Source organism: Gilliamella sp. B3367, assembly GCF_026536825.1.
Taxonomy (GTDB): Bacteria; Pseudomonadota; Gammaproteobacteria; order Enterobacterales; family Orbaceae; genus Gilliamella; species Gilliamella apicola_E.
On sequence record NZ_JAFNNJ010000003.1, the window covers coordinates 173,014 to 230,684 of the forward strand.

Here is a 57,671-nt window from a genome sequence, read left to right on the forward strand (position 1 = left end):
TTGGATCAATTCCTGACTCAGGTCTTGCCGCATGGGCTCCAACCCCTTTTATTGTGATTTCAATTCGGTCAACGTTTGCTGAAAAGGGGCCTGCTCGAGAAGCCATTTGGTTAATGGTTAAATTAGGATTATTGTGCATTCCTAAAATAACATCAACGCCATTAAGTGCACCAATTTCTATAAAATGTAATGCTCCACTAAAATTTTCTTCAGCGGGTTGAAAAAGTAATCGAACCGTTCCTTTTAAATGTCGTTCATTGGCTTTCAATAAGTAAGCTGCTCCCATTAAAACAGAAGTATGCAGATCATGACCGCAAGCATGCATTACTCCTTTTTGGATTGAACGGTATTGGCAATCTGATTGTTCAAAAATGGGTAGGGCGTCAATATCGGCTCTTAAGGCTAAGACTGGTGAGCCTGAACCAATTTCAGCAATAACACCAGTTTTTGCGCCTAGCTCTAATATGCGAATATTCGCTTTTTCTAAGTAATACCTTAATTTTTTGGTTGTTTCAAACTCCTGATTTGAAAGCTCTGGATTTTGATGTAAGTCGAGAAAAAGCTGCTCGATAATGGGTGCAATAGCTTTTGTCATGGTAAGTCCAATTGATAAAAATATTGATATTTTTACAGTAGCACAGCTGATATTTTGGCTCTAATAATCGTTTTTTATAACTTATTCCAAAAAGTTATAAGATAGAATTACATGGAATAAATGAATTATTTTTTATGTGTTAGAGTAGTTTTAAAATTTACATTTCACTGAGGATAGTTCAAATGAAAATGAGGTTCATCAAGCAAAAATTAGTTAATAATGTTGTGGTGTTAGCTTTATTTAGTTCTCTTTTTTTAATTACAGCATGTGATAACTCATCATCGAAAACCGATAATCAAACAAAAAAAGAGATCAGTATGGGCGTTTCACCAGGACCGTACAATGATCTGTTTAATGATGCGGTTAAACCAATACTTGAATCAGAAGGCTATAAAGTTAAGTTAGTTAATTTTCCACATTTATTAGAATCAGATGTGGCATTAAGTGAAGGCAGTATTGATTTAACGGTAGCTCAACATACTGCATATATGGATGTGTTTAATAGTCAACGCAAAGCTCATTTAAAACCAGTGGTGCATGTACCTTCGGTTCCAGCTGCAATATTTTCGAATAAGTATACGTCGATAAAAAATGTTTTTCCGGGTGCTAAAATTGGAATTCCTCAAGATGCATCAAATGCAGCACGTTCTTACAACTTGTTGGAAAAAGCTGGTTGGATTAAGTTAAAACCAAATAGTAATCCAATTATTGTCGGCAAAAATGATATTGCCGAAAATATTGCGGGTGTTGATATTGTTGAAATGGATTCAGCCAATATTCCAAGAGTTTTAAATGAGTTAGATTTCGCCGTCATTCCAGGCAGTATCGTTTATTCCGCTAATATTGACTCGAAAAAAGCACTTTTGTCTGAAACAATTATTCCTGATTTAGAAATTATGGTTGTAGTTAATGAAGGTAATGAAAATAGTCAATGGGCAAAAGATATAAAGCGTATTTATCAATCACAGCAATTTAAAGATTACATGCAAACACATAATCAAAATGGTTATTGGGTCATGCCTCAAGAATAGTGATCATTTAGCCCGTTTAAATACGGGCTTTTTAATATTTAGGCATACTGGTATCAACAGTTCGAGCCCAAGCGTCAATGCCACCAGTTAAATTGTAGAGAAAATCACAATCAAATCCATTTTCAACCAAATAATTTGCAACGTTAAGACTCCTTACACCATGATGGCAATAAATAATAATATCAATTTCATCTGGGATTTTATCTAAATAAAGTGGTATGAGATTCATAGGAATATGTATTGCTCCCGCTATTGCACAAATTTCTACTTCATTAGGTTCGCGTACATCAAGTAGAAATAGTTTGTCATGCTGTTTTATTCTTTGAGCGAGATCTATTGGTGTTATTTCTTTTATTGTCATTATATTCAAAGCTTAGTTAGGTTATTAACAATACATTATAGAGACACACAAGTGTTTCATCATTAAAATTTTACAATATTACTTTATTCAGTAAGGTTTTATTGGTTGTAACTGCCGTGCATATTTATTTTTTAATTTAGTTTATTGCAGATATTACCCTTTTTTAGGCGCATTAAAATAATCAATAATATATTCAAAAACAAAAAGTTGAAGCTTTGTATAACGTTCTTTTTTTCTACGGCAGAGTAGAACATTCCAAGATATGGGATCTTTAAACGGTTTTTGAATGATATTTTTATCAAAATAGATATTAGATACAGGTGAAGGTAGAACGGTAATAAATTCCGAGTTTTTAATAATTAACATCAAAAAATCCCACGACGAAGACATTGTGGTTTTTTTAGGGGTAATACCATACTTATCAAATTTTTTTTGTAACTGATGCTGAATAATAAAAGAGGGATCTAATGTGGCTAATAATTTATTGTTAAGATCGCCCCAATCAATTTTTTCCTTAACCGATAGTGAATGATTAACATTCATAAAAGCACTTAGCTCATCTTTTTGTAACAAGTGCTCATCTATAATATTGGGATCTATGTTTGTTGGTTGAAGTAATATCGCAAAGTCCAGCTCATCTACTAAAAACATTTTACTGAGTTCATAAGCGCCTTTTTCTATTATTTCAAATTTGACGCTCGGATTATTAATGATCAACTGAGCAATTAAATCTGCAAAAACTACACCTAAAATTAAGGGGGGAATTCCAATCTTTATCGTCCCTTTAAGTTGTGTTGATCCTTCTCGAATTTCACTTAGCATACCATTGTATTGATTTAGAATTTTATTTGCATTGTCGTAAAATATTTCGCCTGCAGGGGTAAGTTTTTGTAATCGCCCTTTGTAACGTTCAAAAAGTTCAACATTTTCAGCATCCTCAAATGATTTAATAAATTGACTTAATGCTGATTGTGAAATATAGAGTCGTTGAGATGCTAAAGAGAGATTAAAATTAGATTTAACGACTTCAATAAAATATTTCAATTGTCGAATATCCATAAGCTGAATCGAACCATTTTTTTTTTTTAATAAAATATCTATAAGTTTAACTTATAGATATTATTAAAAACAAGACTTAGACTTCAAAAAAAAGATGCTCTAACCTTTCATTCATATTTTAAAAATGGAGGTATGCAGAATGAAGGAAGTCGTTATTGTCTCGGCCGTTAGAACACCTATTGGTGCTTTAGGTGGCGTGTTTAAAAATGTCTCTGCAGTTGAACTAGGCGCAAGGGCAGTGACAGGAGCACTTAAAAAGATAAATTTGGATCCATGTAATGTCGATGAAGTTATTTTGGGTAATGTGTTATGCGCTGGCTTAGGTCAAAATGTTGCGCGGCAAGTAGCAATAGCAGCAAATATTCCCAATGAAGTCCCTTCTTTTAATGTAAGTAAAGTATGTGGCTCGGGTCTTAAATCTATCATTTTAGCAAGTCAAGCCATTATGTGTGGAGATGCTGAAATCGTCATTGCAGGCGGTACGGAAAGTATGAGTAATGCTGGTTATGTCTCTTTTGGTATGCGATTTGGCATGAGAATGGGAGATTCAAAATTGATTGACTCACTTGTTTACGATGGTTTAACCGATGCTTTTTCTCATGTTCATATGGGAATTACCGCAGAAAATCTAGCTGAAAAATACCAATTAACTAGAAATGAGCTGGATGAATTTGCATTACAAAGCCAATTAAAAGCGGAACAGGCTCAAAAATCAGGTAAATTTGATGAAGAGATCATTCCTGTAGAGATAAAGAATAAAAAGGGAATTGAGGTTGTTAATCAAGATGAGTATCCAAGACATGGTTCAACATTTGAGTCTTTAAATAAATTGCGACCAGCATTTAAAAAAGATGGAGTTGTAACGGCGGGTAATGCATCAGGAATTAATGACGGGGCAGCAGCTTTAGTTTTAATGAGTAAAGAAAAGGCAGTTGAGTTGGGATTAAAACCCTTGGTTACCATTCGATCTTGGGCCAGCGCTGGTGTTGACCCACAATTAATGGGATATGGGCCGGTACCTGCGACACAAAAAGCGTTAAATAAAATTGGCTTATCTGTAGAAGATATTGATCTTATTGAAGCAAATGAAGCTTTTGCAGCTCAAGCAATTAGTGTAATTAAAGGATTAGATCTTGATACCAGTAAAATCAATGTTAATGGGGGTGCGATTGCACTAGGTCATCCAATCGGGGCTTCAGGAGCGAGAATTTTAGTTTCACTTATTCATGAAATGCAGCGACGAGATGCAAAAAATGGATTGGCAACGCTTTGTGTGGGTGGTGGTCAAGGTTTAGCAATGGTTGTCGGTAAATCCTAGGGTATTAATATGAACAAAGTAATGAATAGTATTGAAGATGCATTAAAAGATATTCAAGATGGTTCCGTTATCATGGTTGGTGGATTTATGGCTAATGGCACACCAGAAAAACTTGTTGATTATTTATGTGCTAAAGATGTTAGAAATTTAACACTAATTTGTAATGATACTGGGTTACCAACAAAAGGTGTTGGAAAAATGGTCATGAAGAAACAATTTAAGAAAATCATCGCTTCTCATGTTGGTTTAAACAAAGAAACAGGACGTCAAATGAGTGCCGGTGAGACAATTGTTGAACTTGTTCCGCAAGGTACCTTGGTTGAGCGGATTCGCTGTGCTGGTTATGGCTTAGGTGGTTTTTTGACACCGACTGGGCTTGGCACGTTGGTAGAAGAAGGAAAAACAAAAATTAAAGTTGATAACAAAGATTATTTACTTGAGTTACCATTGAAAGCAGATGTTGCATTACTTTTTGCATCAAAAGCAGATAAATCAGGTAACTTAATTTATAAAGGTTCAATGAATAATTTTAATAATATTATGGCATCTGCCGCGGATATTACTGTAGTTGAAGTTGAAGAGCTAGTCGAAGTTGGTGAATTAGATCCGCATCATATTATGACACCAAGTGTGTTTGTTGATTATATTATTGATGGGAGAAATTGCTAATGATGGATAAAGAGCAAATCCAGAACTATATCGCTAAGAGAGTTGCACTTGAGTTTAAAGATGGCAATGTAGTAAATTTAGGTATTGGATTACCAACTAGAGTTGCCAATTTTTTACCAGATAATGTACATATTATTTTGCAATCAGAAAATGGTTTTATTGGGCTTGGCCCAACGCCTGATGAAAATCAAATTGATGACTCGATAGTCAATGCAGGCGGACAACCTGTCACTATTTTACCTGGAGGGTGTTTTTTTGATAGTGCTACCTCGTTTGGTATTATACGTGGTGGTCATGTTGATGTATCTGTTCTTGGGGCATTACAAGTTGATCAGAAAGGCAATATAGCTAACTATATGATCCCAGGTAAAATGGTGCCTGGTATGGGCGGAGCAATGGATCTTGTTACTGGTGCTAAAAAAGTTATTGTCGCGATGGAACATACCTCGAAAGGTGCGGTTAAAATCCTAAGAGAGTGTTCTCTACCATTAACTGCTGTTAATGCTGTTGATATGATCATTACTGAGATGGGCGTTATAGAAGTGACCGAGCAAGGACTTGTTTTAACTGAAATAAATCCTATATACTCTTTAGATGAGATTTTGGCTTCTACAGAAGCGGATTTAACAGTAAACATTTAGTATCATTTCTATATTTATAGCGAGAATGTCATCATTTGCCATGACATTTTCGTTATGTCTAATGCCATCTTAAAAATGGCACCTACTGACACACCTATATATTTTAGATAAATTTTAGTAGAATGAAAAAATAATATCTAAATAAGAGTTAGTCATGAAAAATCAATCAGAAATAACCACAGCTGATAAGCTATTAAATGCTGCAGAGCAGTTGTTTGCGGAATATAGCTACAATGAGGTTTCGATTAGAGATATCACCTCGTTAGCAGGTGTAAAATTGGCGCTTGTTCATTATCATTTTGGCTCAAAAGAAGAGCTATATCGTGCAATTATACGTCGGAGAATTGGTAAATTAAGTCAAGATCGCCTTTTCTTATTAAACCACTTCCATAAAAAAAATGCAGGTAAACCCATTAACTTAGAATCAATAGTTGAAGCTTTTTTGGCGCCTTATCTTTTTAATACTTTGTATGGTGGGGCTGGTTGGCGTGAATATGCCATTATCGTTGCAAGGTTACTCTCTTCTGGTTCAGAACTTTCTTTATCTATACTGCAACAGGAATTTGATCCTAGTGCTAATTATTTTTTAGATGCTATGCGTAGTAACAGTCCTAATGCAAGTGAAAAGCAAATTCAATGGGGATTTGATTTTTTAGTCGGTTCTATGTGTAATATTTTTGCCGAAGTAGATAGAATTAATTTTTTATCAGGTGGAATGTGCTCTATTAACAAACCTGATGAAAGTTGTCAGTACCTATTTAATTATATTTCCATTGGATTAAAAGGTGTACTATCAACTGAACCTCACAGCTTTTCTCCATCCTTTAACCTCTTAAAAAATCGGAAATAACTCAAATTATTCAGACAAACAATTTATTGAACGTTCGTTCAATAAATTGTGATTAAGATCTCATATTTATAAGTTGATAATTGATTGATCGTTCAATTAATAATATTGTCAGATTGATGAAATTCAACTAATAAAAGGAGAAATGAATGAAAATAGTTGATTTGAGTGTTTGTGTTGAACACAACACGCCATGCGATCCACCATCAATGCCAACAGAAATTGATTATTGGGATCACACAAAAGGATCTGAACATATTAAAACTTTCTTTCCTGAAGCGACTAATGATGACTTACCAAATGGTCTAGGATGGTCAATTGAGTATGTCAAATTAACAACACATAGTGGCACTCATCTTGATGCACCTTGGCATTACCATCCAACAATGAATAATGGGGAAGTCGCCACAACAATTGACAATATGCCACTGGAATGGTGTTTTTCTGATGGTGTGGTACTCGATTTTTCAAATAAACCTGATGGATATCTAGTCACCGCAGACGATATTAAGGATGAATTAAATCGCATTAATTATCAATTAAAGCCGTTAGATATAGTCTTAGTTTGTTCTGGTGCCCAAAAATATTGGGGAAGTAAAGAGTATTTAATTAAAGGTTGTGGAATGGGTAAAGAGGCAACTCTGTACCTTTTAAATCAAGGTATCAAAGTTGTTGGAACTGACGCATGGAGTTGGGATAGACCACTTTCTTTAGTTGCAAAGGAGTTTAAAGAAACCAGAGACTCATCAATTATTTGGGAAGGACATTTTGCTGGGATTGAGAAAGAGTATTATCACCTGGAAAAACTGACTAACTTGGATAAGTTACCGCCCACGGGTTTTAAAGTTGCCTGTTTTCCGATCAAAGTTCATAAAGCGAGCGCAGGTTGGACTCGTACAGTTGCAATTTTTCCTTAATTAGCAGGTGATAAAATGAAAAATCAAATTATTAATAAATGGCATGTGCTCACGGGCGGTTTTTTTAGCTACATGTTTGATGCGATGGATATTACTTTATTAGCTGTTTCTCTTCCGTTCATCATGAAAGATCTTGATATGAGTATGGCGCAAGGAGGTTTATTAGGTACAGCAACACTTGTCGGGGTTGGGATTAGTAGCGTTGTAGTTGGTTGGTATTCTGATAACTATGGCCGACGCAAGGCTTTGTTATGGAGCTTGGTACTGTTTGGTATTTTGACTGCAGCTATTTCACTGAGTCCTAATTGGTATGTAGTGCTAATCTTACGTTTTCTTGCTGGCCTAGGATTAGGTGGAGTATGGGGTATTATTGCTGCTTATATCGCTGAAACCTGGCCCGTTAGACAAAGAGGGCGGGCAGCCGCTTTTGTACTGAGTTCATTCCCAGCTGGAGCTGGTATATCTGCCTTTTTAGCCACTATAGTAATTCCTGTTTATGGTTGGAGAGGACTATTTATTGCTGGAGCTGGTTCAATTCTCGCAGCCTTATACATCTATTTTTTTGTTCCTGAATCTGAAACATGGAAACAACAGAAAGTTGCACGTCAACAACAAGGTGAGCCTGTTAATGTTTCTGTAAAAGAAATATTTTCACCAGAACTGGTTAAAATCACTTTTTTTGCAACTTTATCAGCAACTTTTGCACTTGTTGCTTATTGGGGATCGACAACTTGGATTCCAACATTTTTAATGAAAGAAAGGGGATTAGATATGGAAACCATGTCATTATTTTTCCTCATTTTAAATATCGGTATGTTTGTTGGTTATAATTTATTTGGGTATTTAGCCGATATGATCGGTCGCAAAAATGCCATTATATTATCCTTTTTAGGAACAACGATTACATTACCCATCTATGTCATGACAGAAAATACTTCTGCCCTATTATGGCTTGGTCCTGTATACGCATTTTTTATCTCATTTGCTGGTTTATTTGGCTCATATTTTGGCGAGCTATATCCAACAAGAGTTAGAACGCTAGGTGCTGGATTTTGTTTTAATGTTGGTCGAGGATTATCTGCTTTTTCTCCTGTAGTTTTGGGTATGGTGTCAGCAAAATTTGGTTTAGCTATTGGCATTGGTATTTGCTCAATATTCTTTTTTCTTGCTGCAGTCATGATGTTATTTTTACCAAGTACACATAATAAAGATAAAGGATAAAAAGGAGTTTATCATGAAAAATAAAACGATTATTACTGTTGCAACTACGGGTGCATTCCCGACTAAAAAGCATAATCCTGCGATACCTATGACACCAGAGGAGATCGCTAATGATGTCTATGATTGTTGGCTGGCGGGTGCGTCAATTGCTCATTTGCATATGCGTGATGGCAACGAACAAGGTACTATGGATAAAGCCCGGTTCAAAAAAACTGTAGAATTGATTCGTGCAAAATGCGATATTGTATTAAATCTGACTACTTCTGGCGATCTCAACGCTACCGATGAAACTCGAATGGCACATCTTATTGAGTTGAAACCAGAAATGGCTTCATATGACTGTGGAACAATGAATTGGGGACACTCAACATTATTTGTTAACCATCCCCAATTTCTTGAAAAACTTGGTAAAGTGATGTTAGAAAATCATGTCAAACCAGAGATAGAAATTTTTGATGCAGGCATGATTTATAATTCAGAGTACTATCTAAAGAAAGGTGTATTGCAAGCACCAACTCATTACCAATTTGTTCTTGGGGCACCGGGAGGATCGACAGCAACTGTTGAAAATTTAGTGTATTTAAAGAGTCAATTGCCTGTAGGTTCAACTTGGTCTGCATTAGGGATAGGACAAGGTCACATACCAATTATGCTTACGGCTATTGCTATGGGTGGGCATATTCGGGTTGGGTTAGAGGATAATATCTACTATGCAAAAGATAGATTAGCTAAATCTAATAGAGAATTGGTGGAAAGGGCAGTTCGTCTTGTAAAAGAGGCTAATAAAGAAGTAGCAACGCCCGATGATGCACGCAAAATTTTAGGTCTTATTTAATTTGCCTTGAAAGATATAATACCCTATCACCAGATTTAGTGATGGGGTATTAATACTCATCTATGCTGAAAGAGCCTTGCTAATTTTTTCGTAAAGATCTTTAGATAAATTATTCAACTTCAATAAACTTTCTAAAGCGGCTGTCATTTTTTTCTGACGGTCTTTATTATAATGTTTTAGACGGATAAGTGGATCAATGAGTCGTGATGCTACTTGTGGATTTTTTTGGTTTAACTCTGTTAATATTTCTACTAAGAAATGATAACCACTACCGTCTTCTGCATGGAAAGCGACAGGATTATTATTTACAAAAGCACCAATTAGGCTTCTTATTCTATTTGGATTATTTAGTGAAAAAGATCGATGATTGAGCAGTTTTTTTACTGTTGATAATACATTTTGCTCAGGGCTTGTTGCATTCAAGGCTAACCATTTATCCATAACTAAACCATCTTGATGCCATTTGTTATCAAAATCGACAAGTAAAGTATGACGGCAATCAAGCTGTGCTTTTACCGCTGCGGTAAGTGCAGCTAATGAATCTGTCATATTATTCGCTTGTTCATATTGTTTTTTGACTAAGGCATCTACTTGTGGTTTATCATTAGCATATGCCAATAATGACAAACAGCAGTTTTTCAGCATACGTTTGCCGATATCTGAATGTTCAATATGATATTGAGCTGTTTGATTATGATGATAGACCGCTGTTAACTCATCATAAAGTTCATTAGCAAACACACCTAATAAGAATTGGCGTGCTTGATAAATCGCAATCGGATCAATAATATCAAACAGATTTGCTAATTCATTCTCTGAAGGTAATGTTAATATTTGTGCAATAAGTGCAGGCTCAACAGAGTCTGATAATAGTATTCCTCTAAAAGCATCCAAAACAAGTTCAGAGAAAGTCATAGGTAGATTATGTTGATAATTACTGACATTTAAACGCACATATTTTGCTAATAGCATTTGCGCAGCATCGTAACGACTAAAAGCATTACTAGCATGTTGCATTAAGAATATAAGATCACCATCTTGGTAATCGTAATTGAGTTTTACCGGTGCTGAGAAATCACGCAATAAAGATATGATTGGTTTTTCACTAATATTATCAAATACAAATTGTTGTTTTGCTTGTGTTACATTTAATACATGATGTATAGATTTGTTTTGATATTGCAATCTAATCACTTCGCCATCATGTTGATAAAGTTCAATATCTAATGGAATATGTAATGCTTGTTTTTGGCTTTGATCTTGCGTTGCTGGCGTATGTTGCTCAACAGTTAGGGTATATTGATGATTTTGAGGATCGTAACTGTCAGTTACTGTTAAAATTGGGGTGCCCGATTGGCTGTACCATAATTTGAATTGTGTTAAGTCAATGCCTGATGCATCTTGCATAGCAGCAACAAAATCATCACAGGTTGCAGCACTTCCATCATGTCGTTTGAAATAGAGTTTCATCCCTGCTTGAAAGTTTTTTTCACCTAATAATGTATGCATCATACGTATAACTTCTGCACCTTTTTCATATACGGTAACAGTATAGAAATTATTCATTTCAATTACTTGTTCAGGGCGAATAGGATGAGACATAGGACTGGCATCTTCAGCAAATTGTACGGTTCGTAGTAGTTTGACATCACTGATACGTTTTACCGATCTAAGTCCTTGGTCAGAAGTAAATTCTTGATCTCTAAATACAGTTAATCCTTCTTTTAAACTAAGTTGGAACCAGTCTCGACAAGTAACGCGATTACCAGTCCAGTTATGAAAATATTCGTGACCAATTACGGATTCAATTCCAATGTAATCGTCATCTGTCGCGGTTTCAGGTTTAGCTAAGACATATTTAGAATTGAAAATATTTAGTCCTTTATTTTCCATTGCGCCCATATTGAAGAAATCAACAGCCACAATCATGAAAATATCTAAGTCATATTCTAAATCGAAACGATTTTCATCCCAGCGCATGGCATTTTTTAAACTAGTCATAGCCCATTGAGAACGCTCTAAATTCCCTTTATCTACATAAATTTCTAGATCAATTTTTCGATTAGAACGGGTTATAAAGTGATCTTTTAATATATCAAAATCACCAGCTACTAATGCGAATAAATAGGCTGGTTTAGGAAATGGATCTTGCCATTGAACCCAATGTCTACCGTCGGCTAGTCCGCCTTGTGAAATGCGGTTTCCATTAGATAATAGAAATGGATATTGTTTTTTATTGGCAGTAATTCGAGTTGAAAAACGAGCTAATACATCTGGTCTATCAAGGTAGTAAGTGATATGGCGGAAACCTTCCGCTTCACATTGTGTACAAAGTGCATCACCTGAAACATATAGTCCTTCAAGTGCGGTATTATCAATTGGTTTGATTTCGTTGACAATGGTTAAAGTAAATTCAGATGGAACATTTTTAATGATTAATCCGGTTTTTGTGATTTGATAATCACTCCAAGGCTGCTCATCAATATTTATTGAAACTAATTTAAGTTCTTCACCGTCTAAAATTAAATCGTTAGCTTGAGGATTTTTATTAATAACATGACTATGAGCGATAACTGTAGTTGTTTCTGCAGCTAAATCAAAATCGAGGTCAATATCAGTAATCGTGAAGTCGGGTGTTTTATAGTCATGACGAAATTTAGCAATTGGTTGGATATCAGTTGTACTCATTTTTCTTTGCCTTCTAAAGTGATGCGCTGATCATGTATTTGAATTCATCAAAATAGGTCTTAATTACTTTCACTTTCATTTATTAATCAGATAAAAGTAAGTGAATTATCAATATTAATCATTTTGGAATAGATATGGATTAATTTATCAAAATATCTTTATTGGCTATTATAGCGTATTAAAAATAATCTTATTAGATAATTAATCTATATCTTAATTATTATTCTGCTATAATCTCCAGAATTTTCTTGAAAGAACTGATAATAGATAGACATGTTACCCGCAATAATTACATCAATATTAGATACTGATGCTTATAAATTGCATATGCAGCAAGCTGTTTTTCATCATTATCCTGATGTGACTGTGAATGCACAGTTCCGGTGTCGTAGTGATGATTTACTTGGTCAGTATGCTGATCAAATTGCTCATCAAGTTAAATTAATGGAGTCTCTAGCTCTTACTGAAGATGAGTTCGCTTATTTGTCGCATATTTCTTTTTTTAAACCAGATTATTTAAATTGGCTAAAAAATTGGCATTTTAATAGTCAATTGTTAACGATTATAAATGAAGATGGTCAGCTAGTTATTCAAATTGAAGGTAAATGGGTTGATGTGATTTTGTGGGAAGTACCATTGCTTGCAGTAATTAGTGAGATTGTTCATAAAGATCGTTCTCCTAATATTGGTGTTGATCAAGCACTGGTAAGACTTAAAGATAAATTAGCAATATTTGATACTAATGATATCGATATATCTGGTTTTAATTTGATGGATTTTGGCACACGAAGACGTTACTCTTTTGCAGTACAAGAAGCCGTTGTTAGTTATTTGCAAAACCATTTTACCAATTTTAATAGTACTAGTAATTATTTATTGGCATATCGTTTAGGATTGACACCGGTTGGTACTCAAGCACATGAATGGTTTCAAGCTCATCAGCGTTTAAGTACCAATTTACAAGACTGCCAGAAAACGGCACTACAAGTTTGGTTAGATGAGTATCCACATGATTTGGGTGTTGCATTAACTGATTGTATTACGATGGATGCATTTTTACGGGATTTTGATTATTATTTAGCCTCTCATTATCAAGGATTACGCCATGATTCAGGCGATCCGATAGAGTGGGGCGAAAAAGCGATTCGTCATTATCAGCAATTAGGAATTGATCCTAAAACAAAATTACTGGTTTTTTCTGATAGCCTAAACTTTGATAAAGCGCTTAAAATCTATCAATACTTCAATAACAGAGTAAAATTATCTTTTGGTATAGGCGGTTTTTTAGCTTGTGACATTCCGTCTACAGAGTTTAATACCAAATCCTTGAATATTGTGTTAAAACTCACTGAATGTAATAATCAACCTGTAGCTAAATTATCAGATAGTCCTGGTAAAACGATTTCGAAAGATTTGGCCTTTATTGACGAATTGAAAAGAACGTTCAAAGTCAATCATTAATAATAAAAGTAGATTATTAATGCTAAAAATTAAATAAGTAATATATCATTAACCGGTATTATTAATCATAAAGAAAATTTTTTATGGTTAGTCATTTTAAATTTATATTGCTTTTAATAATATTAACTATATAGATAATAAAATAGAGATGGATAATTAAAATGAATTCAGTTGCTCCTATTGTTGACGTGTTACAAGGCAAAATTGCTGTTGGTAGCACTATTTCTGTTCAAGGCTGGGTACGAACGCGCCGTGATTCGAAAGCCGGTATTTCATTTCTGGCTGTTTATGATGGCTCATGCTTTGATCCTATTCAAGCTGTTATAGAAAAAGAACTACCAAATTATGAACAGGATATTTTACGTTTAACTGCTGGCTGTTCAGTAAAAGTAACAGGAAAAGTAGTTGAATCTCCTGGTCAAGGTCAAAAATATGAGTTGCAAGCAACGAATGTTGAAGTTTATGGTTTTGTTGATGATCCTGAAACTTATCCTATGGCCGCTAAACGTCACTCAATTGAATATCTTCGTGAGGTTGCCCATTTACGAGCTAGAACCAATATTGTTGGAGCAATCACTCGTGTACGACATACATTAGCCCAAGCTATTCACCAATTTTTTGATGAACGTGGATTCTTCTGGTTATCAACACCAATTATTACCGCATCAGATACAGAAGGTGCGGGAGAAATGTTTCGAGTTTCAACTCTTGATATGTTAAATCTACCTAAAACAGATAATGGTAAAATTGACTTTGATAAAGATTTTTTTGGTAAAGAAGCCTTTTTGACTGTTTCGGGTCAACTCAATGCAGAAACTTATGCTTGTGCACTTTCTAAAGTTTATACTTTTGGTCCAACATTTAGGGCTGAAAATTCAAATACTACTCGCCATTTAGCCGAATTTTGGATGATGGAGCCGGAAGTTGCTTTTGCCGATCTTAACGATAATGCAAAACTCGCCGAAGATATGTTGAAATATGTTTTCAAGACGGTACTAGAGAAACGCGCTGATGATATGCAGTTTTTTGCTCAGCATATTGATAAAGAAGCAATCAATCGTTTAGAAAACTTTATTAATGCTGATTTTGCTCAAGTTGATTACACCGATGCCATTTCTATTTTACAAAACTGTGATGCAAAATTTGAAAATCCTGTCAGTTGGGGAATTGATTTAGCCTCAGAACATGAACGGTATTTGGCTGAACAACATTTCAAAGCGCCTGTTGTTGTTAAAAATTATCCTAAGGATATCAAAGCATTCTATATGCGTATGAATGATGATGGTAAAACTGTTGCAGCAATGGATGTATTAGCGCCAGGAATCGGCGAGATCATTGGTGGTTCGCAACGTGAAGAACGCTTAGATATGTTAGATAAACGTATGGATGAGTTAGGTCTTAAAAAAGAAGACTACTGGTGGTATCGTGATTTGCGTCGTTATGGAACTGTACCACATTCAGGTTTTGGACTTGGTTTTGAACGATTGATTGTGTATGTCACTGGTGTACAAAATGTTCGTGATGTGATCCCATTCCCAAGAACACCGCGTAATGCAAATTTCTAAAATTTGCTCAAATTTTCAACTGACTTTTTGTCAGTTGATATAAAAATTAATATAAATAAAATACAAAAATCGTATAAAAATTAATCAAACGGATGCAATTTTAAGCTTAGACACGAAGTTTTAGGAAAAGTTCACTTGATTTTAATAAATTTTTATACATAATTTACAGTACTGTGAAAATTGAGATAAAAATAATAGTTATAAACATTAGTTAAAAACATTATTTTTGGATGAATAATCATTGTAACAAAATTGACACAACCCAAAAGACGTGTCTTTTAAGAAAAATAACCATGAGGGTAAGAAATGAAACGTAATCTATTAGCAATCGCTATCCCTGCTCTTTTAGTAGCAGCAGGTGCAAATGCTTCTATCGAAGTATGGAATAAAGATGGTAACAAAGTAGACTTTTACGGACGAGTAAAAGCTGCTAACAACATCACTGACCGTGGACAAGCAGGTGAAGGTGATGATACTTCAGCTCGTTTAGGTATGTCTGGTCAAACACAAATCACTGACGGCATCACTGGTTACGGTCGTTGGGAATATGAAGCTAAAGCAGGTAAAGATTCTCATAACGAAGTTCGTTATGCATTCGCTGGTTTAAACTTTGGTGATTTTGGTTCATTCGATTATGGTCGTAATGACGGTGTGTTAAAAGCAATCACTGCATATACTGACGTATTACCACAATTTGGTGGTGACGCAGCAAACAACGAATGGAACGTGCTATCAGCTCGTACTAAAGCTGTTGCAACTTACCGTAACAACAATTTATTCGGTTTAACTGACGATATCAGCTTTGCATTACAATATGCAGATAATGGTGATAATTCATTAACCTATGATGGTAAAAAGTCTAATGTAGTACTTGATGGAGGTGATTTCGACGGATTTAAAGGTGATAGCCGTGAAGCATATGGTGCTAATGTTCAATGGCGTATCTTTGACACAGGTTTAACTGTTGGTGCTGGTTATGCACAAACTGCAGGTAAATCTAAATATTATGAAGGCGGTGAGGTTAAAAGAGCTAGAACTTGGAGCACAGGTATCAAATATGATAACTATAACCTATATTTAGCAGCAAACTATTTCCAAACTAAATTCAATACTTGGAATGAGAGAGTTGCTGGCGGTGATCGTTATGATGATCCTAAAATCAAAGGTGTTGAGTTAGTTGCTCAATATGGTATTGATTTAGAAGTAGGTCGTTTAACTCCATCTTTAGCTTATGTTCAACATAAACTTAGCAATATTGAAGATGCGTATTATGATGATAACCATAAAGAAGGTCGTAATTTAGCTAAATATGTTTCAGTTGGTATGACATATGACCTTAATAAGAACTTCAGTGCTATCGTTGAATATAAATTCAATCTTCTTAAAAAATACGATCAAGGAGCTGAAGATAATACAGTTCGTGAAAGCAATGGTCGTCATAAATACAAACCAGGTACTAAAGACGTGTTAGGTGTTGGTTTAATTTACCAATTCTAATCTCTTAATATCCTTAAATATCTCAAAAAGGCACTTAGGTGCCTTTTTTTTCGTCTATTAAATATCAAACCATACAAAAAAACATTTTATGCTTAAAAAAAATTAATTTTAAGTCATAAAATAGTCCTAATTCGCAGAATTACATGTGATAAACATTGTTAATCTACAGTGTTTCAATAAAAATCTAGTATTCAATAGTAGATATCCCAGTAATAATTTAGTTGCTATTTGAAAGCAACTATTTATTAAACCAAGAACAAATATTTTTGTATCTTTTTTAAATAATAAAATACCTAAGAGGGTAATTAAATGAAACGTAATCTATTAGCAATTGCTATTCCTGCACTATTAATTGCCGGAACAGCTAGCGCTTCTATTGAAGTGTGGAACAAAGATGGCAATAAAGTTGACTTTTATGGTCGAGTCTATGCTTTAAATTATCTTACTGATCGAAATAATCAAACTGGTGAAGGTGACAAAACGACAGCTCGTTTAGGTATGTCTGGTGAAACGCAAATTTCAGATAGTTTGAGTGGCTATGGTCGTTGGGAATATGAAGCAAAAACTGGATCAGATGCTGATAACGAAACTCGTTATGCATATGCTGGTTTAAATTTCGGTGATTTTGGTTCATTTGACTACGGTCGTAACGACGGCGTATTAAAAACTTTAACTTCTTATACTGACGTTCTACCTGAATTTGGTGGTGATGCTTCAAATAATGATATTTACGCATTAACGGCTAGAACAAAAGCTGTAGCGACTTACCGTAATTCAAACTTTTTTGGATTAGTTAACGGTTTACGTTTTGCAGTACAGTATGCAGATAACGGAGATAATAGTTCAACTCAATATCTAAATAAGCATGATCGTACTGACCATGATAGTGCAGAAGCATGGGGTTCTGTAATTGATTGGGATGTGCTTGATAGTGGTTTATCTATTGGTGCAGGTTATGCGCAAACTGGTGGACATAAAGATGCTAAAGCATGGTCAGCAGGTGCTAAATATAATAACGACAATCTTTATTTAGCTGCACTTTATATTCAAGGTAAACAAAAATATGGTTGGGAAAAAGCGTCAAGTACAAGTAATACTGATGATTTGAAAACCAAAGGTTTTGAATTAGTTGCACAATATGGTATTGACTTTGAAGTTGGCCGTTTAACACCTTCTGTTGCATATATTCAACATAAAGTACAAGATGCTTCAAGCTTCTCAAGAAGTGGTGATGCAGGCCTTAAAGGTAATGATTTAGTTAAATATGTTGATGTTGGCTTAACTTACGATTTCAATAAAAATTTATCAGCCATTGTTGATTATAAAATCAACTTGTTAGATAAGAATGATATTGGCGCACGTCGTGCTTTATATGAAGACGGTACATTTAGTAAATCTCAAATTAAAGCAACAGCTAAGGATACTGTTGCATTAGGATTAATTTATCAATTCTAATTATTTTATCTTTTGATTTGATAAAGGCACTTCGGTGCCTTTTTTCTTGTCTTTCTGGATCAAATACTGCTTGCACTTTAATAGATAGTTTGTTAAAAAATACAAAAAATAATAAGGAATTAGGATTATTTGATGCTTTATATTACTCGAAAGCTACCTGCAAAGAAAAGCATTGCATTGGTTGCACATGATCATTTGAAAGAAGCATTATTAAATTGGTGCAAAACAAATCGAGAAGAACTCTCTCATCATAATTTATGTGGGACAGGTACAACAGGTACATTAATTAAGAAAGAAACCGGATTAAATATTACGCCAATGCTTAGTGGTCCAATGGGGGGCGATCAGCAAATCGGCGCTTTAATCGCAGAAGGTAAAATTGATATTCTTATCTTTTTCTGGGATCCTCTAAATGCCGTTCCACATGATCCAGATGTAAAAGCACTGTTACGCTTATCAACGGTTTGGAACATTCCTGTTGCAACTAATCAAGCAACAGCTAACGCATTAATACAGTCCTCAATATTTACTCAAGAAGTGGAGATAGAGATCCCTGATTATCAAGGCTATTTAAATGAAAGAGTAAAATAGATGCCAATTCCTTCACAAGTTCGCAAAACAGGTAGATACATATTATTATTTGATAATCTGTTTATTGTATTGGGATTTTATGTCGTATTTCCGCTCGTTTCTACGCACTTTGTTAGCCAAGTAGGTTGGAGTGCACTATTTGTTGGTTTTGCTTTAGGATTTCGTCAATTTGTTCAACAAGGATTTGGCTTAATTGGTGGTGCTATAGCTGATCGATTTGGTGCAAAACCTATGATCATAACAGGTATGTTTTTGCGGTCGATTGGCTTTATTTCAATGGCTTTAGCAACTGAACACTGGTTATTACTCGTATCTTGCTTATTGTCTGCATTGGGTGGACTGTTATTTGATCCACCTCGAATGGGATTAACCATAAAATTTACTAGACCTCACGAACGAGGCAAATTTATATCTTTATTAATGATACAAGATAATGCAGGTGCAGTTATTGGTGCTCTTATTGGTGGTATCTTAATAGATTATGATTTCCAATTAGTTTGTTGGTGCGGCGCTTTTATCTTTTTCTTATGTGGCATTTTTAATCTGTTTTTTTTACCCTCTTATCATATTGCAATTGGTAAAGCTTCAATTATTAATGGTATGAAAATGGTTTTGAAAGATAAAAAGTTTACTCATTATGTGCTTACTTTAACTGGTTATTATGTGCTTGGGGTACAAGTCATGTTGATGCTACCTCTAACTATTACCAATATTTCAGGAAGTTCAAGCTATGTGAAATGGATGTACGTGATTGAAGCAACTATCTCACTAACTCTGCTTTATCCTATTGCTCGGTTTAGTGAAAAATATTTTAGATTAGATCAACGCCTTAAATTTGGATTACTTTTGATGTCGTTTGCCTTTATAATAATCGGATTTACATCCCAATTATCTATTTTGCTATCCTTGATTGCGCTTTTTTACCTTGGTGCAATTATTGCAGAGCCGGCTAGAGAAACTTTAGCAACCGTGTTAACTAATCCAAAAGCCAAAGGTAGTTATATGGGATTTAGTCGATTAGGGCTTGCTTTAGGTGGGTTTGTTGGTTATACCGGTGCCGGTTGGCTTTATGAAATTGCAATCAAGATGGGCTTTCCGCATTTGCCGTGGATTATTTTAACTTTAGTTGGTTTATTAACGTTAGGTTATTTACAATATTTATTTAAGGATGAACCACCTTTTAATTTAGTCAAGATGAAAAAAATTGATTAATTTCACCATATTTAAATAAAATTGCTTCACCAGTGTTTAATTTATGCCAAGTTTCATTTGAGGTTAACGGCATAGTTGAAATAATAGTGACAATATCATTTGGTGTAGTATGCTTTTGAAAATCGATTTCAACATCTTCATCAATTAATTTTGCTTTACCAAATGGCGCTTTTCGGGTGATCCAATGAAGATTAGTTGAGCAATAGGCAAATACATATTCACCATCTGAAAGTAACATATTAAAAATACCAAGTTCGGTTAATTTAATCGCACACTCTCGAATATAATCAAAAAGTTCAATATTATCGGTAGGTTGTTTGGGATATTTTTTATGTAACTGATTAATTAAGTAACAAAAAGCATATTCACTGTCGGTTAATCCAACTGGTTGAAAAATTCCCATATGCAGCTTTTCGTAATCAGTTAATTGCCCATTGTGGGCAAAAGTCCAATTTTTTCCCCATAATTCGCGAGTAAAAGGATGGGTATTTTCTAGGGCCACCCCTCCTCGATTAGCTTGACGAATATGAGCAATTACTGCCGTTGATTTTATTGGGTATTGTTGAACTAATTTAGCTATAGGTGAAAAACTACAAGGTTCAGGATCTTTGAATGTACGACACCCTTTACCTTCATAAAATGTTATTCCCCAGCCATCTTTATGTGGACCTTTATCACCACCACGTTTGATTAAACTGGTAAAACTAAAACAGATATCAGTCGGCACATTGGCACTCATACCCAATAATTCGCACATATTAAGCCATCTCTTTTTCAATGAGTAAAATCAAAATATGAATCACTTTTATATGGATTTCTTGCACTCTATCAGCATAACCAAAATGAGGTACACGAATGTCTACATCAGCCAAACCATTCATTTTTCCACCATCTTTACCTGTAAGAGTGATAATTTTCATACCTTTTTGTTTTGCTGCTTCAATCGCTTTAATGACATTAGTTGAGTTTCCTGAAGTTGAAATACCTAGTAGTACATCACCTTTTTGACCAACACCTTCTACATAGCGAGAAAAAATAGAATCGAAACCATAATCATTACCAACACAGGATATATGACTTACATCTGAAATTGCAATGGCAGGATAGGATGGTCGATTATCGCGAAAACGGCCAGTTAACTCTTCAGCAAAATGCATAGCGTCACAATGAGAACCTCCATTACCACATGAAAGTACTTTACCACCTTGTTTAAATGAGTTTGCGATTAAAATGGCCGCCTGTTGGATTTGTTTAAGATTTTCATCATTTGAAATGAAATTGGCTAAAACTTCAATTGCTTGATTTAGCTCATCTCGAATAGTGTTAATGTACATCAATTTTACCTCTTTTGTAGAAAGCTTTTTTCTTACCATTGTAATTCGTTAATAACAGCTTGCAAGTAATAAAAATGAAATTTCTTATAGTAAGAAAAAACTTTGATGCAATTATTAAAAATTTATAAATCTTTGTTGAAGGAATGATAATTTATAAATGTAAAAATTACACTTTATAGACAGTAAATTTACAAACATTAACTTTCAAATAATCATACTTACTTATGCTTGTTATAAACATGTTAATTCCCCATTTTTGCTAATAGGATAACCCTTTAATCTGTGCTATAATTGGCTAATAAATTTTTCACTAAAAGTGATTATAAAATTGCATCTAGAATCTATCGATAAGGAATAAATATGCAAATAGTTAAAGGTAAAGTTGCTGCACCAAAAGCTAAAGTAGCCATTATCGTGGCACGTTTTAACCAATTTATTAACGAAAGTTTAGTTAATGGAGCTGTAGATGCATTAACTCGTATTGGTCAAGTTGAAGATAAAAACATTTCAGTTATTTGGGTACCAGGCGCTTACGAAATTCCTTTAGCAGCAAAAGTTGCTGCACAATCAAAAAAATATGATGCCATTGTAGCATTAGGTACGGTAATTCGTGGCAGTACGGCTCATTTTGATTTCGTTGCAGGAGAATCAAGTTCAGGTTTATTGAATGCTAGTTTAGAGTATTCAATGCCAGTTGGTTTTGGAATTTTAACCACCGAAAGTATTGAGCAGGCGATCGAACGAGCTGGAACTAAAGCGGGTAATAAAGGTGCTGAAGCAGCATTAACCGCACTTGAAATGTTAAATGTTATCAAAACAATTAAGGGGTAATTTAGTGGCGTTAGTTAATCCTCGTCGTCGAGCAAGAGAGTGTGCCGTTCAAGCCATTTACTCTTGGCAAATTTCTAAAAATGATCTTGCTGATGTTGAGAGCAGTTTTATAGCTGAACAAGATATGAAAGGTGTTGATAGTAAATATTTTAGAGAATTACTTCATGGTGTTGCCAAAAACACAGCAGAATTAGATGAAAAAATGGCACCTTACCTAACAGAAAGAACTGTTGATGAGTTAGGACAAATTGAATTAGCGGTACTACGAATTGCAACTTATGAATTAATGAAAAGACATGATGTCCCTTATAAAGTAGTTATCAATGAAGCAATTGATCTGGCGAAAACTTTTGGCGCAGAAGAAAGCCACAAATTTATAAATGGTGTATTGGATAAAGTTGCTCCAACTATTCGTACACGATAACTGTCTTAAATTGGGAATCTTATGAACGACACGATCGAAAAAAGCAGGCCTTCAATTTTTTATGCCAAAAATAGTCAATCAAGTGTGAAATCTGTAAAAAACAAAGGCAATGATCATCGAAGTAAGCGTAAAAATGATAGTCTTCAGTCTAATTCAAAAGCAAAACATGATCGAATTGAAACATTTAAAGTAAAATCATCAAATAAAACTATAAAGTCATCTAAAGTAAACTTAAATTTATCAGATGAACATGATTCTCCCTGGCAAAAAAAAGTTAAAGATAACGATCAAACTCCAACATTTGGTTACGATGAGTATCGACAAAAAAAAGAAGAGACTTTAGTTTATAGTGAAAACAGTTGTAGAGCTGTATTTAAGCATCGACGCTCTGCTATAGTGAAATTATTTATTACTCAAGAAATGACTTACCAGTTTAAAGATTTAATTAATTGGTTAGTCAAACAACGATTAGGTTATGACGTTGTATCAACAGAACAAATTACTAAAATAACTCAAAACCTACATCATGGTGGAGTCTGTTTAATTGTTAAAAAACGGATACCGCTCTCTTTACTTGATTATTTACATGAACATGATGATAAAGTTCGTGATTGTATTCTTGCGATTGATGATGTTAATAACCCTCATAATTTAGGTGGATTAGTTCGTAGCGCTGCTTTTTTTGGGGTTAATGGTATCATTTTGCGTCAAACTAATTTGCTTGATAGTGGATCAGCAATGCGAGTCGCTGAAGGTGGTATTGAAGCGATTGAACCAATTAAAAGTGATGATTTTATTGTATCCATAGATATATTAAAAAAGAATGGTTATCAAATAATTGCCTTATTACCATGTCAGTCAAAATCCATTAAATCAACCGAATTATCACAACTTGCATTTAAAAAGAAAGTTGTATTAATTATATTTCAACAAATTAATACAAAGTTAATTAATTGTGCTGATAATGTTGTGCATTTGAGTGGTAATGATAATATGTCGGCATTAAATATTTCTGTTGCAGCAGGGATTGTTTTATCTACTATTAAATATCAATCTTAATTGATATTGCTCTAGTTATTTTTGAATATTTTGATGAAGTTAACACTTTTATCTTCTCATTATATTAAATAGCATCAATTGGTTAGAAAATGGTTGTTTTTTCTGTACATTGGTATCGAGTTTTTTAATGTATTGGTAATTATTATGTCATCTAAACATCGAGTTGGTTTAATTTTTGGTAAGTTCTATCCATTACACAGTGGCCACATTTATCTTATTGAAAAAGCGTTAACGCAAGTTGATGAATTACATGTAATGCTTGGTTGTGAAGTAACTCGCGATAAACAACTATTTGAGAAAAGTCGTTTACCTAGACAGCCGCAAGTTAGTGATCGTTTTTCATGGTTAAAAGATACCTTCAAAGATAGACATAATATTCATATTTATATTTCTGATGAAACTGGAATTAACTATTATCCTAATGGTTGGAAAGAGTGGAGTGATAGTATTAAACATATATTATCAGAAAATAAAATTGAACCATCTGTTGTATTTACTAGTGAACCACAAGATGTAACGGAGCATGAGCGCTATTTTGGTTGCCCAGTAGTTGTTATTGATGCTAATCGTGAATTCGTTAATATCAGTGCGACCAAAATTCGAGAAAATCCTTATCAAAATTGGTCTTTCATTGCCCAAGCAGCTAGACCTTTTTTTGTTAAAAAAGTCGCCATCATTGGACATGATAAATTTAATGAATTGCCCGTAAAATTAGCTAATATTTATAATACACAATATGTTTCAAATGGGTATATAAATTATATTCAACGAGAAATTTCCACTCTAGAAAATAAACGTTACTTAAGTGAAAATGATTATCTAAGAATTGCAATGTTACATGTAGAGAGAATGAGTAAATCATTAGAAAATGCTAATAAGCTTCTCTTTACTTCGATCGATTTTGGGACATTATCTAACTACTTCGAGCAAATTTTTGGCAAATCTAATGAAGTCTTAATTGGACTAAAAAGTAGTTACCAATTTGATTTAATTATTCATGAAAACGAATTACCGGCGAATTCCACTCCATTACAGCATTTTGAAATTGTTTCTAAAATGGTTGAATCGTTATTGATTTAGCTCATCACATTTAGGTTAGCTTATGTTAAAATAAGCTAACTTTTTGTGATAGGTGAATTTTTATGTCTCAATCTTCTCAACCAAATGAAAATCAGGATAAAATTGATTTTGGGTACACCCAAGTTCCAAAACAAGATAAAGTAAAACGCGTAGCAGAGGTGTTTCATTCTGTTGCAGATAAATACGATATCATGAACGATCTAATGTCATTTGGTATTCACCGAATCTGGAAAAAAATAACTATTGAGTATAGTAGTGTTAGGAAAGGACAAAAAGTCCTTGATCTAGCTGGTGGTACAGGTGATTTAACAGCTAAATTCTCACAAATAGTTGGAGATGATGGCTTAGTTGTATTAGCAGATATCAATGAGTCGATGCTTAAGGTTGGTAGAGATAAACTACGAGATAAAGGCTTATTTAAAAATATTGAATATGTACAAGCAAATGCAGAGGAGTTACCATTTGCAGATAACTATTTTGATTGTATCACTATCTCATTTGGTCTACGAAATGTGACTGATAAGCAAAAAGCGCTAGAATCTATGTGGCGAGTTTTAAAGCCAGGAGGGCGTTTATTGATTCTAGAATTCTCTAAACCACAATACCAAATTTTAAATAAAGCCTACGATCTTTACTCATTTACTATGTTGCCATTAATGGGAAAAATCGTAGCGAATGATTCAGATAGTTATCGATATTTAGCTGAATCTATCAGAATGCACCCAGATCAAAAAACACTGAAAAAAATGATGGAAGATGCTGGGTTTGTCGATGTTAAATATCACAATATGACAGGCGGTATTGTAGCCTTACATACTGGTTTTAAATTTTAATGTGATAAACAAATAATGACATTTTTTCGACTTTATAAAATATTAACCATATTTCGAGCTTATCGATTAGAAGAGCTATTACCAAAACACCGTGTCTCAAGGTGGTTACGAGTATTATTGTTTTGTTTGTTTTGGGTTAGACCTAAATCAAATCAACAAGAGATTGGTGAAAGGTTGCGTCAAGCCTTACAAGAGCTAGGCCCGGTATGGATAAAATTTGGGCAAATGGTTTCAACAAGACGCGATGTGTTGCCAAAACATCTTGTCGATGCTCTAGCCAAATTACAAGACCAAGTTACCCCTTTCGATGGAAAAATTGCAAAACAAATTATTGAAACTGCTCTAGGGTGTCCTATAGATTTTTATTTTTCAGATTTTAATGATCAACCATTAGCATCAGCATCCATCGCACAAGTTCATACAGCAACTTTAAAAAGTAGCCAAGCTGAAGTGGTAATCAAAGTTTTGCGACCAAATATTTTACCTATAATTAAATCTGACATTCGCTTAATGTATTGGATTGCTAACCAATTTACTAAACGGATAAAATTTGGTGAAAAGTTACGGGCTGTAGAAATTGTCAGTGATTATGAAAACACGCTTCTAAAAGAATTGGATCTTCAGAAAGAAGCCTATAACACAGCTCGTTTGCGCGACAATTTCATTAATAGTGAGATCCTTTATATTCCCTATGTGTACCAAGATTTGTGCCGAAAAAATGTTTTAGTTGAAGAGCGAATTTACGGTACTCCGATAGCTAATGTTGATGAATTAAAAAGAAATAATGTCAATATGAAGTTATTAGCAGAGCGTGGTGTTCAAGCTTTCTTTACCCAAGTATTTAGGGATAATTTTTTTCATGCAGATATGCACCCGGGCAATATCTTTGTGGATATAAGCGAACCCCAAAATCCTCGTTACATTGGGATAGATTGTGCAATTGTAGGTATTTTGACTGAAGATGATCAACGCTATTTGGCTGAAAATTTTCTTGCATTTTTTAACCAAGATTATCGAAAAATTGCACAAATTTATATCAAATCTGGTTGGGTTCCTGAAACAACGGATGTTGCCGCATTAGAAATGGCTATGCGCAATGTGTGCGAACCTGCATTTGCTAAACCACTTGGTGAGCTCTCCTTTTCGCAAATTTTATTATCACTATTTCAAGTTGCACGTCAATTTGAGATGGATATTCAACCTCAATTAACCTTACTTGAAAAAACGTTATTTTATATAGAAGGGTTAGGGCGTCAACTCTATCCAGAACTTGACTTGTGGCAAACGGCTAAACCATTTTTAGAAAATTGGTATGAAGATAAATACAGTGCTAAAAAGTTATTACATCAAGTTTGGACTTCCTTACCAGAATGGAAAAACCTTGTTGTTGAGCTACCGGAAAAGTTGAATGATCAGGCTCGGATGACTAAGCTGATGCATGTTCAGTTAAAACAGATTAATCAACAACTTCAACGTAGTAAAAGAAACCAACAAAGATTAATGTTTGCAATTAGTATTCTTAGTCTTTTATGTATTGCTTTACTTGTCGGGCATTAAGCGAGTTATTTTTTGGAATCTCACCATTTAAGTGTATAATTTTACTATTTTAAGCTATTGGAGACTTATCATATGCCAAGTTTGCCCAAATTACTCATATTTGTAGCGGTTATCGTTCTATTATTTGGAACAAAAAAATTGCGTTCATTGGGCTCTGATCTTGGGGCTTCCATTAAAGGTTTTAAGAAAGCTATGAATGACGACGATGATCAAAAAGAGACAGATGATTCACAAAAAGTGGAACGTCTTAACTCATCTGATGATAACCACACCAATAAAGAGTAACTTGTGTTTGATATTAGCTTTGGTCAGCTACTATTAGTCTTAATTATCGGGTTGGTCGTATTAGGGCCAGAGCGTCTACCTATTGCAATTAAAACTGTTGCAAGCTGGATAAAAGTACTCCGCCGCATGTCTGCAACTGTTCAGTTAGAATTGAATAAAGAGCTTAAATTACAAGAGTTACAAGATAGTTTAAAAAAAGCAGAACAAAGTGGGCTAAATACTCTAACACCGGAAATTCAAGAATCCATTGATGAATTAAAACGCGTAACCGAAACACTACAAAAAGAGATCGATTCCGCCTCTCAAATAGATACAACAATTCATTCAGACAAAGATAAATTATGACAGACGACGCAACGCAACCACTTATTGGTCATCTAGTAGAACTAAGAACACGGCTTTTACGATGTATCATCTGTATATTAATTGTATTAACGTGTTTACTCTATTTCTCGAATGATATTTACCATATTGTTGCTAATCCGCTTATTAGTCAATTGCCAAAAGGTAGTAGCATGATTGCAACTGACATTGCGGCACCATTTTTTACTCCTATTAAACTGACTGCTGTTGTTTCGATATTTATTTCGATTCCTTATATTTTGTATCAAGTATGGGGATTTATTGCACCTGCATTATATCAACATGAAAAACGTCTAATTATGCCATTGATAATTTCAAGTACGGTACTTTTTTATATTGGTATTGCGTTTGCTTATTTTGCAGTATTTCCTCTCGCTTTTTACTTCTTTATTCATACTGCTCCAGTTGATGTTGCGATAAATACCGATATAACTAAATATCTTGATTTTGTCATGACATTATTTATAGTCTTTGGTTTTGCATTTGAAGTCCCTGTTGCAATAATATTGCTGTGCTGGACAGGAGTAACAACCCCTAAAAATCTACGTAAAAAAAGACCTTATATTATTGTAGCAGTATTTGCTGTAGCTATGTTTGTTACACCACCAGACGTATTTTCACAAATTTTATTAGCTGTACCTATCTGTTTATTATTTGAAGTTGGGACATTCTTTGCCCGGTTTTATCAACCAAGAAAAAAAATCATACAAGATGATGATAAAAATATAGACGATGAATAATAGATTGATAATTGATCCAATGAATACGAGTAAAGGATAACTAAATGAAAACATCTCTTCCTGAGTTTAATCTGGCAAATGTTCTTGTTGTTGGCGATATTATGTTAGATCGCTATTGGTATGGCGGTACCAATCGCATATCACCAGAAGCGCCTGTACCAATTGTTAAAATTGATTCTCTTGAAGAACGTCCTGGCGGTGCAGCTAATGTTGCACTCAATATTACCTCCCTCGGAGGTAAAGCGCGTTTAATTGGTCTTACAGGAATGGATGAACCTGCTAAGGTGCTTGATGAGCAACTTACTAATCGACATGTTCATTGCGATTTTGTATCTGTCTCAACACATCCAACTATTACTAAATTAAGAGTGTTATCAAGAAATCAACAATTAATAAGGATTGATTTTGAGGAAGGTTTTAATAATGTGGATCATACTCCTATTTTAGAGCGTATTGATACCGCACTTACAACTTCTAAAGTAATGGTTCTATCGGATTATGCCAAAGGTGCATTAACTGCTGTACAAGAAATGATAAAACAAGCACGAAAAGTTAATGTACCAATATTGGTTGATCCTAAAGGTACTGATTTTGAGCGTTATCGTGGTGTAACATTACTGACACCAAATATGTCTGAATTTGAAGCTGTAGTTGGAACATGTAAAACAGAAGAAGAGATCATTGAAAAAGGTTCTCAACTTATTAAGCAATATGATCTTAAAGCCTTGCTTGTTACTCGTAGTGAAAAAGGCATGACGTTAATACAATTAGATAAACCTGTTTACCATCTACCAACTCAAGCTAAAGAGGTATTTGATGTTACCGGTGCGGGTGATACTGTAATCGCAACTTTAGCAGCTTCATTAGCTGCAGGGCAATCACTTGAAGAAAGCTGTTATTTAGCAAACGCTGCAGCCGGTGTAGTTGTCGGTAAATTGGGAACATCAACTGTTTCGCAAGTTGAATTAAGTAATGCTATTCGGGCTCGCGCAGATGATGGTTTTGGGGTGATGACTGAAGATGAATTAAAAGAAGAAATTCGTAAAGCACGATTACGTGGTGAAAAAATTGTCATGACTAATGGCTGTTTTGACATTTTACACGCTGGGCATGTTTCATATCTTGCTAATGCTCGCAAGCTTGGTGACCGTTTGATTGTAGCAGTAAATAGTGATACCTCAGTAAAACAATTAAAAGGGGAATCCCGACCAATAAATCCATTAATGCAAAGAATGATAGTATTAGGTGCACTTGATTCAGTTGACTGGGTTGTTCCTTTTGAAGAAGAGACTCCACAAAGGTTGATTGCCAGTATTTTACCTGATGTATTAGTAAAAGGTGGTGACTATAAACCTGAAGATATCGCTGGTGGAAAAGAAGTTATAGAAGCAGGTGGAGTAGTTAAAGTCCTTAATTTTGAAGATGGTTGTTCGACCACAAACATCATTGATAAGATTAAACGGAAATAAATAATATAATAATTAGCTATTTATTTAAGTAGCTAATTAGTCAATTATCGAATAATTTAGGTTTGGGTATATTTTAAAACCAATCAATAGGTATTAACTATCGTTAAATTTCATAATTAATACTTTTTTTATTATCTGCTTTATGCAAACCTATCAACTACCAAATGCTAATTTATTTAAAGGATTTCTTTTATGACTAAACACTATGACTATATTGCTATCGGTGGTGGTAGTGGGGGTATTGCTTCAATTAATCGAGCGGCATCTTACGGTAAAAAGTGCGCTATTATTGAAGCTAAATTATTAGGCGGAACTTGTGTCAATGTTGGGTGTGTTCCCAAAAAAATTATGTGGTATGGTGCACAAATTGCTGAGGCGATTAATCATTATGGCCCTGATTATGGTTTTGATACGACAATTAATCATTTTGATTGGGATAAACTAATCGCTAGCCGAACAGCTTATATTGATCGTGTTCATCAATCTTATGATCGAGTATTAAACAATAATAATGTCGATGTTATTCATGGATATGCCAAATTTATTGATAGCAAAACGCTTGATGTCAATGGTGTGCATTATAGTGCCGATCATATTCTTATTGCTGTCGGTGGTAAGCCAAGTATACCCAATATTCCCGGAGCGCAATATGGAATTACTTCTGATGGATTCTTTGAATTAAAAGCATTACCAAAAAGAGTGGCCGTTGTTGGTGCAGGCTATATAGCTTGTGAAATTGCCAGTGTTTTACACTCGCTAGGTGCTGAAACTCATCAATTTGTTCGGCAAGGCACACCATTACGTGCTTTCGATCCATTAATTGTTGAAACATTAATGGAAGTTATAACTAATGATGGTCAGCATTTGCATACTTTTGCAATTCCATCTTCTGTCACTAAAAACGTTGATGAATCATTAACGTTAACATTAGAAGATGGTAAAAGTTATACTGTTGATTGTTTAATTTGGGCAATAGGACGAGAACCTGCAACTAAAGAAATGAATTTATCTGCAGCTGGCATTAAAGTTGACAGTAATGGGTTTATTATTGTTGATGAGTATCAAAATACTAATGTAGCAGGAATTTATTCTGTTGGCGATGATACTGGAGCTGCGGCATTAACTCCAGTTGCAGTTGCTGCTGGTCGACGCTTATCTGAGCGACTTTTCAACAATAAACCAAATGAACATCTAGATTATACTAATATTCCAACGGTGGTATTTACCCATCCACCGATCGGGACAGTTGGGTTAACAGAACCACAAGCAATGTTACAATATGGCCCTGAAAACGTGAAGGTCTATAAATCTACGTTTACTGCTATGTATACTGCCGTAACTTCTCATCGCCAACCGTGTAAAATGAAATTAGTTTGTATTGGTGAACAAGAAAAAATAGTCGGCATTCATGGTATAGGCTATGGTATGGACGAAATTTTACAAGGTTTTGCTGTCGCATTAAAAATGGGTGCAACAAAAAAAGACTTTGATAACACCATCGCCATTCACCCAACAGCGGCAGAAGAGTTTGTTACAATGCGCTAATGTATAGAAAATTTATTATATCTTTTTTTTAAAAAAAAACAGGGCTTTATCCCTGTTTTTATATGGTGTTAAATGATTAATTATCTAATCTATTTTGCCAACCCTTTTGAGCTAATGATGAAAAACCAACTAAAACAGCAAGTAAAGCCACTGCTGAGATGTAAATACCTGCTCCCAGATAACTGTATTCACCTAATATATGATCGGGACTTAATAAGTAGATAGTTAAAGTCGGCGTTATTGCACTAAACAATGCATAGGCTAAATTGTAAGATAATGATAGACCAGAATAGCGAATGGCTGGTGGAAAGGTTCTAGTTCCTATAATTGGTGTCATAGCGATTGATCCGATAAATAAGCCAAATATCGCCCAAATCGAATATAGTTTAGCTAATGACATATCTGGCGTTAGTGAACTATAGAAATAGATGCTTACCACAGCCAATCCACCCCAAGTTATGACGACTGTTTTTGCTGTACCTAATTTATCATCTAACCAACCAGAAATAACACAGCCAATTGATAATGTTAAGGCAGCAATACATCCACCAATACGCCAATCCAGATTAGCAAAATGATACATACCGCCAACGATACGGCCAGGAGTAATTAAAATACCAACCATAATTGCTGTTGATAATGACCAAGTTAACAAAGCGACTATCAAACAAGCTGTCTTATGTTTTTTTAGTACGGTAACAACAGGAATGCTTTTTTCTAATGCTTTACGTGCAGCTAATTCCTTGAAGATTGGCGTTTCAGATAAAAATTTTCTTAAATAGACTGAAATCACACCAAAAATTCCACCAATAATAAACGGTATACGCCAAGCATAATCTAAAATATTTTGGCTAGTAAAATAGAGATCAACAATAATTGTAACGAAAAATCCAAGTAAAATTCCGCCTGTAATACCTGATGTTAACGTACCAACGCCCAAACCATAGCGTTGTTTTGGTGTATGTTCTGCGATAAATACCCATGCACCAGGCATTTCTCCACCAATAGCTGCGCCTTGTAACATACGCATCAACAACAATAATAATGGTGCTACAATACCAATTGCTTCATAGGTCGGTAAAATACCGATAATAAAAGTAGGTAAAGCCATCATTGCTACACTTAAGGTAAACATCCGTTTTCGGCCAACTTTATCTCCAAAGTGGGCCATAATAATTCCGCCAACAGGACGAACTAAATAACCAGCAGCAAAAATCCCCCATGCAAATAAATCTAAGGTTAATGGTGACAAGGTATGTGGTAAAAATAGTGGCTTGACAATGGTATCAATATATAGCGCATAGATAACAAAGTCATAAAATTCAAGCGTTCCGCCTAAAGATGACAATATTAATGTTTTAAAATCCTTACTATTCAATGGTCGGGCGACCGGTTGCCATTCAGCGTTAATTTCAGATTGACTCATGAAAAAACCTTATTTTTATTATTAAATGAATATAGCCAGTAAAGGAAATGACTATTCTTTGATAAATTTTAATCTTGAAAAGGCATTCTGCCATAAAAAGTAGTCTTTTGTTTAATCATAAAAAAATTTAATCAACAATAGCGATATGTTTGTTTGATTTATAATATGTATAAAAAATGATATTAAGCTAAAATTCTATCTATATATCGCATATAATAATTTTAAAATATTTGGATAAAAATAATGGCAAAACGATGCAGTTGGGTTACAAAAGACCCGTTATATATAAATTATCATGATAATGAATGGGGTTATCCAAAATATGATAGCCTTAAACTATTTGAAAAAATTTGTCTTGAAGGACAACAAGCTGGATTATCTTGGATTACCGTACTAAAAAAAAGAGAAGAATATCGTCGATGTTTTTTTAATTTTGACCCAGAAAAAATTATTCAATTAAACGCTATTGACATAGAGTCATTACTTAAAAATAAAGGATTAATTCGAAATCGTTTAAAACTTAATAGCATTGTAAAAAATGCCCATGCCTATTTAGCTATGCAAAATAATAATGAGGATTTCTCACAATTTATTTGGTCATTCGTTGATGGTAAGCCAATAGTCAATCACTACAAAGATAAAAGTGAGGTTCCTGTTAGTACAGAAATATCCGATAAAATGTCAAAAGCACTGAAAAAGAAAGGATTTTCATTCGTAGGATCAACAATTTGTTATGCATTTATGCAATCTATGGGCTTAGTTAACGACCATTTCGAAGATTGCTTTAAAAAATGAGGGGAAATTGATGACAATCATGAAATTAATAAAATATTGCCTAATATTAATATTAGTTTATTTCATCGTTTGTAATATCATTATTTTTATTTACGCTAATCAAAAGCCATCAACTAATGCTGATACTTTAGTCGTATTAGGATCACAAGTGGTTGGAACACCAGCTGAAGCGCCACTTACCTTACAAAATCGTTTAGATACAGCATTTAATTATTTGCAGAGTAATCCAAATACCAAAGTAATTGTTTGTGGTGGGCAAGGAAGCGATGAATCTGCAACTGAAGCAAGTGTGATGGCTGATTACCTAATTAAAAAAGGTATTGATTCCTCAAGAGTATATCTTGAAGACAGATCAAGGCGAACGGCTCAACAGTTTGTTTATGCTAATCAAATTTTACCACTAGGCAAAACAGTTGTTGTGACCAATGATTTTCATATTCTTCGTTCAATTATGCTAGCTAAACGCTCGGGTATTAGTGATATTACTGGTTTACCTGCACCGTTAGCTTATACCAATATTGATAAATATATAGCAATGATAAGAGAGCCATTTGCTTTACTTAATTCATGGCTGTTTGACCATCCATTAGATTATGTTGAAAATAATAATTAGCCATTCTAATTAAGTTAGATAGCTTGCCTTTACAGATTTTTAATGATAGTCATGGTATGATTAATCATTGCTATTTTTAATTACAATTAATAAATATGAATTCAGACACAATTGTTGCACAGGCAACACCACCTGGTCGTGGTGGTGTTGGCATATTGCGTATTTCTGGTCCTAAAGCACAAGAGGTTGCTAAAGCAGTTTTAGGTATCTTACCTAAACCGCGATATGCTCATTATCTACCGTTTTTAGCTGCTGATGGAACAACGTTAGATGAGGGCATTGCTTTATTCTTTCCCAATCCAAACTCGTTCACAGGTGAAGATGTGCTTGAACTACAGGGCCATGGTGGACCCGTTATTTTAGATCTACTGTTAAAACGTATATTAGAAATATCTGGTGTGCGTATAGCAAGACCAGGTGAATTTTCAGAGCGAGCTTTCTTAAATGATAAATTAGATCTTGCGCAAGCTGAAGCCATTGCAGATTTAGTTGATGCAAGTTCAGAGCAAGCGGCCAAATCTGCTTTGTCCTCTTTACAAGGCGTGTTTTCCAAGAAGATTAATGAATTAGTAGAATCGCTTATTCGTTTGCGTATTTTTACTGAAGCAGCTATTGATTTTCCTGAAGAAGAAATAGACTTTTTATCTGACGGAAAAATAGAAGCAGAGCTTGACCAAGTTATTCAACGATTAAATGAAGTTCGTCATGAAGCCAAACAAGGTTCATTACTGCGGGAAGGCATGAAAGTTGTCATTGCCGGTCGACCTAATGCGGGTAAATCAAGTTTACTTAACGCATTAGCCGGTCGTGAGGCGGCTATTGTTACTGACATAGCAGGGACAACACGTGACGTTTTGCGTGAACATATTCATATCGATGGTATGCCTTTGCATATCATTGACACTGCCGGACTACGCGAAGCCAGCGATGAAGTAGAACGAATCGGGATTGAACGGGCATGGCAAGAAATTGACCAAGCGGATCGGGTGTTATTTATGGTTGATAGCACAACAACCAATGAGGCCAATCCAGAAAAACTTTGGCCAGAATTTATTGAACGCTTACCTAAAAATATGCCAGTAACCGTTATTCGAAACAAAGCAGACTTAACTGGTGAACCATTAGGCTATAGTGAGCAAAATGGTTATTGCCTTATCCAACTATCAGCACGAACTGGAGAAGGTATTACCTTATTACGTGATCATCTTAAACAGGTAATGGGCTTTACTAGTAGTACAGAAGGGGGCTTTTTAGCTCGTCGAAGACACTTACAAGCACTTGAAAAAGCAGCAGAGCATTTAAATAATGGTAAATACCAGCTCACAACATTTCATGCTGGCGAACTATTAGCAGAAGAACTTCGGCTTGCGCAAGAGTCATTGAGTGAAATCACTGGCGAATTTACCTCCAATGATCTACTTGGGCGCATATTCAGCTCATTTTGCATTGGTAAATAAGCTGATCATACTGTCGGTTAGAAATATAGGGATAAAAATAAGAAGTCATATCCCTATGAAGTGTTTTAAGAATTAAAAATTAACTTAAGCTATTTATTCTTGCCGGCATTATTTGGAACTAAAAATAAAATTGAAATAAAACATAACAGACAAAATCCGACATTAATCCATAATCCAATTGCTGCGCCAGTTGCTATACTTTGACCACTGGCAATAACTGCAGCATAAATTGATGCTGAAATGGCGACACCAAAAGCACCGCCTAATGAACTTGCCATTTTATATATTCCTGATGCAATACCAACTTTATCTTCAGGGGCGCTAGAAATTGCTGTGTCGATCGAAGGTGTCGCATAAAAACCTAAACCAAGACCAAATAAAATGTAGCCACCTAATACTGAAATAATATAAAGCATATCTGGTAAAAATGTCAGCGTCATCAATGCAATTCCGGAACCAGTAATTAACGGTCCCATTAACATTGGTTTTTTCGCACCTACCTTTTGTAAGATTTTTTCACCAACACGAATCATACATAAAACCGAAACTAAATAACCAATAGTTAATAATCCATTTTGGAAAGAGGTAAACCCTCGCCCCTGTTGGGTATAAGTGCTGGCCACAATTAACGTGCCTGCAACAGCATTTAGCATAAAGTTGGATAAGGTAGCACCACGGTAAGGGATATTTTTAAATAATGCAAAATCAATGAAAGCGCCACTCGCTTTACTTTTTTCAATAACAAAAAATAAAATCATAAAAACAAAACAAACGGTAGCCAACGATAATGTTGCTACACTAGTCCATCCAAAAGTAGAACCTTTGGTTATCACAAGATTTAATGAAACTAACGTAATAACAAAAACAAATAGCCCTACATAATCAAATTTTGGCAGACTCGAAGGATCTTCAATTTTGGTTTCAGGAGTTCCTTTCAACAAAAGCATACCTAATACAGCACAGATAATAGAGATTATAAAGATCCATTGCCAACCTAAATAAGTCGCTATTGCACCGCCAGCAAGCACACAAGTGCCCGAGCCGCCCCAAGATCCAATCGACCAAAAACTCAATGCACGCTGACGATCTTTACCTTGATAATAGGTTTTCACTAATGCTAAAGTCGATGGCATAATACAAGCTGCAGATAAGCCTTGAATAATGCGTCCAAAGGTAAATAATATTTCTCCTTGGGCGAAAATCAAACAAAGACAACCAATAATACTTAAAATAAAACCAAAGTAAGTAAAACGAACTCGTCCAAAGCGATCAGCTAAACCACCAGCAACCACAATAAAGCAGCCAGAGAAAAGTGCAGTCAAACTTACTGCTAAATTAAAAGAGGCTGGAGTGATACCAACAGTATGCTGAACAGCCGGTCCAACATTGACTATTGATTGAGCAAACAGCCAAAAAGTAATAACCCCTAATACAATGCCTAATGTTAACCGGTTATAACTTTTAAATTGCGCGGTGCTAGAACTCTTTGAAGTTGACATATTTAAACCAGACATAGAAGCGATTTATCCTTATTTACTTAAATATGTTTCAGTTAATGCAACCCAATATGACGCAGCAGGAACAATACATTTATCATTAAAATCATAACCAGGATTATGAACACTACAAAATCCTGGTTCGTCTCCATTGCCGATAATCATATAACAACCATTTGGATTGCTCTCTAACATAAAAGCAAAATCTTCACTGCCCATAAAAGGATGGCAATTATCATGAACACGATCTTTACCGACTAATTTCTGAGCAACTTCTAATGCAAATTTTGTTGCATTAGCACCATTATGTAAAACAGGGCTACCATTGATATGTTCGATTTTAACTGAGGCGCCAAAACTTTCCGCCTGCGAAGTGGCAATTTCGGTAATACGCTTGAGCAATAAAGTCCGGGTATTATTATCTAATGCTCTGACGGTTAGCTTCATCAATGCATCGCTATTGACCACATTGGGGGCTTCGCCAGATTGAATACAACCAATCGTGATAACAGCTTTCTCAAAGGGTGAAACATTGCGGGAAACAATACTTTGTAAAGCAATGCCAATATAACAAGCAACAAGCGTCGCATCAATTCCTCGCTCAGGCATGGCTCCATGAGCACCTTTCCCTTTGATGGTGATATGTATCGTATCGGATGAAGCCATAAGAGCACCGCTTTTAAAATAAAAATGGCCTTCCTTAAATCCGGGCATATTGTGAATACCGAAAATCACATCACAAGGAAATTGTTTAAATAAACCCTCATCGACCATCACTTTTCCACCATATAACAACTCTTCAGCTGGTTGAAAAATGACATGTAAAGTCCCATCAAAGTTGCGTGTTTCGGCAAGATATTTAGCTGCACATAGCAAAATAGTGGTATGCCCATCATGACCACAACCGTGGAATTTACCATGGCTAACACTGCTCCAAGGTTTACCCGAAGCTTCAACAATAGGTAATGCATCCATGTCAGCTCTAATACCTATTTTCTTATTACTAGCGCCATTTTTCAAAACACCAACGACGCCAGTTTTTGCTAGACCACGATGAACCTCATAGCCCCATTCAGATAGCTTATTTGCAACTAAATCACTGGTTTTTTTCTCTTCAAAACCTAACTCAGGATGTTTATGAATCTGATGTCGAATATCAACAAATTCTTGTTCTGTTTTTCTAATCGTTTCCATAATATGCTGCATTTTAGGCTCCTAATTAACCTGAATATCGTTTATGAGAAAAAATAAAAATGGAACTATACATCTAAGTTAAAATTATATTTAAAAAAAAAAACTAACTTTATTATCAAAACCACATAGATGAATAAATATACAATCTAATTTTGTATAAGTCGATTATTTCTGTTATTCAATTTTTATTCTTGAAGGATAATCTTGCTTATTTTTCTTGGCACGATGGTTTATTTGAGTATAAAGGAGCAGAAACGCTCAATCATTACGATTTATTAATAACAGATATAAATCTTATAAATTTTCATTATTCTGAGGTGTTTTTTTTGTAGGCTTATTGGCGTAATATAATCACTATACTTTATATGGCAGGCAAATTTATTTTAATTATAGATGTTCCAACGTTGCACTAGATGAATTATAGATAACAAAAGGGGATAATGATGAAATTAATCGTCGATAATATGAGTTGTCAACATTGTGTTAAAACCATTACTAAAGCAATTAATGATATTGATCCTAAAGCTAAAGTGACCGTTGATTTAGCGAAGCATGAGGTTGATATAGAAGGTGGTACTATCTCACAAGAAGCTGCAATTCAAGCCGTTAATCAAGTGGGGTTTGAGTTTGTGGGTATTTCGTATTAAGGCAATACTATTTACAATTTCTCATTTTAAACGATTAAGACAATCGCTTAAATACTAGATAATACAAATATCCAATAGCCTCTATTTGACTAGATAATGCACTAAAAAAGTTTTCATATACTTCATTGGCACGGATTGTCGATGAAGTATATAGCTGTTGAAAATAGCGTTTGCCGAAAATACCACATTTAGCTTTCTAGCCTTTTCCTGCGGTGTCCCACCATTGATAAAAATGGTGAGTAGGTCCAATTCCTTTACCAATTTTCAAATTATCTGCATTTTCAATGGCACCTTGTAGGTATTTTTTTGCTTGTTTAACGGCTTCTTCTAACTCATATTTTGGTAGTAATGCTGCAATAGCTGCCGATAATGTGCAACCTGTACCATGAGTGTTTTTAGTTTGGATACGTGGTGATGCCATTCTGATGATCTTTGTTGGCGTGATTAGATAATCAGGACTTTCTTGACTTGGCAAATGCCCTCCTTTCATTAATACTGCCTGACAGCCTGATTTGAGTAGCTCATAACCCTGTTGTTGCATTTCATCTTCGTTTTGTGCCTCATGACAATCAAGTAATGCTGCTGCTTCTGGAAGGTTAGGGGTGATGATGGTGGCGAATGGTAATAGCAATTCTCGAATAGCGGTAATGGCATCATTTCTCAATAAAGGATGCCCCCCTTTGGCTATCATTACCGTATCAAGAACAATATTGGCAATAGGATTATTGCTTAATAGATGATTAACTGTGGTTACAATCTCTTTATTCATCAGCATACCGATTTTAACGCTATCAATATGGATATCTTGATAAAGTGTGTTAAATTGAGCCTCAATAAATTCGGGTGGCACCGGGTATATGCTATTAACACCTTGTGTACTTTGTGCGGTTAAAGCAGTAATGACTGACATCCCATAAGCGCCAAGCGCTGAAAAGGCCTTTAAATCGGCCTGAATACCTGCACCGCCACTAGGATCGCTACCAGCTATAGTTAATGAAACTGTTGTCATGGTTTAATTTCCTATCTTGCTTGTCTTATTTTTCTAATCAAATCAGATGTGGCCTTAGCAATATCTCCTTGCCCGCAAATTGCGGATACAACGGCAATACCTTCAATGCCAGTTTGAATCACTTCAGTTAAATTGTTTACACCGATACCACCGATCGCAACGGCAGGGCATTGTTTTGCTTTAACAAGTTCAGTCAATTGGGCGATGCCTATTGCTTCTGCTGCATCTTTTTTGGTGGGGGTTGGATAGATAGGGCCAATACCTAGATAATCGACTAGTTGCCAAGGAACGCGCTCAAGTTGCGAATAATTAGAGACTGAAAGCCCTATCCATTTATCTTCTCCAATTAATCGTCGTGCAACTTCGACAGGTAGATCGCTTTGTCCAACATGAACACCATCGGCATCGACAGCTAAAGCTATATCAATATGATCATTAATCAATAGTGGAACTTGAGTGTCGATTAATACTTCTTTTAAAGCTTGGGCGGCTTTATACCAATTTCTACCTGAATATTCTTGTTCTGAACGTAATTGAACGGCAGTAACACCATTTTCAACTGCAAACTTAGTGGTATTAACCATACCATTTATGCCATCACAAAGTACTGGGTCAAGTACTAAATAGAGTGTTAAATCAAGTTGCTTCTTCATCAAAAATCCTTATTTGTGGTGAAAAGAGAAAGTTGGTCAATAATTGACATAGCAAAAGTACCTAGCCCTTGCTGTTTATTAGCGAGTTCCCCCGCTTTTTTCATCATAAAGCAGGCTGAAGCAGTAGCCTTTAAATGATCTTCAGAACTTGCAATCAATGCTGCCACAATCGCAGATAATGAACAACCAGTACCAGTTACTTGTGTTAGCGCGATATCACCCCCAACAATGCTATAAACCTGCTCACCATCTATGACATAATCGGTCTCACCTGTTATTGCAACAATGGTTTGATATTTCTTGGCTAATAGCATTGCCGCATTTAATGCAGAATCAGTAGAATCCAGTCCATCAGGCCCTTTTGATGATGATTGTTGACCACTTAATGCTAGAATTTCTGAAGCATTTCCTCGAATAACTGTCGGTTTAAATTTTAATAATTGCTTAGCAATTTCAGTACGATATTTCAATGCTGCTCCAACTGCGACAGGATCTAATACCCAAGGAGTTTGATTAGCTTTTGCGGCGGCTAGTAACATGCTTTTAGCGCTGTGACTATTGATCGTGCCAATATTAATTAACAAACCATTTGCAATGGCAACAAAGTCCTCAACTTCTTGCTCAGCTACCACCATCGCTGGTGAAGCCCCAATCGCCAAAAGAACGTTAGCAGTGTAATTTTGTACCACATCATTGGTAATACAATGGATTAAAGGTCGCTTCTGATGAACTTGCCCAATAAAAGGAATGGCATCCTGATTTGAAAATAATTTAATGACCGACATATTCTTTCCTTATCTAATAAATAATATTAAGGGAAGAATGTGTCAAAAGCGGTAATTAAGACAGAGACTTCCCTACGCTGGCATGATCCAGATCAGGTTCAACGGGTAAATTCTCAGTTTTTTGCTCTAACAAAAAACACCCCGAGTCTAAATAACAAATTTGGATAAAATTGAATCTATTATGAACTGAGTTTAAAAATTAAACAAGTTATTGTAATAATCTTTCTATATCACTAATGGCGCGTCTATCCGGTAAGAAAATTATTAAATGATCGCCATCTTCAATCATTAAATCCGTATTTACTATAATTACATCTTCACCACGAACCACAGCACCAATCGTAGCACCTGAAGGTAATTTTAAACTGTTGATATTTTTACCGACTAATTTTGAATTTTCGGCTTCACCACGAGCAACTACTTCGACAATTTCTGATTCACCTTGGCGTAATGAGACAACTTTAACTACACCTGTTTGCCTAACATGGCTTAGTAGTTCTGAAATAGTGGCATGTTGTGGTGAAATCGCGATATCAATAACACTATCGTTAATCAATTCTAAGTAGGCTTGTCGCTGGATAAGAACGATGACTTTTTTTGCCCCCATTCTTTTTGCCAGCATAGATGACATAATATTGGCTTCATCATCGCTAGTGACCGCCACAAACAGATCGGTTAACTCGACTTGCTCTTGCGATAATAATTCTTGGTCTGATGATTCACCATGTAACACGGTGGTATTAACTAACTGCTCAGCTATTAATTCAGCTTTTTCTGCATTACGTTCAATCAACTTAACTTGATAATCATTCTCTAAACGTTTAGCTAAAGCAATGGCAACGCCACCACCACCGCTAATAATAATACGTTTATAAGGTTTTTCTAGCCGTTGTAGTTCACTGGTTACAGCTTTAATGTTAAGAGGAGGGGTAATAAAATAAACCATGTCTCCAGCTTCAATTAAAGTCGAACCTATTGGGCGAATAAAACGATTTTGACGATAAATAGCAACAACACGCGCTTCGACATGTGGTAAATGCTCTTTAAGTTCGGATAGTTCGCTCCCCACTAACGCACCACCGTAATAAGCGGTTACAGCAACCAAACAGACACGATTATCATAAAACGAAGCAAACTGTAGAGCACCAGGATATTGAACTAATTGGCTAATATGATTTGTAATTAAGTTTTCAGGAGCAATAATATGATCGATGTTGATACAATCTTTATTGAAGAATGGGTATCTTTCATCGTTATATTCAGGAGCACGGATTCTAGCAACTTTTTGTGGAATATTAAACATCACATGCCCAATCTGACAAGCCATCATATTTACTTCATCAGAATTGGTAACGGCAACTAACATATCGGCTGATTCCGCGCCAGCACTCTCTAATACTTGTGGGTAAGATGATTTACCGCAAATGACTTGTAAATCAAAACGCTCTTGCAAAGATTGCAATTTATCATGATCTTCATCAACGACAGTCACATCGTTCTGCTTTTCAGTTACTAGATATTCAGCAAGTGCACTACCAGTTTGGCCTGCACCAAGAATGATAATTTTCATAATAAACCTATTATAATCAAAAGGCCTCAAGCTAACTCATTATTAGAACAATAGAGCTCATATCAATTAAAGCCGTTTGATATTGTTTAGTAATAATCGCAATCTTATTTTAGATTATACAAAACCGATTGCGTCATAAACCTTCTTCAACGTAGGCTCTGCTTTAGCGCGAGCTTTTTGTGCTCCTTCTTGCATAATTGAAAGAAGATAATTTTCATCATCTCGATATTGATGATATTTTGCTTGTAAACCGGTTAACATCTCGATAACTTGATTTGCCACCTCGGTTTTTAGATGACCATACATTTTGCCTTCAAACTCTTTTTCAAGTTCAGCAATCGGCTTACCTGTAATACCTGTCAAAATATCTAACAGATTTGAAACACCGGCTTTGTTTTTTGAATCATAACGTACAACAGGTGGTTCGTCTGAATCGGTCATTGCCCGTTTAATCTTCTTCTCGACATCTTTCGGATTCTCAAGTAAACCAATAACATTGTTACGATTCTCATCTGATTTAGACATCTTTTTGGTTGGATCTTGTAAAGACATCACACGAGCACCTACTTTAGAAATAAACGGCTCAGGAACAGTAAAAATATCGCCATAAAGTGCATTAAAACGCATAGCGATATCACGTGATAACTCGAGATGTTGTTTCTGGTCATCACCTACAGGAACTAAATTAGCTTGATATAACAAAATATCAGCAGCCATTAATACTGGATAATCAAATAGCCCGGCGTTAATATTTTCAGAGTGACGAGATGACTTATCTTTAAACTGCGTCATACGGCTCAGTTCACCAAAATAAGTATAACAGTTCAACGCCCAACCTAATTCAGCGTGAGCTGGTACTTGTGATTGAACAAAAATAGTACTTTTTTGTGGATCGATACCACAGGCCAAATAAAGCGCTAACGTATCAAGTGTTGCTTTTCGCAACTTATTAGGATCTTGACGGACCGTGATCGCATGTTGATTGACAATACAATAAACGCAATCATATTCATTTTGCAAAGACACCCAATTCTTCAAAGCCCCTAAATAGTTGCCTAATGTTAGTTCTCCTGATGGCTGAGCGCCACTAAATACAATTGGTTTACTCATAATTTATTCCTAATTTATACTCATTATTTTTTTGCATCAGCCTTTGGCTGAGGTAATAAGGTTAAAATATCTTTAAAATCATCAAATAAAAAATCAGGCTTGCTAGATGCAATCGACACCCCATAATTATAACCATAACTTAATGCTACAGTCGGGCAATTAGCATTTTTAGCAGCAGTAATATCATTCTTTGAATCACCAACAAACAGCAACTGATCACTAAACAATCCAAAGGTTGCCATGACTTGATAAAGTGGGGCAGGGTGTGGTTTCAACTTAATCACATCACCACCACCAAGTACCAATGAAAAGTATTCTTTAATACCTAATGACGTCAATAAAGCAGGTAAAAATTGTGCAGGTTTATTGGTAACTAAAGCTAAGGGATAATGATTTTCATAAAGCGTTTTTAAGGTTTCTTTAACATGCGGGAATAGCGTTGTTTGCTCATCCATAACCTTATCATAATGATGATTAAACAACTGTTTCGCTTTATTGAAATCCTCTTTAGACGGATTGCGACCAATCACGTTGAATACGCGTTCGAGCATGACATCAATGCCATTACCGACCATGTTTTTTACTTGTTCATTAGTAACGGTGGGTAACTCCAAATCTGCTAACATCTTTTGTGCAGCTAAGGCAAGGCCAGGCACACTATCGACTAAAGTTCCATCTAAATCGAAAGCAATAGCTTGAATATCATTTAACTTAGCCATGGTTAACACCTTCTAATTCTTTACGCATTGCATCAATTACGGCTTTATAATCCGGTTGACCAAATATTGCCGAACCAGCAACAAACATATCAGCACCCGCTCTGGCAATTTCAGCGATATTATCAACTTTAACACCACCATCAATTTCTAAACGAATCTTTCTGCCAGACTCAATAATGCGCTGTTTAACTTGTTGCAATTTTTTTAGAGTACTTGGTATAAATGATTGTCCACCAAAACCTGGATTAACGCTCATTAATAAAATAATGTCGACTTTATCCATCACATAATCCAAATAATCTAACGGCGTTGCAGGATTAAGTACAATTCCTGCACTGCAACCATGATCTTTAATTAATTGCAAAGAACGATCAAGGTGAATAGTAGCTTCAGGGTGAATAGAGATATTAGTTGCGCCAGCTTTGGCAAATGAGGTAATTAAATCTTCAACCGGCGAAACCATCAAATGAACATCAATCGGAGCCTTAATACCATAGTCACGAAGAGCCTTACAAAACATACTACCCATCGTCAAATTTGGTACAAAATGGTTATCCATTACATCAAAATGGACAACATCGGCACCAGCGTCTAATACTTTCTGCGTATCTTCTCCAAGTCGAGCAAAATCAGCGGATAATATTGATGGTGCAATAATAAACTCTTTCATAACATACCTCTACTAATAAAACCTTATACATAAAATAGGTTATTTTTGGTACAAGGCTAATATTTCATCAATTTTTTTGCGTCCTTCGCCAGCACAGCTAATTGAGCGTCGCATTTCTGCACGGTAAAGATGGCGCGCTTTACTATATAACGTTCTGGTATACTCTGTATCGTGATTTGATAGTAGTACAGGAATATTTTTTTTATAAGCAATTTTTTCAGCTAATTGTGACAATCGCTTATGTTCTTCAAAACCAAAATTATTGGAATAATAAGCCGTAAAACCGATAGATTCATTTGGAGAAAGATAAGGCGGATCACAATAAATGACAGAATTGCGTTTTGCCATTTTCATTGCTTCATGATAAGGAGTACAGATAAACTCAGCTTTTTGTGCTTTTTGAGCAAAATAGTAGAGCTCCTTCTCAGGAAAATAGATAGTTTTGTAACGTCCAAAGGGTACATTAAAAAGCCCGCTATTATTATAGCGACATAAACCGTTATAACAGTGGCGATTCAAATAGACAAACAAAAGCGATCGTAGATATTGATCTTTACTATAATTAAAGACATCTCGTAGCTGATAAAAAGCCTCAGCTTGATTATTCTGATGATTAAATAATAGTTTAAGATCATTAATAAACTTATCAGGATTGGATTGTAATAACCTAAATAACGCAATTAGATCATGATTGATATCAGCTAAAATATAACTTTTAAAGTTTGTGTTTAAAAAAACAGAACCAGCGCCTACAAAGGGCTCAATGAGTTGGTCCCCTTCTGGTAGATATTGTTTAATTGTGTCCACAAGCTCATATTTTCCTCCAGCCCATTTTAAAAAGGCTCGTTGCTTCTTCAAAGGAAACTCCTATTTTGCTGATTTTTCTTTATTAATTGTTTCGCCAGATTTAATCCAAGGCTTATCTTTTTGTAGTGCACTTGGTAAAGATTTGATCGCTTTTCTGGCTTCGTCAGCAGAATCATATGTACCTTTAACTAAGATATACCATTTAACATTATTTCGTTTGGTTTCATAAATTTGATAATTAGTAAGATTATGTTCTTTAACCAATCTTTTCAAACCATCAACTGAACTAGAAGAACTAAGTTGAATTGAAAACTGATCATTCTTAATTTTGGCAATCGAAGTTGAATTATTACCTGTTATTACACTATTATTTGAGTTAGAAACAGTAGGATTGCCTCTATCTGGATTTATTGGTTTATTTAAATTAGTTGATGAACCACTAGTATTTTGAGTTGTACTGTTACCCGTTGGTTGCAGCTCTGGTCTAGAACCCGATGTTGACTGTGTTGATGCTGGAGGTTGACTAACCCCATTATCGTGCTCATTAACATTACTATTAATTGGGGCTGGTGGCACAGGTGCAGAATTTTGTTGACCTTGCGCTAACGCCCCACTATCGCCACTAATTGTTGAATCAGGCGTTTGCGTCGACGAAACACCATTGACTTCAGGAGGAGTCAGTATGGTTGTTTTTTTTGATGGACGAGATATCACAAAGCAAACCAACAAGACAATAATAGCTAAAGCTAATCCCATAATAATCAATTTTTTCTTCGAATAATGCTGAAAAAAAGTTGATATACTAAAAGAAGGCGTAGAAGACTTACTTGATTGTTCTGGTATATAACGATCATCTTTATCTACACGCATATTAACTCCTTTCAAATGGTTTATTGCCTCATGGCCAGCCGAATTTAAAAAATTGAAATTTTAAATTTGTTCTATTTTTTCAATAATATATCCAGCAACACCTTTGGCACTTTGCTCATCAGTTTTAATCGTAATATCAGCGATCTCTTCGTAAAGTGGATCACGCTCTTCGGCTAATTCTTCGTAAAGTTCACGGGGAGTATTGCCACCTTGTAATAAAGGACGACGCTTATCTTTCTGGGTTCTTGCCATCTGTTTTTCTATTGTAGTTTCTAAATAAACTACAATACCGCGAGCTGATAAACGGTTACGTGTCTCTTTAGATAAAATCGAACCACCACCAGTAGCAAGAACTATACCTTGTTTTTCAGTCAACTCATTAATGACTTTCTCTTCTCTGGCTCGGAATCCGTCTTCACCTTCTAAGTCAAAAATCCATGCAATATCAGCACCTGTACGTTTCTCGATCTCTTGGTCAGAATCAAAAAATTCCATACCTAACTGTTGTGCAATTTGTCGGCCTATTGTGCTTTTTCCTGCCCCCATAGGGCCAATTAGAAAGATATTTCGCTTTTCTGCCATTGTAGTTTCATCATCTATTAATTTTGGTTAAAATTTACAACACAATATCAATTTATAATGACTTAAATAACTCATCATTTCGGTATTGAATTGTGTAACTTACTTGGATCTCCGTCTAACGACAAAAATTTAGGTCGGTAATTATCTCAATAGATAGCCCCATTTTGCAACAGGTATTTATTAATCGATTAACTAATACCTGCTTGATGCAGATCATGAATATTCAGCGCACCAACCAATTCGCCGTGATTATTTACCACAGGTGCAGCAGTAATATTATGATCATTAAATGATTTTAAAGCTTCGACCGCTTTCCAAGTTTCAGGTATTTGATGTCCTGGACTTGTCATTACATCGACAATATTATCTTGTAATGTACCATGTTTTAGTAACAAACGGCGTAAATCGCCATCTGTAAAAACGCCAACTATTTTATTATCATCTTGGCATATTGCAACTAACCCCACACCAGTACGACTTAATTCTAACATGGCATCAAGTACTGTTGCTGATTGTGGTACTCTAGGAATTAAATCACCCTTACGCATAATATCTTTTACATGATTTAATAGTTTAGCGCCTAAACTGCCAGCTGGATGTGAACGAGCAAAATCTTCTTCCTTAAATCCACGAGCTCGCATAACGGCAATTGCCAGCGCATCGCCCATCATTAACGTATTAGTTGAGCTTGAGGTTGGAGCTAATCCCATTGGACACGCTTCCTTTTCGATTGAAATGTCCAGCACTGCTTGCGCAGCTAATGCTAATGGGGAATCAAGTCCACCTGTTATGGCAATAACTGGAATATTCATTGCTGCAAGAATGGGTAAAATAAATTGAAATTCCTTAGCTCGTCCTGAATAAGAAATCAAAATCACGACATCATTCTCGGTCACCATTCCTAAATCACCGTGTAATGCTTCAGATGGATGCATAAAAAATGCTGGGCTACCAGTACTGGCTAATGATGCTGCGATCTTTTTACCAATATGACCAGATTTACCAATGCCTGACACTACAACTTTGCCTTTTGTTGACAAAATTAACTGACAAGCCTTAACAAAACTCTCACCAAGCCGAGCTGGCAGCTTCTGTGCCTCATGAAGCTCAAGTTCAAGTAATTCTCGACCATATTGTAATAATTTTTCCATTTTTAGCCACTCATCAAATTAAAACTAAAAAATATATATTGATTAAATTATTAATAGTCTAGCAATTAACTATTCAATATTCAAAAGCCTTTTAGAATAAAAAGATAAGAAATAATTGAGGAGCGCACTTTTTGGAATAAAAAATGTTGAGGAACGGGGTTTTTAAAGCTTTAGAATCCTAATCCAACTTTCACTCCAAGCACGATTAATATCACGCCTAACAACTTATCAATAATCACCTGTAACTTAAAATAACGACGTTGGACAATTTGGGTTTGGAAGACGAATACTACCATCGGCCACCAAATTGCAGCTTCAAGCCAGATTATAAAAGCAACTACCAGTTTATCTACCATCGTTGAGCTGGCATTAAGTAGTTGAGTAAAGATAGCTAGAAAAAACAGCGTGGCTTTTGGATTAAGTAAATTACACAATAGCCCTTGCATAAACGCAGCTTTGGCTGTGACATTCAGTTCCAGCGCTTGTTTGGAAACATAGGCGGTGCCACTGCTTTTGGCTAGTAACGCTTTAACGCCAATCCATAACAAATAAGCGGCTCCGGCATAACGTAATGCATTATAGAGCCAAGGGGTGGCGGTGATTAATACAGCAATGCCTGCCACACAGTAACTCATATGAATGGCGATAGCACTAATTACTCCTAAACAGGTCATTAATGCTATTTTTCGGTTGTAGCTTAAACTATTTTTTAAGACCAGAAAAAAATCTGGCCCGGGTGATATCATGCCTAAACAACTAATGGTTATGACCAAAATTAAGGTATCGACTGTCATTTTTGCTCTTGTGCTGCATTGTTTAACGTGGCGATGTTTGATTTATGTTGTTCGATAAATTGCTTTTTATCGAAGTTTTCACCAATTAAGTAATCAGTTAAGAATTTTGCATTCGTTTTAATTTGTGCACCATTCAAAATCATTCTTGGTAAGTCGATTTGGTAAATGGTTTGGTTGGATGATTTTTGTAAATCATCACTATTCGCATTGGTTAATAAGTACAATTTGCGTTCTTTTTCCGACAATTTTTTAACGGTTTCGGTACCCGCACCCATCATTAAATGGTCAGGGAAGATATAAAATACGGTATTATCTAGTAAACCTTGCACTTTTAGGTGGTTAATAAATTGCCCTAAATTGTAATCGAGAGATGCGGCTACAAAAGACATGTTGTCATGCTTTGGGCTAATAACAGAGGTCATGCGTTCATCGTTAAAGCCATTTGGTGCATGGGTTGAGACGGTCGAAACAAATAGCGCAAATGGTTTGTCATTATTTTTCATCTCTTGTATTTGCTGTTCGGCGATGTCTAATATATCTTTATCATATAACCCAAATGGCGCATTTGGGTATTTGCCTGGATAGTTTTTTTCAGATACCACTTGCATTCCAACTACTTCTGCTGTGTGGCCAATGCTCGCAAATTCAGGACCAGCCATAACGTAACGAGTTTGGTAGCCCGCTTGTTTTAATACATCACCTAAAGTGACTAATTTAGTCGAGTTAGCGTTTCTTAAAGGCGATGTTGAATGCTCACCAATTAAAAATGGTACACCGGTCATATAAGTATACATTGAGGCAGTTGTCCAGGTACTACCTGCACTCATTGGCATATTTGGATAAAAGGTATATTGTTGCTTTAGCTGTCTTAAATTAGGCGTAATATCAGCAAAATCTAAAAATCCTTGCTCGAAAGATTCTAACGATAACACAATAATATTTTTGCCTTTTTGACTGTTTAACTGTGATTTTGCAACATAATCATTCATATTGAGCGTTTGTAATGCTTGCTCGAAGGTTGCTTTTGGCGCACAGGTGACTTGATAGATTTCATAGAGGCGACTAATTGGACCATTATGATAACTAATTGAAGCAATTGCGATGACAGCAAACAATAAGCGCCATAACAATCGGCATTTATTGCGAAATAAGTTGGCTAATTTACTAATTATAAAAACTAATCCTAAAAAGACTACAATCACTAATACAGCCTGTAACTTGAAGATAAATAATCCTTCAATAATGTCATTCACATTTAAATTCACGTAAAACTGATAATCAATAAATCCACCACTAAAATAGATAGAGGTGAGTTCCATAACAATGATGACGGTCATTAAGACAATGGTGAGCAGTTGCCATTTTTTTTGTTTAAAAAAAGAAGCTAAGGTAATAGTTAAGATAAAAAGTGGTAATACGATTAAAGTCGAAAACGGCATAGTTAATGATACTCAGATTTTCTTAAAACGGGAATATTGCATCAGTATATACGTTTTAATCAGAAAAATAAAAATCGTAGATTGCAAGGTAATATTAATGCGTTGATTTTATTATATGTAACAAGCTTAATGATAATTATTATTGTTTGTTGTTGATAATTGAAAGCATTAGCAATAAGATAGCAACAATTATTTTATTTCCTAAAGCTGAAAGGTTTATGCTATGTTGTTACGTAGATTTGCCATTGTTTTGCTATTATCTTGTTTTTCCTATAGCTATGCTGATGTCACTTTACCGGCCCCACAAAAGAAAGAGGGTATGGGATTATTTGATAGTCTTAAAAAGCGTGCTTCAACGCCGGGTGGAGGATTTCCAACAGGTATGGTGTCTGACGATGAGCTTTCAAGTGTACTTTGGGCAGCCAGTGGCTTAAATCGAGGTAAAAACGGTTGGACAGTACCAATGGCAAGTGGTAAACCGCCTTATGTTCGCCTGTATGTTGCAAGTGAAAAGGGAACCTTTATATACGAGTGGGAAGGGCACTATCTTCGTGAGATCAATAATCAAGATATTCGTGGCGACATCGGTAAACAAAGTTTTACTAAACGTGCACCTTATATTTTTATTTTTGTGTCTGATGGTGACAATCTTAAAGATTATGATACCCAACAAGCCAATGATTTTAGTCAAATTGCTGTTGGCGCAATGAGCCAAAATGTTTATTTGTCGGCGACAGCATTAAAACTCAGCACACGTTATATCCATTCAATCAATCCTGAATTTATTAGTCAATCATTACAATTGCCAGAAAACAGCAAACCAATAGGGATTATGTTGTTAGGAAAATAAAGGAGTAGGAAGTGAAAAGGTATTTAACTTTAGTTGTTCTACTAATTGCCAGTTTAGCTGTTTTTAGTTCCCCTTCTTATGCAGCCGAAAAGAAATATGAAAGCTGGAATGCAATTATTGATGAGATGGATATCATTTTGAATGATGCCTACAACATCTATTTTATGAAAGACGTCGAAGGTGCTAAAGCCCGTGTTAACAATGCTTACTTTGGATTTTACGAAAAGCATGGCGTTGAGCGCGCAGTGATGTCTTATATTTCAGGTAAGCGCGGTACTGACACTGAATACCAGTTTGCAAAAATTAAACGATTAATGACACAAAATGCGCCGAATAAAACGGTGCGAGCAGAAATTGACGTTATTTTAAAAATGCTCCATGAAGATGCCAATGAGTTAGATGGTAAAAAAGAGAGTGGTTGGAGTGTATTTTTGGCGTCGTTTATCATCATTTTCCGAGAAGGGTTAGAAGCGATATTGGTTATCGCGGCTATCTCTGCCTATCTTGTTCGCTCAAATAATAAACCGATGCTTAAAGTCGTTTATCTTAGTAGTTTGTTTGCGGTGTTCGCTAGTATTTTAGCGGCGATAGCGTTACATACAATTGTGGGATTAAGTGGTGCCAACCAAGAAATTATGGAAGGTTGCGCCATGTTATTGGCAACGGTAATGCTGTTCTTTATTAGTAATTGGATGCTGTCTAAGTCAGAATCCATAGCATGGAAAAACTATGTCGAAGGTAAGGTCCAAAATGCGGTTTCTACAGGCAGTAGTTTTGCTCTAGGATTTGCTGCCTTTTTAGCAGTATTTCGTGAAGGCGCAGAAACTATCATCTTCTATCAAGCCATGTTAGCAGATGCTAATGAGCATATGGATATGGTGTGGTATGGTTTGGGCGTGGGAATGATTGTATTAGCGTTTGTGTTTGTTATTATTCGCTTTGGTACGGTTAAATTGCCACTTAAACCGTTCTTTATTTGTACCAGTGCCTTAATGTATCTGATGGCGATTGCGTTTGCTGGTGGTGGTGTAAAAGAGTTGCAAGAAGCTGATATTATTCAGGTTACACCGGTCGATTTTGTTCATTCGGTTGAGATATTGGGTATCTATCCAACAGTTGAAACATTACTACCACAGTTGTTCATGGTAGTGGCAGTGATAGGGTCGATTATCTATTCCACAAAATATAAAAAGAAATAATTAATATAAAACATTAAAAACGATTAATGAGTGGTGATAAATCGTAAATACATTGGTAGTAAATTGTTATTGACTAGTCATGATTTTATTGATTAGTGATTAAAAGTGAAAAACAAAATTAAGGAGTTTTCAATGAAAAAACTATTAGTCTCTGCTGGTATTTCATCAATACTTGCACTTTCTTCAATGGCTTATGCTGCTGCACCTGCACCAGGTGAAGAAAAAGGCTTCGAAGAGTTTCCAATTGGTGATGAAGTAACTGTTGGTCCTTTACACATCGGTGCAGTTTATTTCCAACCTGTTGATATGGAACCAGCTGGTATGGGTGGTTTACCTGCTTCAAAATCTGATATGCATATTGAAGCTGATATTTCAGCGGCTGAAGGTAATAACTTAGGTTTTGGTACTGGTGATTTCGTGCCTTACTTAACTGTAAAATATAAAATCCAAAAAGAAGGAAGTGATAAAGCTATCGAAGGTACTTTTATGCCTATGAATGCTTCAGATGGTCCTCACTATGGTAACAATATTAAGTTAGATGGTGCAGGTAAATACAAAGTAACATTTACTATCGAAAACCCTGAAAAACAAGGTTATTTATTACATGTTGATAAAGAAACTGGTGTTGAAGGTCGTTTCTGGACTAAACCAATTGAAGTTTCTTGGGACTTTAACTATATCCCTCATGCATGGTAATAATTATTTTTAATTGAATTAAATTAATAAATAATTAGTTGTAATATTGGCGAGTATAACAGCTCGCCAATAGACGTTGTAATTTTTAGGCAATTATTATGCTCCAATATCTTATCAAAATTACCGATAATACTTTTATACCAGTGATCATGTTTGCATTACTTAGTGCGACAGTTATTCAATTAAGTAAAAAACATCTTATCATCGGTTTTGTATTGGGCATGATAGCCGCGTTTATTTATGCAATATTAAAACGAAATACGGGTATTGCAGTTCGTGAATTTTATGATCTTGGTACCAATGTTGCTTGGTGCATCATAGTTGTTCCATTGCTTATTAGTTTATTTTTTAAAAAATCTCAAGCTCTCAATATTTTATTAATAGTGATTGCTACCGGAATTATCACCTCACAAAGCCTACCGAATATTTTGCTTTACCCATTTGAATTTGATGTTGGCATGGACTCAATTTTCAATAATGATTATTTGTTTAAATGGGTGGGTTACGGTTTTGCTTTATTCGTTTGTATTTTAATTGGATTGTTTGTTTATCGGCTTTGTACAAGGTTTTCAACTCGATTTGTAATTGCCATTACATCGCTAGCCATTATTTTCTTTACTGCACAAAATGCAATTAACTTACTTCGAATCCTAATTGTGAGACGGTTTATCTCGCCACAAAAGTGGATGATGGATTTAGTGACTTCCGTTTTAGATCATGTCAATTTGTTTACCTTTATCTTTATTGTATTGGTGCTAGTACTAAGTATTTTGTTATACATCAAATCCAAAACTACCTCCTTAGTCGGCAGTAATCCTGCCCAAGTGCGTAAATTGAAAGCAAGTTTACGCCGGGATCGTCGGACCTCATTATTATTAATGGCGGGCATTGCTATCACCGCTTACACCGTTACTCGTGCGCGCTATATTTTTGAAAAAGGGGTGGAATTAACCCCGGCTGAGCCAGTAACACCTAATGCCGATGGTTTGATTGTAATCCCATTAGATAAAGTCAATGATGGCAATCTGCATCGTTATGGTTACAAAGCAACGGATGGAACATTAATCAGATTTATTGTAATAAAGAAAAGTGAAAATGCTTATGGTGTTGGCTTTGACGCTTGTGACATCTGTGGTGCAAGTGGTTACTATCAGCGCGGTAATCAAGTTGTCTGCATTTTGTGTGATGTGGTGATGAACATTGCCACGATTGGTTTTTCTGGTGGCTGTAATCCTGTCCCGCTCAAATACGAAATTTTAGATGGCAATATGATTATTCGACCTACTCATCTTGAAGCAGAAAAGAGTCGCTTTAAGTAGACGGTATAAAAAGGAAGAAAATATGTTTCGTAGAATGTTACTTAGCGTGTTAGTTCGTCAAAAAAAGAAGCTATTTTTAATTGCTTTAACCGTTGCTTTAGGTGTTTCACTTGCGACTGCTATGTTAAATGTGATGTTTGACGTTGGTGATAAAGTTAACCAAGAGTTAAAAGCCTATGGCGCTAACTTAAGCATTGTGCCAAAAGGTGCGTCGATGGTTAATGAGTTATATCAGCTCGATGACAAACAAAACGCATATATTAAGCAAGATGATTTAGTCAAAATTAAAATGATTTTCTGGGCGTATAACATTGTTGATTTTGCCCCTTATTTAACCACCCAAGTTACGGTTAATGATAAACCGGTTACACTAGTTGGAACATGGTTTAATAAACATCTGACTATTCCAACTGGTGACAAAGTTGACACTGGAATATTAGCCATGAAGTCATGGTGGTCGATTGAAGGCAACACCATGAAGGATGATAATTTGCAAGGCGTAATGGTGGGAGAAACTATTGCCAAGCAATTGAATCTTAAATTAGGTGATAATATTGAGATAACTTCACCTACTAAAAAAACTACCCTAACTGTGAATAACATCTTTCATAGTGGTGGTGTTGAAGACAATGATCTTTATGTCTCACTGCCTGTTGCTCAGTATATGGCGAACAAAGAAGGTTTGGTAGAACGGGTTGAAGTAAGTGCTCTCACCACTCCTGAAAACGATTTAGCCCGTAAAGCAGCACAAGATCCCAATAGCTTAACGCGAGCTGAGTGGGATAAATGGTATTGTACTGCTTACATCAGTTCGATCGCCTATCAATTAGAAGAATTAATGCCAGATATTCGAGTAAAAGCGATAATGCAAGTAGCTGAATCAGAAGGCTCTATTTTACAAAAAACACAATTATTAATGTTATTGCTGACAATTTTATCGTTAATTTGTTCGGCACTGGCGATATCTAACTTAGTTACTGCTAACGTGATTGAACGTAGCACTGAAATTGGCTTATTAAAAGCACTAGGCGCAACTAATACCTCGGTATCCATGTTGATTCTTAGCGAAATACTGATTATTGCATTATTCGGCGGTATGGCCGGCTATTTTATTGGTCTCGGCTTTGCACAAATTATTGGCCAGACGGTGTTTGGTTCGTTTGTTGAGCCTAAAATGATTATTGTTCCATTGGTATTAATTATGGTAAGCCTGATTACCTTATTAGGTAGCTTGCCAGCATTACGTATTATGATGTTCTTACGCCCAACCGATGTATTGCATGGACGATAAGCGAGGCTAAATGATGATGAGTAGAAACCAACGTTTTATTTTAAAAACGATATTTAGCTCGCTAATTCGCCGTCGTTCTAGGATTATTATTGCTCTACTCGGCGTAGCAATTGGCGCGACAGTATTACTTGGTATGGTGACGCTTTGTTATGATATTCCAAGACAAATGGGACAAGAGTTCCGCTCTTATGGCGCAAATTTATTAATGATGCCAGCCAATAATCAACCTACCATATCAATGACTGAGGTGAAAAAAGCGGTTGATTTACTGCCGAGAGATAAAGTACTAGGTGTCACACCTTTTCGTTATAACTCCATCCGCAGTAATCAACAACCCTATACCATCGTTGGCACACAATTTGATCAGGTCACCAAAACCAGTCCTTATTGGAAGATAGAAGGTGAATTACCTCAAAAAGCCAATGAAATTATGATCGGTACTGATATAGCCCAGTTTGCTAAACTTAGCATTGGTAGCACCATGCCGATTTCAGGAAAATCTAAAGAAAACTCTCGCTTTGATGAAGATTTAACTATTACTGGTATCGTGAAAACAGGCCGTGTTGAGGATAATTTTATCTTTATCGATCTTAGCGTTCTTGAAACGCTACTTGAAGAAAGCAATCAAGCTGAAGTAGTCGAAATTAGTATTACAGCAACCCAAGATGAGTTACAGCACTATATTCAAACTATCAAAGAACACTCCACCACAATCGAACCGCATCTTATAAAATGGGTAACGCAATCAGAAGCATCTGTGCTCGGTAAGCTATCATCTTTACTCTACCTAGTAACTTTAGTGGTGTTAATTTTGACCATGATCTGTGTGGCCACTACCATGATGACTGTAGTAATGGAGCGTCGCAAAGAGATAGGACTGAAAAAAGCCATCGGTGCAACTAATAGGAGTATTGCCAAAGAGTTTTTAGTAGAAGGGCTAATTTTAGGTATTATTGGTGGGGTGATTGGGGTTATTTGTGGTTTAATTTTTGCTCAAGTGATTAGCGACAATGTATTTGGGCGCTCAATTGTCATTGAATTTTATT

56 protein-coding genes, 1 pseudogene and 1 riboswitch (2 of these 58 only partly in view) are annotated in these 57,671 nt (G+C 35.4%); of the genes and pseudogenes, 35 read left to right on the plus strand and 22 right to left on the minus strand.

Features of this window, described 5'->3' with window-relative positions; genetic code table 11:
- Positions 1-595 carry the 5' portion of an amidohydrolase gene (locus J3U23_RS06700; protein ID WP_267338843.1) on the minus strand. 542 nt of this gene lie to the left of the window's left edge, so only the first 595 of its 1,137 coding nucleotides appear in the window; it begins with the start codon at positions 593-595; the stop codon falls past the left edge of the window.
- A gap of 182 nt (positions 596-777) precedes the next feature.
- Between J3U23_RS06700 and J3U23_RS06705 the strand changes: the two genes are divergently transcribed.
- The gene (locus J3U23_RS06705) at positions 778-1,626 is read left to right on the plus strand and encodes a MetQ/NlpA family ABC transporter substrate-binding protein (protein WP_218058473.1); all 849 of its coding nucleotides are present in this window, start codon (positions 778-780) and stop codon (positions 1,624-1,626) included.
- Between the two features lie 31 nt (positions 1,627-1,657).
- On the opposite strand, the gene J3U23_RS06710 is transcribed toward J3U23_RS06705, so the two are convergent.
- The gene (locus J3U23_RS06710; protein ID WP_065734678.1) at positions 1,658-1,987 is read right to left on the minus strand and encodes a rhodanese-like domain-containing protein; all 330 of its coding nucleotides are present in this window, start codon (positions 1,985-1,987) and stop codon (positions 1,658-1,660) included.
- A gap of 153 nt (positions 1,988-2,140) precedes the next feature.
- A complete protein-coding gene (locus J3U23_RS06715) occupies positions 2,141-3,046 on the minus strand; it encodes a LysR family transcriptional regulator (RefSeq protein ID WP_267338844.1) in 906 nt (301 codons plus the stop codon).
- 139 nt (positions 3,047-3,185) lie between these two features.
- Between J3U23_RS06715 and J3U23_RS06720 the strand changes: the two genes are divergently transcribed.
- The 7 genes from J3U23_RS06720 to J3U23_RS06750 all read left to right on the plus strand — a co-directional run bounded on the left by J3U23_RS06720 (position 3,186) and on the right by J3U23_RS06750 (position 9,494).
- On the plus strand, positions 3,186-4,364 hold the full coding sequence (locus tag J3U23_RS06720; RefSeq protein WP_065734676.1) for an acetyl-CoA C-acetyltransferase: 1,179 nt from the start codon (positions 3,186-3,188) through the stop codon (positions 4,362-4,364).
- A gap of 9 nt (positions 4,365-4,373) precedes the next feature.
- Positions 4,374-5,033: a CoA transferase subunit A gene (locus J3U23_RS06725; RefSeq protein WP_065734675.1), complete on the plus strand. Its 660-nt coding sequence runs from the start codon at positions 4,374-4,376 to the stop codon at positions 5,031-5,033.
- 2 nt (positions 5,034-5,035) lie between these two features.
- Entirely contained in the window at positions 5,036-5,674 is a 639-nt protein-coding gene (locus tag J3U23_RS06730; protein WP_267338905.1) for a 3-oxoacid CoA-transferase subunit B, read from the plus strand.
- 154 nt (positions 5,675-5,828) lie between these two features.
- Positions 5,829-6,524 carry a TetR/AcrR family transcriptional regulator gene (locus tag J3U23_RS06735; protein ID WP_065734674.1) on the plus strand — a complete coding sequence of 232 codons (696 nt, stop codon included), beginning with the start codon at positions 5,829-5,831 and terminating at the stop codon, positions 6,522-6,524.
- Positions 6,525-6,670: 146 nt separating this feature from the next.
- Entirely contained in the window at positions 6,671-7,438 is a 768-nt protein-coding gene (locus J3U23_RS06740) for a cyclase family protein (protein WP_065734673.1), read from the plus strand.
- Between the two features lie 15 nt (positions 7,439-7,453).
- Positions 7,454-8,659, plus strand: coding sequence for an MFS transporter (locus tag J3U23_RS06745; RefSeq protein ID WP_065734672.1), 1,206 nt, complete (start codon positions 7,454-7,456; stop codon positions 8,657-8,659).
- Between the two features lie 13 nt (positions 8,660-8,672).
- Positions 8,673-9,494 (plus strand): 3-keto-5-aminohexanoate cleavage protein, encoded by an 822-nt coding sequence (locus J3U23_RS06750; protein ID WP_267338847.1) that lies wholly within the window; start codon positions 8,673-8,675, stop codon positions 9,492-9,494.
- Positions 9,495-9,554: 60 nt separating this feature from the next.
- Here J3U23_RS06750 and pepN read toward each other — a convergent pair whose 3' ends face one another.
- On the minus strand, positions 9,555-12,182 hold the full coding sequence (gene pepN, locus J3U23_RS06755) for an aminopeptidase N (protein WP_267338848.1): 2,628 nt from the start codon (positions 12,180-12,182) through the stop codon (positions 9,555-9,557).
- Between the two features lie 273 nt (positions 12,183-12,455).
- Between pepN and pncB the strand changes: the two genes are divergently transcribed.
- The 6 genes from pncB (at position 12,456) to mdtH (ending at position 19,963) form a co-directional block, all read left to right on the plus strand.
- Complete coding sequence (gene pncB / locus J3U23_RS06760; protein ID WP_267338849.1) at positions 12,456-13,643, plus strand: nicotinate phosphoribosyltransferase; 1,188 nt, start codon at positions 12,456-12,458, stop codon at positions 13,641-13,643.
- Positions 13,644-13,804: 161 nt separating this feature from the next.
- Entirely contained in the window at positions 13,805-15,208 is a 1,404-nt protein-coding gene (gene asnS / locus J3U23_RS06765; RefSeq protein ID WP_220225709.1) for an asparagine--tRNA ligase, read from the plus strand.
- A 306-nt stretch (positions 15,209-15,514) separates the two neighbouring features.
- Positions 15,515-16,705 carry a porin gene (locus J3U23_RS06770; RefSeq protein ID WP_267338850.1) on the plus strand — a complete coding sequence of 397 codons (1,191 nt, stop codon included), beginning with the start codon at positions 15,515-15,517 and terminating at the stop codon, positions 16,703-16,705.
- Positions 16,706-17,014: 309 nt separating this feature from the next.
- Positions 17,015-18,160, plus strand: a complete 1,146-nt coding sequence (locus J3U23_RS06775; protein ID WP_065734667.1) for a porin — start codon at positions 17,015-17,017, stop codon at positions 18,158-18,160.
- 132 nt (positions 18,161-18,292) lie between these two features.
- On the plus strand, positions 18,293-18,751 hold the full coding sequence (locus tag J3U23_RS06780; RefSeq protein WP_065734666.1) for a methylglyoxal synthase: 459 nt from the start codon (positions 18,293-18,295) through the stop codon (positions 18,749-18,751).
- Complete coding sequence (mdtH, locus tag J3U23_RS06785) at positions 18,752-19,963, plus strand: multidrug efflux MFS transporter MdtH (protein ID WP_065734665.1); 1,212 nt, start codon at positions 18,752-18,754, stop codon at positions 19,961-19,963.
- On the opposite strand, the gene J3U23_RS06790 is transcribed toward mdtH, so the two are convergent.
- Positions 19,941-20,720 (minus strand): class II glutamine amidotransferase, encoded by a 780-nt coding sequence (locus J3U23_RS06790; RefSeq protein ID WP_267338851.1) that lies wholly within the window; start codon positions 20,718-20,720, stop codon positions 19,941-19,943. The genes mdtH and J3U23_RS06790 overlap by 23 nt on opposite strands.
- A gap of 1 nt (position 20,721) precedes the next feature.
- Positions 20,722-21,297 carry a D-sedoheptulose 7-phosphate isomerase gene (gene lpcA, locus J3U23_RS06795; protein ID WP_220225713.1) on the minus strand — a complete coding sequence of 192 codons (576 nt, stop codon included), beginning with the start codon at positions 21,295-21,297 and terminating at the stop codon, positions 20,722-20,724.
- Positions 21,298-21,657: 360 nt separating this feature from the next.
- On the opposite strand from lpcA, the gene ribE reads away from it, so the two are divergent.
- The 11 genes and pseudogenes from ribE (at position 21,658) to gorA (ending at position 31,483) form a co-directional block, all read left to right on the plus strand.
- Positions 21,658-22,128 carry a 6,7-dimethyl-8-ribityllumazine synthase gene (gene ribE, locus J3U23_RS06800; RefSeq protein WP_416380106.1) on the plus strand — a complete coding sequence of 157 codons (471 nt, stop codon included), beginning with the start codon at positions 21,658-21,660 and terminating at the stop codon, positions 22,126-22,128.
- Positions 22,129-22,132: 4 nt separating this feature from the next.
- Positions 22,133-22,552: a transcription antitermination factor NusB gene (nusB, locus tag J3U23_RS06805; protein ID WP_218058472.1), complete on the plus strand. Its 420-nt coding sequence runs from the start codon at positions 22,133-22,135 to the stop codon at positions 22,550-22,552.
- Positions 22,553-22,573: 21 nt separating this feature from the next.
- On the plus strand, positions 22,574-23,611 hold the full coding sequence (locus tag J3U23_RS06810) for a TrmH family RNA methyltransferase (protein WP_267338852.1): 1,038 nt from the start codon (positions 22,574-22,576) through the stop codon (positions 23,609-23,611).
- A gap of 144 nt (positions 23,612-23,755) precedes the next feature.
- Positions 23,756-24,691, plus strand: coding sequence for a multifunctional transcriptional regulator/nicotinamide-nucleotide adenylyltransferase/ribosylnicotinamide kinase NadR (gene nadR, locus J3U23_RS06815; protein ID WP_267338853.1), 936 nt, complete (start codon positions 23,756-23,758; stop codon positions 24,689-24,691).
- Positions 24,692-24,753: 62 nt separating this feature from the next.
- A complete protein-coding gene (gene ubiE / locus J3U23_RS06820) occupies positions 24,754-25,524 on the plus strand; it encodes a bifunctional demethylmenaquinone methyltransferase/2-methoxy-6-polyprenyl-1,4-benzoquinol methylase UbiE (protein ID WP_065563595.1) in 771 nt (256 codons plus the stop codon).
- A gap of 15 nt (positions 25,525-25,539) precedes the next feature.
- Positions 25,540-27,081, plus strand: a complete 1,542-nt coding sequence (gene ubiB, locus J3U23_RS06825; protein WP_081299568.1) for a ubiquinone biosynthesis regulatory protein kinase UbiB — start codon at positions 25,540-25,542, stop codon at positions 27,079-27,081.
- A 72-nt stretch (positions 27,082-27,153) separates the two neighbouring features.
- Positions 27,154-27,366 carry a twin-arginine translocase TatA/TatE family subunit gene (gene tatA, locus J3U23_RS06830; RefSeq protein WP_065563594.1) on the plus strand — a complete coding sequence of 71 codons (213 nt, stop codon included), beginning with the start codon at positions 27,154-27,156 and terminating at the stop codon, positions 27,364-27,366.
- A gap of 3 nt (positions 27,367-27,369) precedes the next feature.
- Positions 27,370-27,693: pseudogene (tatB, locus tag J3U23_RS06835) on the plus strand (Sec-independent protein translocase protein TatB); the annotation flags it as partial.
- A gap of 14 nt (positions 27,694-27,707) precedes the next feature.
- Complete coding sequence (tatC, locus tag J3U23_RS06840; protein WP_065563592.1) at positions 27,708-28,469, plus strand: twin-arginine translocase subunit TatC; 762 nt, start codon at positions 27,708-27,710, stop codon at positions 28,467-28,469.
- A gap of 44 nt (positions 28,470-28,513) precedes the next feature.
- On the plus strand, positions 28,514-29,938 hold the full coding sequence (hldE, locus tag J3U23_RS06845) for a bifunctional D-glycero-beta-D-manno-heptose-7-phosphate kinase/D-glycero-beta-D-manno-heptose 1-phosphate adenylyltransferase HldE (protein WP_065563591.1): 1,425 nt from the start codon (positions 28,514-28,516) through the stop codon (positions 29,936-29,938).
- Positions 29,939-30,130: 192 nt separating this feature from the next.
- Complete coding sequence (gorA, locus tag J3U23_RS06850; RefSeq protein ID WP_065734658.1) at positions 30,131-31,483, plus strand: glutathione-disulfide reductase; 1,353 nt, start codon at positions 30,131-30,133, stop codon at positions 31,481-31,483.
- Positions 31,484-31,559: 76 nt separating this feature from the next.
- Here the strand turns inward: gorA and J3U23_RS06855 are convergent, their stop codons facing one another.
- Positions 31,560-32,909: an MFS transporter gene (locus J3U23_RS06855; RefSeq protein ID WP_065734657.1), complete on the minus strand. Its 1,350-nt coding sequence runs from the start codon at positions 32,907-32,909 to the stop codon at positions 31,560-31,562.
- A 243-nt stretch (positions 32,910-33,152) separates the two neighbouring features.
- On the opposite strand from J3U23_RS06855, the gene J3U23_RS06860 reads away from it, so the two are divergent.
- The 3 genes from J3U23_RS06860 (at position 33,153) to mnmE (ending at position 35,774) form a co-directional block, all read left to right on the plus strand.
- On the plus strand, positions 33,153-33,704 hold the full coding sequence (locus tag J3U23_RS06860) for a DNA-3-methyladenine glycosylase I (protein ID WP_267338854.1): 552 nt from the start codon (positions 33,153-33,155) through the stop codon (positions 33,702-33,704).
- 10 nt (positions 33,705-33,714) lie between these two features.
- A complete protein-coding gene (locus tag J3U23_RS06865) occupies positions 33,715-34,317 on the plus strand; it encodes a YdcF family protein (protein WP_267338855.1) in 603 nt (200 codons plus the stop codon).
- Positions 34,318-34,412: 95 nt separating this feature from the next.
- Complete coding sequence (gene mnmE / locus J3U23_RS06870; RefSeq protein ID WP_267338857.1) at positions 34,413-35,774, plus strand: tRNA uridine-5-carboxymethylaminomethyl(34) synthesis GTPase MnmE; 1,362 nt, start codon at positions 34,413-34,415, stop codon at positions 35,772-35,774.
- A gap of 89 nt (positions 35,775-35,863) precedes the next feature.
- Here the strand turns inward: mnmE and J3U23_RS06875 are convergent, their stop codons facing one another.
- Both J3U23_RS06875 and J3U23_RS06880 read right to left on the minus strand, forming a co-directional pair.
- Positions 35,864-37,288, minus strand: a complete 1,425-nt coding sequence (locus J3U23_RS06875; RefSeq protein ID WP_081299565.1) for an MFS transporter — start codon at positions 37,286-37,288, stop codon at positions 35,864-35,866.
- Between the two features lie 15 nt (positions 37,289-37,303).
- Positions 37,304-38,476: a M20 aminoacylase family protein gene (locus J3U23_RS06880; protein ID WP_267331777.1), complete on the minus strand. Its 1,173-nt coding sequence runs from the start codon at positions 38,474-38,476 to the stop codon at positions 37,304-37,306.
- Positions 38,477-38,904: 428 nt separating this feature from the next.
- Here J3U23_RS06880 and J3U23_RS06885 point away from each other — a divergent pair, with 428 nt between their 5' ends.
- Entirely contained in the window at positions 38,905-39,111 is a 207-nt protein-coding gene (locus J3U23_RS06885; protein ID WP_267338858.1) for a heavy-metal-associated domain-containing protein, read from the plus strand.
- A 196-nt stretch (positions 39,112-39,307) separates the two neighbouring features.
- Here the strand turns inward: J3U23_RS06885 and thiD are convergent, their stop codons facing one another.
- The 13 genes from thiD to J3U23_RS06950 form a co-directional block, all read right to left on the minus strand.
- Positions 39,308-40,120: a bifunctional hydroxymethylpyrimidine kinase/phosphomethylpyrimidine kinase gene (gene thiD, locus J3U23_RS06890; RefSeq protein WP_267338859.1), complete on the minus strand. Its 813-nt coding sequence runs from the start codon at positions 40,118-40,120 to the stop codon at positions 39,308-39,310.
- 11 nt (positions 40,121-40,131) lie between these two features.
- Entirely contained in the window at positions 40,132-40,773 is a 642-nt protein-coding gene (gene thiE, locus J3U23_RS06895) for a thiamine phosphate synthase (RefSeq protein ID WP_065563582.1), read from the minus strand.
- Positions 40,773-41,558, minus strand: a complete 786-nt coding sequence (gene thiM / locus J3U23_RS06900) for a hydroxyethylthiazole kinase (protein ID WP_267338860.1) — start codon at positions 41,556-41,558, stop codon at positions 40,773-40,775. The genes thiE and thiM overlap by 1 nt, the downstream gene beginning before the upstream one ends.
- Before the next feature lie 52 nt (positions 41,559-41,610).
- A riboswitch (TPP riboswitch) is annotated at positions 41,611-41,712 on the minus strand.
- Positions 41,713-41,766: 54 nt separating this feature from the next.
- Positions 41,767-43,128, minus strand: coding sequence for a Trk system potassium transporter TrkA (gene trkA / locus J3U23_RS06905; protein ID WP_065563580.1), 1,362 nt, complete (start codon positions 43,126-43,128; stop codon positions 41,767-41,769).
- A 114-nt stretch (positions 43,129-43,242) separates the two neighbouring features.
- Entirely contained in the window at positions 43,243-44,238 is a 996-nt protein-coding gene (gene trpS, locus J3U23_RS06910; protein ID WP_065563579.1) for a tryptophan--tRNA ligase, read from the minus strand.
- A gap of 23 nt (positions 44,239-44,261) precedes the next feature.
- The gene (locus tag J3U23_RS06915; RefSeq protein ID WP_065563578.1) at positions 44,262-44,957 is read right to left on the minus strand and encodes a phosphoglycolate phosphatase; all 696 of its coding nucleotides are present in this window, start codon (positions 44,955-44,957) and stop codon (positions 44,262-44,264) included.
- Complete coding sequence (rpe, locus tag J3U23_RS06920) at positions 44,950-45,627, minus strand: ribulose-phosphate 3-epimerase (RefSeq protein ID WP_065734647.1); 678 nt, start codon at positions 45,625-45,627, stop codon at positions 44,950-44,952. Before rpe ends, J3U23_RS06915 begins: the two co-directional genes overlap by 8 nt.
- Positions 45,628-45,666: 39 nt before the next feature.
- Complete coding sequence (locus J3U23_RS06925) at positions 45,667-46,485, minus strand: Dam family site-specific DNA-(adenine-N6)-methyltransferase (protein WP_065563576.1); 819 nt, start codon at positions 46,483-46,485, stop codon at positions 45,667-45,669.
- 9 nt (positions 46,486-46,494) lie between these two features.
- Entirely contained in the window at positions 46,495-47,304 is an 810-nt protein-coding gene (locus tag J3U23_RS06930; RefSeq protein ID WP_065563575.1) for an SPOR domain-containing protein, read from the minus strand.
- A 60-nt stretch (positions 47,305-47,364) separates the two neighbouring features.
- Positions 47,365-47,886, minus strand: coding sequence for a shikimate kinase AroK (gene aroK, locus J3U23_RS06935; protein WP_065563574.1), 522 nt, complete (start codon positions 47,884-47,886; stop codon positions 47,365-47,367).
- Positions 47,887-48,074: 188 nt separating this feature from the next.
- Positions 48,075-49,037, minus strand: coding sequence for an arabinose-5-phosphate isomerase GutQ (gutQ, locus tag J3U23_RS06940; protein WP_267338861.1), 963 nt, complete (start codon positions 49,035-49,037; stop codon positions 48,075-48,077).
- 170 nt (positions 49,038-49,207) lie between these two features.
- Complete coding sequence (locus tag J3U23_RS06945; protein WP_267338862.1) at positions 49,208-49,831, minus strand: LysE family transporter; 624 nt, start codon at positions 49,829-49,831, stop codon at positions 49,208-49,210.
- Positions 49,828-51,270, minus strand: coding sequence for an LTA synthase family protein (locus J3U23_RS06950; RefSeq protein ID WP_267338863.1), 1,443 nt, complete (start codon positions 51,268-51,270; stop codon positions 49,828-49,830). Before J3U23_RS06950 ends, J3U23_RS06945 begins: the two co-directional genes overlap by 4 nt.
- Before the next feature lie 223 nt (positions 51,271-51,493).
- Here J3U23_RS06950 and J3U23_RS06955 point away from each other — a divergent pair, with 223 nt between their 5' ends.
- The 6 genes from J3U23_RS06955 to J3U23_RS06980 form a co-directional block, all read left to right on the plus strand.
- Entirely contained in the window at positions 51,494-52,120 is a 627-nt protein-coding gene (locus J3U23_RS06955) for a nitroreductase family protein (RefSeq protein ID WP_065563570.1), read from the plus strand.
- Between the two features lie 11 nt (positions 52,121-52,131).
- Complete coding sequence (locus J3U23_RS06960) at positions 52,132-53,319, plus strand: FTR1 family iron permease (protein WP_065563569.1); 1,188 nt, start codon at positions 52,132-52,134, stop codon at positions 53,317-53,319.
- A gap of 132 nt (positions 53,320-53,451) precedes the next feature.
- Positions 53,452-54,015, plus strand: a complete 564-nt coding sequence (locus J3U23_RS06965) for an iron transporter (protein ID WP_065734643.1) — start codon at positions 53,452-53,454, stop codon at positions 54,013-54,015.
- 98 nt (positions 54,016-54,113) lie between these two features.
- Positions 54,114-55,334, plus strand: a complete 1,221-nt coding sequence (locus J3U23_RS06970; RefSeq protein WP_267337039.1) for a Fe-S-containing protein — start codon at positions 54,114-54,116, stop codon at positions 55,332-55,334.
- A gap of 22 nt (positions 55,335-55,356) precedes the next feature.
- Positions 55,357-56,625: an ABC transporter permease gene (locus tag J3U23_RS06975; protein ID WP_267338864.1), complete on the plus strand. Its 1,269-nt coding sequence runs from the start codon at positions 55,357-55,359 to the stop codon at positions 56,623-56,625.
- Between the two features lie 10 nt (positions 56,626-56,635).
- Positions 56,636-57,671 carry the 5' portion of an ABC transporter permease gene (locus J3U23_RS06980; RefSeq protein ID WP_267338865.1) on the plus strand. The gene runs 110 nt beyond the window's last position, so only the first 1,036 of its 1,146 coding nucleotides appear in the window; it begins with the start codon at positions 56,636-56,638; its stop codon lies off the right edge, out of view.

What these genes read in the sequence shown, in the direction of transcription:
- J3U23_RS06810 (WP_267338852.1), top strand. Translation starts at nt 22,574, where the DNA reads ATGAACGACACGATCGAAAAAAGCAGGCCTTCAATTTTTTATGCCAAA.
- tatA (WP_065563594.1), top strand. Translation starts at nt 27,154, where the DNA reads ATGCCAAGTTTGCCCAAATTACTCATATTTGTAGCGGTTATCGTTCTA.
- ubiB (WP_081299568.1), top strand. Translation starts at nt 25,540, where the DNA reads ATGACATTTTTTCGACTTTATAAAATATTAACCATATTTCGAGCTTAT.
- nadR (WP_267338853.1), top strand. Translation starts at nt 23,756, where the DNA reads ATGTCATCTAAACATCGAGTTGGTTTAATTTTTGGTAAGTTCTATCCA.
- lpcA (WP_220225713.1), bottom strand. Translation starts at nt 21,297, where the DNA reads ATGTACATTAACACTATTCGAGATGAGCTAAATCAAGCAATTGAAGTT.
- J3U23_RS06975 (WP_267338864.1), top strand. Translation starts at nt 55,357, where the DNA reads ATGTTTCGTAGAATGTTACTTAGCGTGTTAGTTCGTCAAAAAAAGAAG.
- J3U23_RS06720 (WP_065734676.1), top strand. Translation starts at nt 3,186, where the DNA reads ATGAAGGAAGTCGTTATTGTCTCGGCCGTTAGAACACCTATTGGTGCT.
- gutQ (WP_267338861.1), bottom strand. Translation starts at nt 49,037, where the DNA reads ATGGAAAAATTATTACAATATGGTCGAGAATTACTTGAACTTGAGCTT.
- thiM (WP_267338860.1), bottom strand. Translation starts at nt 41,558, where the DNA reads ATGTCGGTCATTAAATTATTTTCAAATCAGGATGCCATTCCTTTTATT.
- J3U23_RS06730 (WP_267338905.1), top strand. Translation starts at nt 5,036, where the DNA reads ATGGATAAAGAGCAAATCCAGAACTATATCGCTAAGAGAGTTGCACTT.
- trpS (WP_065563579.1), bottom strand. Translation starts at nt 44,238, where the DNA reads ATGAGTAAACCAATTGTATTTAGTGGCGCTCAGCCATCAGGAGAACTA.
- J3U23_RS06915 (WP_065563578.1), bottom strand. Translation starts at nt 44,957, where the DNA reads ATGGCTAAGTTAAATGATATTCAAGCTATTGCTTTCGATTTAGATGGA.
- J3U23_RS06950 (WP_267338863.1), bottom strand. Translation starts at nt 51,270, where the DNA reads ATGCCGTTTTCGACTTTAATCGTATTACCACTTTTTATCTTAACTATT.
- J3U23_RS06735 (WP_065734674.1), top strand. Translation starts at nt 5,829, where the DNA reads ATGAAAAATCAATCAGAAATAACCACAGCTGATAAGCTATTAAATGCT.
- tatC (WP_065563592.1), top strand. Translation starts at nt 27,708, where the DNA reads ATGACAGACGACGCAACGCAACCACTTATTGGTCATCTAGTAGAACTA.
- aroK (WP_065563574.1), bottom strand. Translation starts at nt 47,886, where the DNA reads ATGGCAGAAAAGCGAAATATCTTTCTAATTGGCCCTATGGGGGCAGGA.
- mnmE (WP_267338857.1), top strand. Translation starts at nt 34,413, where the DNA reads ATGAATTCAGACACAATTGTTGCACAGGCAACACCACCTGGTCGTGGT.
- J3U23_RS06750 (WP_267338847.1), top strand. Translation starts at nt 8,673, where the DNA reads ATGAAAAATAAAACGATTATTACTGTTGCAACTACGGGTGCATTCCCG.
- J3U23_RS06965 (WP_065734643.1), top strand. Translation starts at nt 53,452, where the DNA reads ATGAAAAAACTATTAGTCTCTGCTGGTATTTCATCAATACTTGCACTT.
- J3U23_RS06725 (WP_065734675.1), top strand. Translation starts at nt 4,374, where the DNA reads ATGAACAAAGTAATGAATAGTATTGAAGATGCATTAAAAGATATTCAA.
- J3U23_RS06705 (WP_218058473.1), top strand. Translation starts at nt 778, where the DNA reads ATGAAAATGAGGTTCATCAAGCAAAAATTAGTTAATAATGTTGTGGTG.
- ubiE (WP_065563595.1), top strand. Translation starts at nt 24,754, where the DNA reads ATGTCTCAATCTTCTCAACCAAATGAAAATCAGGATAAAATTGATTTT.
- J3U23_RS06740 (WP_065734673.1), top strand. Translation starts at nt 6,671, where the DNA reads ATGAAAATAGTTGATTTGAGTGTTTGTGTTGAACACAACACGCCATGC.
- trkA (WP_065563580.1), bottom strand. Translation starts at nt 43,128, where the DNA reads ATGAAAATTATCATTCTTGGTGCAGGCCAAACTGGTAGTGCACTTGCT.
- J3U23_RS06875 (WP_081299565.1), bottom strand. Translation starts at nt 37,288, where the DNA reads ATGTCTGGTTTAAATATGTCAACTTCAAAGAGTTCTAGCACCGCGCAA.
- rpe (WP_065734647.1), bottom strand. Translation starts at nt 45,627, where the DNA reads ATGAAAGAGTTTATTATTGCACCATCAATATTATCCGCTGATTTTGCT.
- J3U23_RS06970 (WP_267337039.1), top strand. Translation starts at nt 54,114, where the DNA reads ATGCTCCAATATCTTATCAAAATTACCGATAATACTTTTATACCAGTG.
- J3U23_RS06745 (WP_065734672.1), top strand. Translation starts at nt 7,454, where the DNA reads ATGAAAAATCAAATTATTAATAAATGGCATGTGCTCACGGGCGGTTTT.
- J3U23_RS06880 (WP_267331777.1), bottom strand. Translation starts at nt 38,476, where the DNA reads ATGCAGCATATTATGGAAACGATTAGAAAAACAGAACAAGAATTTGTT.
- gorA (WP_065734658.1), top strand. Translation starts at nt 30,131, where the DNA reads ATGACTAAACACTATGACTATATTGCTATCGGTGGTGGTAGTGGGGGT.
- thiE (WP_065563582.1), bottom strand. Translation starts at nt 40,773, where the DNA reads ATGAAGAAGCAACTTGATTTAACACTCTATTTAGTACTTGACCCAGTA.
- hldE (WP_065563591.1), top strand. Translation starts at nt 28,514, where the DNA reads ATGAAAACATCTCTTCCTGAGTTTAATCTGGCAAATGTTCTTGTTGTT.
- J3U23_RS06860 (WP_267338854.1), top strand. Translation starts at nt 33,153, where the DNA reads ATGGCAAAACGATGCAGTTGGGTTACAAAAGACCCGTTATATATAAAT.
- J3U23_RS06770 (WP_267338850.1), top strand. Translation starts at nt 15,515, where the DNA reads ATGAAACGTAATCTATTAGCAATCGCTATCCCTGCTCTTTTAGTAGCA.
- J3U23_RS06715 (WP_267338844.1), bottom strand. Translation starts at nt 3,046, where the DNA reads ATGGATATTCGACAATTGAAATATTTTATTGAAGTCGTTAAATCTAAT.
- pncB (WP_267338849.1), top strand. Translation starts at nt 12,456, where the DNA reads ATGTTACCCGCAATAATTACATCAATATTAGATACTGATGCTTATAAA.
- mdtH (WP_065734665.1), top strand. Translation starts at nt 18,752, where the DNA reads ATGCCAATTCCTTCACAAGTTCGCAAAACAGGTAGATACATATTATTA.
- ribE (WP_416380106.1), top strand. Translation starts at nt 21,658, where the DNA reads ATGCAAATAGTTAAAGGTAAAGTTGCTGCACCAAAAGCTAAAGTAGCC.
- pepN (WP_267338848.1), bottom strand. Translation starts at nt 12,182, where the DNA reads ATGAGTACAACTGATATCCAACCAATTGCTAAATTTCGTCATGACTAT.
- J3U23_RS06790 (WP_267338851.1), bottom strand. Translation starts at nt 20,720, where the DNA reads ATGTGCGAATTATTGGGTATGAGTGCCAATGTGCCGACTGATATCTGT.
- asnS (WP_220225709.1), top strand. Translation starts at nt 13,805, where the DNA reads ATGAATTCAGTTGCTCCTATTGTTGACGTGTTACAAGGCAAAATTGCT.
- J3U23_RS06955 (WP_065563570.1), top strand. Translation starts at nt 51,494, where the DNA reads ATGTTGTTACGTAGATTTGCCATTGTTTTGCTATTATCTTGTTTTTCC.
- thiD (WP_267338859.1), bottom strand. Translation starts at nt 40,120, where the DNA reads ATGACAACAGTTTCATTAACTATAGCTGGTAGCGATCCTAGTGGCGGT.
- J3U23_RS06885 (WP_267338858.1), top strand. Translation starts at nt 38,905, where the DNA reads ATGATGAAATTAATCGTCGATAATATGAGTTGTCAACATTGTGTTAAA.
- J3U23_RS06865 (WP_267338855.1), top strand. Translation starts at nt 33,715, where the DNA reads ATGACAATCATGAAATTAATAAAATATTGCCTAATATTAATATTAGTT.
- J3U23_RS06930 (WP_065563575.1), bottom strand. Translation starts at nt 47,304, where the DNA reads ATGCGTGTAGATAAAGATGATCGTTATATACCAGAACAATCAAGTAAG.
- J3U23_RS06780 (WP_065734666.1), top strand. Translation starts at nt 18,293, where the DNA reads ATGCTTTATATTACTCGAAAGCTACCTGCAAAGAAAAGCATTGCATTG.
- J3U23_RS06775 (WP_065734667.1), top strand. Translation starts at nt 17,015, where the DNA reads ATGAAACGTAATCTATTAGCAATTGCTATTCCTGCACTATTAATTGCC.
- J3U23_RS06710 (WP_065734678.1), bottom strand. Translation starts at nt 1,987, where the DNA reads ATGACAATAAAAGAAATAACACCAATAGATCTCGCTCAAAGAATAAAA.
- J3U23_RS06855 (WP_065734657.1), bottom strand. Translation starts at nt 32,909, where the DNA reads ATGAGTCAATCTGAAATTAACGCTGAATGGCAACCGGTCGCCCGACCA.
- J3U23_RS06945 (WP_267338862.1), bottom strand. Translation starts at nt 49,831, where the DNA reads ATGACAGTCGATACCTTAATTTTGGTCATAACCATTAGTTGTTTAGGC.